48 protein-coding genes and 4 tRNA genes (2 of these 52 running past the window's edge) are annotated in these 57671 nt (G+C 41.0%); 39 read left to right on the top strand and 13 right to left on the bottom strand.

Annotated elements, in window-relative coordinates; translation table 11 throughout:
- The 3 genes from BM291_RS02925 to BM291_RS02915 form a co-directional block, all read right to left on the bottom strand.
- On the bottom strand, positions 1–1212 hold the 5' portion of the coding sequence (locus tag BM291_RS02925) for an ATP-dependent helicase (protein WP_092894673.1). 1056 nt of this gene lie to the left of the window's left edge; the window shows 1212 of its 2268 coding nt (coding positions 1–1212); the start codon lies at positions 1210–1212; the stop codon falls past the left edge of the window.
- Positions 1213–1427: 215 nt separating this feature from the next.
- Positions 1428–2264: a lysophospholipid acyltransferase family protein gene (locus BM291_RS02920; protein WP_092894672.1), complete on the bottom strand. Its 837-nt coding sequence runs from the start codon at positions 2262–2264 to the stop codon at positions 1428–1430.
- Between the two features lie 158 nt (positions 2265–2422).
- A complete protein-coding gene (locus BM291_RS02915; protein WP_092894671.1) occupies positions 2423–3262 on the bottom strand; it encodes a lysophospholipid acyltransferase family protein in 840 nt (279 codons plus the stop codon).
- Between the two features lie 125 nt (positions 3263–3387).
- Here BM291_RS02915 and BM291_RS02910 point away from each other — a divergent pair, with 125 nt between their 5' ends.
- The 10 genes from BM291_RS02910 to BM291_RS02860 all read left to right on the top strand — a co-directional run bounded on the left by BM291_RS02910 (position 3388) and on the right by BM291_RS02860 (position 11988).
- Positions 3388–3993 carry a sigma-70 family RNA polymerase sigma factor gene (locus tag BM291_RS02910; protein ID WP_092894670.1) on the top strand — a complete coding sequence of 202 codons (606 nt, stop codon included), beginning with the start codon at positions 3388–3390 and terminating at the stop codon, positions 3991–3993.
- A 16-nt stretch (positions 3994–4009) separates the two neighbouring features.
- Positions 4010–4282 (top strand): mycothiol system anti-sigma-R factor, encoded by a 273-nt coding sequence (locus tag BM291_RS02905; RefSeq protein WP_092894669.1) that lies wholly within the window; start codon positions 4010–4012, stop codon positions 4280–4282.
- A gap of 2 nt (positions 4283–4284) precedes the next feature.
- The gene (gene gmk / locus BM291_RS02900; protein WP_092894668.1) at positions 4285–4857 is read left to right on the top strand and encodes a guanylate kinase; all 573 of its coding nucleotides are present in this window, start codon (positions 4285–4287) and stop codon (positions 4855–4857) included.
- A gap of 3 nt (positions 4858–4860) precedes the next feature.
- Positions 4861–5427, top strand: coding sequence for a nicotinate (nicotinamide) nucleotide adenylyltransferase (nadD, locus tag BM291_RS02895; protein ID WP_092894667.1), 567 nt, complete (start codon positions 4861–4863; stop codon positions 5425–5427).
- Positions 5428–5614: 187 nt separating this feature from the next.
- Positions 5615–5830, top strand: coding sequence for a hypothetical protein (locus BM291_RS02890; protein WP_092894666.1), 216 nt, complete (start codon positions 5615–5617; stop codon positions 5828–5830).
- A gap of 90 nt (positions 5831–5920) precedes the next feature.
- Positions 5921–7006, top strand: coding sequence for a 6-bladed beta-propeller (locus BM291_RS02885; protein ID WP_175499636.1), 1086 nt, complete (start codon positions 5921–5923; stop codon positions 7004–7006).
- 28 nt (positions 7007–7034) lie between these two features.
- Positions 7035–7532, top strand: a complete 498-nt coding sequence (locus BM291_RS02880) for a hypothetical protein (protein ID WP_092894664.1) — start codon at positions 7035–7037, stop codon at positions 7530–7532.
- Between the two features lie 553 nt (positions 7533–8085).
- Entirely contained in the window at positions 8086–8313 is a 228-nt protein-coding gene (locus BM291_RS02875; RefSeq protein ID WP_092894663.1) for a hypothetical protein, read from the top strand.
- Positions 8314–8867: 554 nt separating this feature from the next.
- Positions 8868–10649: a glycoside hydrolase family 15 protein gene (locus BM291_RS02865; RefSeq protein WP_092894661.1), complete on the top strand. Its 1782-nt coding sequence runs from the start codon at positions 8868–8870 to the stop codon at positions 10647–10649.
- A gap of 445 nt (positions 10650–11094) precedes the next feature.
- Positions 11095–11988 (top strand): N-acetylmuramoyl-L-alanine amidase, encoded by an 894-nt coding sequence (locus BM291_RS02860; RefSeq protein WP_092894660.1) that lies wholly within the window; start codon positions 11095–11097, stop codon positions 11986–11988.
- Positions 11989–12218: 230 nt separating this feature from the next.
- Here BM291_RS02860 and BM291_RS02855 read toward each other — a convergent pair whose 3' ends face one another.
- The 7 genes from BM291_RS02855 to BM291_RS02825 form a co-directional block, all read right to left on the bottom strand.
- A complete protein-coding gene (locus BM291_RS02855; RefSeq protein WP_092894659.1) occupies positions 12219–14393 on the bottom strand; it encodes a bifunctional alpha,alpha-trehalose-phosphate synthase (UDP-forming)/trehalose-phosphatase in 2175 nt (724 codons plus the stop codon).
- Between the two features lie 176 nt (positions 14394–14569).
- Positions 14570–15910: a vanadium-dependent haloperoxidase gene (locus BM291_RS02850; RefSeq protein WP_092894658.1), complete on the bottom strand. Its 1341-nt coding sequence runs from the start codon at positions 15908–15910 to the stop codon at positions 14570–14572.
- Between the two features lie 123 nt (positions 15911–16033).
- Positions 16034–19210, bottom strand: a complete 3177-nt coding sequence (locus BM291_RS02845) for a VCBS repeat-containing protein (RefSeq protein WP_245786757.1) — start codon at positions 19208–19210, stop codon at positions 16034–16036.
- A 97-nt stretch (positions 19211–19307) separates the two neighbouring features.
- On the bottom strand, positions 19308–22607 hold the full coding sequence (locus BM291_RS02840) for a VCBS repeat-containing protein (RefSeq protein WP_092894656.1): 3300 nt from the start codon (positions 22605–22607) through the stop codon (positions 19308–19310).
- Positions 22604–23191, bottom strand: a complete 588-nt coding sequence (locus BM291_RS02835) for a hypothetical protein (RefSeq protein WP_245786756.1) — start codon at positions 23189–23191, stop codon at positions 22604–22606. Before BM291_RS02835 ends, BM291_RS02840 begins: the two co-directional genes overlap by 4 nt.
- Before the next feature lie 292 nt (positions 23192–23483).
- Entirely contained in the window at positions 23484–24971 is a 1488-nt protein-coding gene (locus BM291_RS02830; RefSeq protein WP_092894655.1) for a RagB/SusD family nutrient uptake outer membrane protein, read from the bottom strand.
- Between the two features lie 19 nt (positions 24972–24990).
- Entirely contained in the window at positions 24991–27975 is a 2985-nt protein-coding gene (locus BM291_RS02825) for a SusC/RagA family TonB-linked outer membrane protein (protein ID WP_092894654.1), read from the bottom strand.
- 488 nt (positions 27976–28463) lie between these two features.
- On the opposite strand from BM291_RS02825, the gene BM291_RS02820 reads away from it, so the two are divergent.
- Positions 28464–31121 (top strand): DUF5686 and carboxypeptidase regulatory-like domain-containing protein, encoded by a 2658-nt coding sequence (locus BM291_RS02820; protein ID WP_092894653.1) that lies wholly within the window; start codon positions 28464–28466, stop codon positions 31119–31121.
- A gap of 53 nt (positions 31122–31174) precedes the next feature.
- On the opposite strand, the gene frr is transcribed toward BM291_RS02820, so the two are convergent.
- The 3 genes from frr to BM291_RS02805 form a co-directional block, all read right to left on the bottom strand.
- Positions 31175–31735, bottom strand: coding sequence for a ribosome recycling factor (gene frr, locus BM291_RS02815; protein WP_092894652.1), 561 nt, complete (start codon positions 31733–31735; stop codon positions 31175–31177).
- 6 nt (positions 31736–31741) lie between these two features.
- Positions 31742–32455: a UMP kinase gene (gene pyrH, locus BM291_RS02810; protein ID WP_092894651.1), complete on the bottom strand. Its 714-nt coding sequence runs from the start codon at positions 32453–32455 to the stop codon at positions 31742–31744.
- 186 nt (positions 32456–32641) lie between these two features.
- A complete protein-coding gene (locus BM291_RS02805; RefSeq protein ID WP_092894650.1) occupies positions 32642–33136 on the bottom strand; it encodes an acyl-CoA carboxylase biotin carboxyl carrier protein subunit in 495 nt (164 codons plus the stop codon).
- Between the two features lie 66 nt (positions 33137–33202).
- On the opposite strand from BM291_RS02805, the gene BM291_RS02800 reads away from it, so the two are divergent.
- From BM291_RS02800 to rpmC, 28 genes are all read left to right on the top strand, one after another.
- Positions 33203–35833 carry a M1 family metallopeptidase gene (locus tag BM291_RS02800; RefSeq protein ID WP_092894649.1) on the top strand — a complete coding sequence of 877 codons (2631 nt, stop codon included), beginning with the start codon at positions 33203–33205 and terminating at the stop codon, positions 35831–35833.
- Between the two features lie 150 nt (positions 35834–35983).
- Positions 35984–36066: transfer RNA gene (locus tag BM291_RS02795), tRNA-Tyr, on the top strand.
- 164 nt (positions 36067–36230) lie between these two features.
- Positions 36231–36303, top strand: a tRNA-Gly gene (locus BM291_RS02790).
- Between the two features lie 48 nt (positions 36304–36351).
- Positions 36352–36423: transfer RNA gene (locus tag BM291_RS02785), tRNA-Thr, on the top strand.
- Between the two features lie 63 nt (positions 36424–36486).
- Complete coding sequence (tuf, locus tag BM291_RS02780) at positions 36487–37674, top strand: elongation factor Tu (RefSeq protein WP_092894648.1); 1188 nt, start codon at positions 36487–36489, stop codon at positions 37672–37674.
- A 118-nt stretch (positions 37675–37792) separates the two neighbouring features.
- Positions 37793–37866 (top strand) — tRNA-Trp (locus tag BM291_RS02775).
- A 16-nt stretch (positions 37867–37882) separates the two neighbouring features.
- A complete protein-coding gene (gene secE, locus BM291_RS02770) occupies positions 37883–38071 on the top strand; it encodes a preprotein translocase subunit SecE (protein WP_091692128.1) in 189 nt (62 codons plus the stop codon).
- A gap of 18 nt (positions 38072–38089) precedes the next feature.
- Entirely contained in the window at positions 38090–38647 is a 558-nt protein-coding gene (gene nusG / locus BM291_RS02765) for a transcription termination/antitermination protein NusG (protein ID WP_092894647.1), read from the top strand.
- 3 nt (positions 38648–38650) lie between these two features.
- A complete protein-coding gene (gene rplK, locus BM291_RS02760) occupies positions 38651–39094 on the top strand; it encodes a 50S ribosomal protein L11 (protein WP_092894646.1) in 444 nt (147 codons plus the stop codon).
- A 10-nt stretch (positions 39095–39104) separates the two neighbouring features.
- Positions 39105–39803: a 50S ribosomal protein L1 gene (gene rplA, locus BM291_RS02755; protein ID WP_092894645.1), complete on the top strand. Its 699-nt coding sequence runs from the start codon at positions 39105–39107 to the stop codon at positions 39801–39803.
- Positions 39804–39805: 2 nt separating this feature from the next.
- Positions 39806–40348 carry a 50S ribosomal protein L10 gene (rplJ, locus tag BM291_RS02750; protein WP_092894644.1) on the top strand — a complete coding sequence of 181 codons (543 nt, stop codon included), beginning with the start codon at positions 39806–39808 and terminating at the stop codon, positions 40346–40348.
- 42 nt (positions 40349–40390) lie between these two features.
- A complete protein-coding gene (gene rplL, locus BM291_RS02745) occupies positions 40391–40771 on the top strand; it encodes a 50S ribosomal protein L7/L12 (RefSeq protein ID WP_092894643.1) in 381 nt (126 codons plus the stop codon).
- 156 nt (positions 40772–40927) lie between these two features.
- Complete coding sequence (rpoB, locus tag BM291_RS02740; protein WP_092894642.1) at positions 40928–44803, top strand: DNA-directed RNA polymerase subunit beta; 3876 nt, start codon at positions 40928–40930, stop codon at positions 44801–44803.
- A gap of 48 nt (positions 44804–44851) precedes the next feature.
- Complete coding sequence (gene rpoC / locus BM291_RS02735) at positions 44852–49162, top strand: DNA-directed RNA polymerase subunit beta' (RefSeq protein WP_092894641.1); 4311 nt, start codon at positions 44852–44854, stop codon at positions 49160–49162.
- A 63-nt stretch (positions 49163–49225) separates the two neighbouring features.
- Complete coding sequence (locus tag BM291_RS02730) at positions 49226–49549, top strand: DUF3467 domain-containing protein (protein ID WP_091692123.1); 324 nt, start codon at positions 49226–49228, stop codon at positions 49547–49549.
- 98 nt (positions 49550–49647) lie between these two features.
- Positions 49648–50055 (top strand): 30S ribosomal protein S12, encoded by a 408-nt coding sequence (gene rpsL / locus BM291_RS02725; protein ID WP_092894640.1) that lies wholly within the window; start codon positions 49648–49650, stop codon positions 50053–50055.
- A gap of 18 nt (positions 50056–50073) precedes the next feature.
- Positions 50074–50541 carry a 30S ribosomal protein S7 gene (gene rpsG, locus BM291_RS02720; RefSeq protein ID WP_092894639.1) on the top strand — a complete coding sequence of 156 codons (468 nt, stop codon included), beginning with the start codon at positions 50074–50076 and terminating at the stop codon, positions 50539–50541.
- Positions 50542–50546: 5 nt separating this feature from the next.
- Positions 50547–52670 carry an elongation factor G gene (gene fusA / locus BM291_RS02715; protein ID WP_092894638.1) on the top strand — a complete coding sequence of 708 codons (2124 nt, stop codon included), beginning with the start codon at positions 50547–50549 and terminating at the stop codon, positions 52668–52670.
- Positions 52671–52682: 12 nt separating this feature from the next.
- Positions 52683–52988, top strand: coding sequence for a 30S ribosomal protein S10 (gene rpsJ, locus BM291_RS02710; protein WP_008203035.1), 306 nt, complete (start codon positions 52683–52685; stop codon positions 52986–52988).
- A 239-nt stretch (positions 52989–53227) separates the two neighbouring features.
- Positions 53228–53860: a 50S ribosomal protein L3 gene (gene rplC / locus BM291_RS02705; RefSeq protein ID WP_092894637.1), complete on the top strand. Its 633-nt coding sequence runs from the start codon at positions 53228–53230 to the stop codon at positions 53858–53860.
- Between the two features lie 3 nt (positions 53861–53863).
- Positions 53864–54493: a 50S ribosomal protein L4 gene (gene rplD, locus BM291_RS02700; protein WP_092894636.1), complete on the top strand. Its 630-nt coding sequence runs from the start codon at positions 53864–53866 to the stop codon at positions 54491–54493.
- A gap of 4 nt (positions 54494–54497) precedes the next feature.
- Positions 54498–54785 (top strand): 50S ribosomal protein L23, encoded by a 288-nt coding sequence (rplW, locus tag BM291_RS02695; protein ID WP_092894635.1) that lies wholly within the window; start codon positions 54498–54500, stop codon positions 54783–54785.
- Between the two features lie 13 nt (positions 54786–54798).
- Positions 54799–55623, top strand: a complete 825-nt coding sequence (gene rplB / locus BM291_RS02690) for a 50S ribosomal protein L2 (RefSeq protein WP_092894634.1) — start codon at positions 54799–54801, stop codon at positions 55621–55623.
- Between the two features lie 2 nt (positions 55624–55625).
- On the top strand, positions 55626–55904 hold the full coding sequence (gene rpsS / locus BM291_RS02685) for a 30S ribosomal protein S19 (protein WP_057939455.1): 279 nt from the start codon (positions 55626–55628) through the stop codon (positions 55902–55904).
- 2 nt (positions 55905–55906) lie between these two features.
- The gene (gene rplV, locus BM291_RS02680) at positions 55907–56299 is read left to right on the top strand and encodes a 50S ribosomal protein L22 (RefSeq protein WP_092894633.1); all 393 of its coding nucleotides are present in this window, start codon (positions 55907–55909) and stop codon (positions 56297–56299) included.
- Between the two features lie 9 nt (positions 56300–56308).
- The gene (gene rpsC, locus BM291_RS02675; RefSeq protein WP_057939453.1) at positions 56309–57040 is read left to right on the top strand and encodes a 30S ribosomal protein S3; all 732 of its coding nucleotides are present in this window, start codon (positions 56309–56311) and stop codon (positions 57038–57040) included.
- A 23-nt stretch (positions 57041–57063) separates the two neighbouring features.
- Positions 57064–57486 carry a 50S ribosomal protein L16 gene (gene rplP / locus BM291_RS02670; protein WP_092894632.1) on the top strand — a complete coding sequence of 141 codons (423 nt, stop codon included), beginning with the start codon at positions 57064–57066 and terminating at the stop codon, positions 57484–57486.
- A 5-nt stretch (positions 57487–57491) separates the two neighbouring features.
- On the top strand, positions 57492–57671 hold the 5' portion of the coding sequence (gene rpmC, locus BM291_RS02665; protein ID WP_092894631.1) for a 50S ribosomal protein L29. Its footprint extends 3 nt past the window's final position; 180 of the gene's 183 nt are visible here — the first part of the coding sequence; it begins with the start codon at positions 57492–57494; the stop codon falls past the right edge of the window.

The raw sequence follows: 57671 nt of genomic DNA, 5'->3' as shown, positions 1-57671 counted from the left end.
CACAGTGAAGCGCATATAAGCCATGAGGTCCTTGATTTCCTTTCTTTGGTAGAAAGAAAGACCTCCCACGATCTTATAAGTTAGGTTCAACTTGCGAAGGGCTTCCTCCATCGCTCTGGATTGGGAGTTGGTTCTATAGAGAATAGCGAAATCGCTATTGTTGAGCTTTTTGGTGTTTCTCTCTTCGAAAATAGTGGAGGCTACGATTCTGCCTTCTTCGCTGTCTGTACTCGCCTTGATGAGTTCGATTAGATCTCCCTCTCCATTCGAAGTCCAGACGTTTTTCTTGAGTTGTGCTTTATTTTTATCAATGATGGAATTCGCTGCGTCCACGATAGTCTTGGTGGACCGGTAGTTTTGCTCCAGCTTCACCACAAATAGATCCGGGTAGTCCTTCTCGAAATTCAGAATGTTTTGTATATCCGCTCCGCGGAAAGCATAAATACTTTGTGCATCGTCACCTACGACGCAGATGTTTTGATGAACAGCCGCCAGCTTTTTGGTGATGAGGTATTGGGAAAGGTTCGTATCCTGAAACTCATCCACCATCACATAGCGGAAGCGCTGCTGGTATTTGTTCAGCACATCGAGGTGATCGCGAAAAAGCACGTTGGTGTTGAAAAGCAAATCATCAAAATCCATCGCTCCGGCTTTGAAAAGCCTGTCTTGATAGCGCTGGTAGATTTCTCCCATTTTTGGTTTCATTGCAGCTTCATCATCGGCTTTCACATAGGGATCATCTTGGTAGACTTTCCAGGTGATGAGCCGGTTTTTGGCACCAGAAATTCGAGATAGAACGGCGTTGGCTTTATACACTTTGTCGTCCAGTCGCATTTCTTTCACAATGGTGCGAATCAGAGACTTGGAGTCGTCTGAATCATAGATGGTGAAATTGGAAGGATATCCGATTTTAGGAGCTTCGACTCTCAGGATTTTTGCAAAAACAGAGTGAAACGTTCCCATCCAGGTGTTTCTGGCTTCCAGTCCTGCAAGCGTCTCTATACGGTGGCGCATTTCTGCCGCCGCTTTGTTAGTAAAAGTCAGCGATAAAATATTAAAGGCATCTACGCCTTTTTCATAAATCAGATGAGCGATACGGTAGGTAAGCACACGGGTTTTTCCGGATCCGGCGCCAGCGATAATCATCACCGGTCCATCCGTATGTTCCACAGCTAGCCGCTGCTCTGGGTTTAAACTATCGAGGTATTCCATGTTTATTTGTATGCAAGACACTAGACTTAAGTAGTTAGTATCAAGATTTTAGATTCAAGAGCCAAGAATTTAAAATTAATGACGCGACTGGTAAGCTATGAGAAACGGATTATTCTAATTAAAAAGATGAATTCGGTAAATCTTCCAATCCGCCACGGCGGACAAGTTCTTCCAGTTTTTCAATCTTCCCGTCTTCCAATTTTTCAATTCAAAATTTATATTTTCCATCGTTTGTGACTCCATAGATACAAGTCTGGCTGAAGTCGGATGTTGTCTTCAAGCATTTCGCAGAACTTATCGGTTATGCTATGCTCTAGGTGTTTATCAAATGGCGGTTCTGCCAATTTGATCATCTCGTAGCGATAATGCCCTCTTTTGATTTTGGTCATTTTGCCATAGATGATATGTAGGTTCATCTTTTTAGAGAGAAATTCAGCTCCCTCAAAAAAGACCGCGGGTCTGTTTAAGAAGTCCCTTTTGTATCTTTTTTCCGAACTCGGAGGCCGCTGATCCGAACCAAGCAATACCACTCTGGGTGATTTTGCTAAGGTAAGCATGGTCCGTCGAAAACACCTTTTTTCTGTCACAATTCCGCCAAAATGTGTCCGAATAGTATTGATCAAGTTGTTGAAAAAGGGATTGTTCACCTTTAAATAAACAGTTTCTACTGGTGTTTGTATGGCTTGGTTAATGCCGATTACGCCCATTTCCCAATTGAATAAATGACCTGAAACTAGCAACACGGAGGTTCCCGAAGAAGCCGCTTCCTCGAGAAAGTCTGTATTGACTAGCTGAAATCTTTTCTCAAACTCTTGTTCGGAAATGGTGAGAAGTTTTATGGTCTCAGCAAATGAATCTGTGAAATTTCGGTAGAATTTATTCCTGATGCTTTTACATTCAGCATCTGATTTCTCAGGAAAGGCAAATTTAAGATTTTCATCGATTACCTCCTTTCTGTATTTGATCCCAAATCTGGCTACTAAATACAGGATATCAGATAGCAGGTATAAAATAGAGAGCGGAAGACGTGAAATAAGTCTTATTGCAAACATGGTAATCCGGGAAGTTGCTGATGAGTTATGTTAAATCGATAGCAAAATAAGAGAATTCAACTGAATTCTTCCCGGAATCCTAAATCGGATTTACTTCTAACTTTTCATAACATTAGAAATGCCTATGCACATACTGTGAAAGCTAGTGAAGTGTGATTTTAAAGTTTCCATCTTTTGTGACTCCAGAGATATAGGTCAGGTTGCATTCGTATGTTTTTTTCCAGTCTTTTAGCAAACTCAACGGTTACGCTATGTGCAGCAAGATCTTCGTAGGGTGGTCGGGCGAGTTCGGTGAATTCGAAGCGGTAATGACCTCGCTTTAATTTGGTCATTTGGCCGTAAAAAACAGGGAGATTCATTTTTTTGGACAGAACTTCTCCACCTTCGAAAAACAACGCAGGTCTATTCATGAATTCCCGAGTATAGCGACCGTCAGATACAGGAGGTCTTTGATCCGCGGCTAGGTGCACGATTCTTGGCGTATTTCTCATCGTAATCATGCTACGTCTGAAGGCGCTTTTCTCAGTCATTATGCCTCCGAAATGTGTTCTGATCTCCAACATCAACTGATTGAAAAAGCCATTGTTGAGTTTGAGGTATACAGTTTCGGCGGTCACTTTTGTATTCAACGCGACACCGAGAATTGCCATCTCCCAATTGAAAACATGGCCAGCCATCATCAATGCACTTGTTCCATCTTTCACAGGTTTATCTACTAATTCCTGGTTAACTACCTGGAATCTTTCCCGCAATTCTTTTTCGGAAATAGTCAGCATTTTGATGGTCTCGGCGAAGAAAGCATCTGTGAAGTTTCTGTAAAACTTATTTCGAATTTGCTTTCTCTCTGCAGAAGTTTTCTCTGGAAAAGCATAAAGCAGGTTCTCATCGATTACTTTTTTTCTGTACCTAATCACGTAGCGCGCTAATAAATAGAGTATGTCAGAAAAAACGTAAAGTACTGATAAGGGGAGACTGGAGAGGATTTTTAGTGCAAACATCTCGTTGGTAAAGTAAGACTAGTTGGTTTTTTTAAGAAGGCTTTAGAACGCATTGTAAATCGGATGCGTTCGAATTATTCTCATTTTCTAGTTATAAATTGGCCCAATCATTACTTTTGGAGCTTATGTCGGAAGTTCAGCGCAGAAAATATTCTCAGGAAGAGAAAAATGCCATCTTCGATGGGGAGTTTATGCCACACATAGACTCAATGTACAATTTTGGCTACAGGCTCACCTTCGATGAAGATGACGCCAAAGATCTTGTGCAGGATACTTACCTGAAGGCCTATCGGTTTATCAACTCATTTGAGCAAGGCACGAATGCTAAGGCGTGGCTTTTCAGAATTCTGAAAAACAGCTTTATCAATGAGTACAGGAAAAAATCCAAGCAGCCCACGAAGGTAGATTATCAGGAAGTTGAAACTTATTACAACTCGGATGATGTTCACTACCAAAGTACTAGTGATCTCAGGGCAGAATCCGTCAAGGATATGCTCGGTGATGAGATCTCAAATGCACTTAATAGCTTGGCAGTGGATTTTCGTACAGTAATTATCTTGTGCGACTTGGAAGGGTTCACGTACGAGGAGATGGCCAAGATTCTGGATATCCCTATCGGAACAGTGAGGTCTAGATTGCATCGCGCAAGAAATCTTTTGAAAGAGAAGCTTCAAGGATATGCCCAAAATATGGGATACAATACGGATAGTACGGACGAAGAGGATGAATAATTAAAGAATATTACCCATGGAAATGAATGACAACCCATCCGGAGAGAAAAAGATGCAATGCAGTGACGAAAGTAAATGCTTGGAGCTGCTAGAAAGTATTTTGGACGGAGAACTGCAAGATTCTGGCAAGGAAATCTTGAAGGAAAAACTCGCCAAATGCCAGCCGTGCTTTGAGCATTATCACCTAGAGCAGGCCATCCGGGATGTATTGAAAACTAAGTGTACCAAACAAGCTGTACCTACTGAATTGGCTGATTGTATCCGCCAGAAGATTCAGGATATTAAATAGTCATGACACAAGGTAAAGCCATTATTTTTTCTGCCCCATCGGGATCAGGCAAGACTTCTTTAGTGAAGCATTTGATCCAAAATATCCCAGATTTGGGATTTTCTATTTCCGCCTGTACACGTGACAAGCGGGGAAGACATGAGGTTCATGGCACAGATTACTACTTCCTTTCTCAGGAAGAATTCATTAAAAAAATAGACGAGGACGCATTTATAGAGTGGGAGGAAGTCTATGCAGGCAACTTCTACGGTACACTTAAAGAAGAAATTCAACGCATCTGGGATTCCGGAAAGGCTGTAATTTTCGACGTAGATGTGAAAGGTGGATTAGCCTTGAAAAAATACTTCGGTGAGCAAGCAATAGCCATCTTTGTGAAAGTTCCTAGCTTAGAAGTATTAGCAGCTCGATTGAATGATCGTGGGACAGAATCCGAAGAGTCACTTTCCCGGAGATTGTTCAAAGCTGAATTTGAATCTAAGTTTGAGCCACAGTTTGATGTGACGGTAGTCAATGACGAATTCTCAAAGTCCTCAGCAGAGGCTGAGTATTTGGTCAGCGAATTTTTAGCGCGATAGATTTTGAAAATCGGTCTATACTTTGGTTCCTTTAATCCCATTCATATTGGTCATCTGATCATCGCAGACACGCTTCATGACCGTACCGATTTAGATCAGGTCTGGTTTGTGGTCAGCCCGCAGAATCCACTTAAAAAACGCCAGTCTTTGATTCATGAGTTTGATAGACTGCGAATGGTGGAGTTGGCGATCGAGGATAATTATCAGTTTAAGGCTTCGGATGTTGAATTTTCCATGCCCAAGCCAAGCTATACGATCGATACACTCGCTTACCTGACTGACCAATATCCACAGCATCAGTTTTGCTTATTTTTAGGTTCGGATAACCTGACTCAGCTGAAGCGCTGGAAGAACTACCAGACTATTTTGGACAACTATGAGATCTTCGTCTATCCACGACCAGGCGACGCGAATTCTTTTGATCATCCGAATATCAAGCTGATCGACGCCCCACTATTAGACATCTCAGCCACTTTTATCCGCAAATCCATTCTTGCCGGTAAGTCAGTCAAATACCTACTACCCGATGGAGTGGCTGATTATATCAAGGATAAGAAGTTGTATTTGTGATGCTTAGTTATTTTAAACTAAATAAATCGCATCTTAAATACTTATTTCAACTTTGTAAATACAAACATAGTTTTATTTTAAACTAATGTTTGTGATTAAAAAAAGAAAAATAGTAAACTTATACCGAAGTCTTAAGTGAGTCCTAATTCCGGCCGGGATTTTTTTAACAACCTAATTATTCAATTTTATGAAAAAGTTATTATTTGGAATGGCCTTCTTTATGGGAGCCATGATGTTCAGTAGTGGAGATATTCTTGCTGGGGAAGAAGGTGGTGAAACGCCACTTTGTTATCAGCGAATGTATTGGTGCTCTGGGGAGGTGGAAGTTTACAATTGTGAAAACTATCAAACTGGGCATTTATGTTCAGCTGCTTATGTAGCATGTTATAAGTGTACGCTATAATTCGTGAAAAACAGGAGGCTCTAGTTCCTCCTGTTTTTCATTTCTTAACCCTAAAAAGCCAACTATATGTATTTTCGTGTAAGCCTAATTATGGCTGTATTAACTTTTTTTTCCTGCAATAATAATTCTGAGAGGACTGAGGACGAATCTATAATCTATGTCCAATTGGATGATTCTGATCTTTTTGATACAGAAAAATTTGAAATCCTAGCGTTTGTCCCCTTAGAGATGAATCAGTATAATCTGATGGGCTTGGATATACGCGTTCGGCAGAGTAATAATGGAATATACATGATGGATATAGGCATGCGAGATGCTATCCAGCAGTTTTCTTTAGATGGCAATTATGTAGGCGCTGCAGCCTCAGTAGGTGAAGGGCCAAATCAATTGCTTGGATTGCAGGATTTTCAGTTGGATGCACAAGGGGATCTTTTAGTTCTGTCTTCGCTAGGAGATCAGTCCAAGATTCTCAAAATTGATGCATCTGGTCAACTCAGCGAAGTATTCACTACCGAATATTTAGCAGGTTCTTTTTCACTTCCATCAAGTGGTGGCTTTCTTTTGGCAGGAGGTTATAATCTCCCTATCGTCACTAATCGTGTAGTTTTGACAGATGCTTCTGGTAGAATTCAATCTGCCTTTCTGCCAAATGATTACGAGAATGAAATGCTTCCTATGGGGGAGCGAAATTTCTATGAATCTGGTGACAACTTGCTCTATACTGAGATTTTTAATAACCGTATTTATGCCTACACAGCCGAAGGCTTAAATCCAGTAGTGGAAATAGATATGGGAAAGTATTCATTGCCAGATGATTTTTGGAAAGTTGACCTCATGCAAGGTTTTAGTCAGCTGCAAGAGCAAGGGTTTGCGACATTCAAGGCGGTATTCGAAGATGACAGTCATTACTTAGTCAACATCCATATTCAAGGCAATGATGGTTCAATTAAAAAAATCCTTCTTATCAATAAAAAGACTGGGGATTCACTCTATTGGGATGGTTCTTCAGCGGAAGAAGAATTGTACAGTGATCCTATTTCTATGAAAAATGGAGAAATAGTATTTTTAACTTACCATTCTGTATTACAAGATAAGTTGGCGAATAAATTACCTTCTAATCTTACAGAACAGCAATTCGATTATCCCGTCTTAATCACCGCAAAAGTAAGCTATTAATAAAATGAGAAATCTTCCGCTTTGCATTATGTCAGCTATAATCCTACTGAGTTCTTGTCAAAAACACCCGAGCACGATCAAATTTCCAGAAGGATTGGAAGAATTAGAAATTGGAGAGAATTCTAAAAAGCTATGTATAGATTGTCCTAAAAAGTTTGTTGGTTATTTAGATTTGACACAACGCGATCTTTTTTTCTTAAAGATGAATTCCAAAGGCTGGAAGGATTTGATAGTCGACTATCCCGAGCTGGAAGTGATATGGGTATTTGCCGGGCAGAGCGAACATATTGAAAAGACTGAGTTAGTGCGTTTATTAGAGGAAATGGGATATCCTTATTCAGTGATCTACGATAAAGAGAATAAATTTTTTGAATTGAATCAACTGGACAAGATTCCCTATGAAGTAAAGGCTATACAGTCATACTTCGTAGATGGGGATGATGTAATTATAGATGCAGAACCAGGGATTCCTAATTTGTTTAGAAAACAGGTGATCGAGTTTCTTGAGTTGGAGGAAAGGGAGTGAGATTTTTTGTTCGACTTTAGGTGGACTCCTTCCTGATGGGGCATCAGATTATATTCGGGATAAGAAGTTGTATTTGTAACGTTTCAATTGGGTTTAGCTCAATAAATGTTCCTCTAATTTATATTTACCTAGTTTTTGGATGATTATAAAAGTGAAATTTCTATTTTTCATTTAAGCTAAATTTCTTGAAAAAATGCCGTTAATGCCATGGAATAAGATTAGTTGGAAAACTCTAATAAGCATTTCCATTTTTCTATTGGTAATACTTCTTGCCTTGTTGATATTAAGCAGGTAGATTTTTCAGTTAATGCTAAAACTATGGGAATATTCTAAACCAATATCAGCTGGACTATCCGCTATTTGGCTTTGCCGTGGATGAGGAGAACAGAGCCATCTATGGAGTGACCGTATATAGGGAGCCGAATCTGGTGCGGTTTGATTATTGAGGAGTTGCATTACTCCTGTAATTTAAATCGGAGCTGTACTTGTTGTATAAGCCATTCTTAGTCATAGATTTGAAATTAAAATGGTTTAAATTTTGTAAACTTGAATTATGGAAAAAATCATCATTGAAACTGAAGATAAGTCCAAGCTCGACCTTGTAAAGGCTATGCTTGAGGCTATGCATATTGGTTTTGAAGTTGTTTCCAAAGATGTTGTTGTCAAAAACAAGGTTCTTTCCGATATCACAGATGGTTACCTAGAGGCAAGAGACATGGAGGCAGGAAAAGTTGAATATAAATCCTATTCGTCCTTTTCAGAAATGGAAGATGACCTATAGGTTAGTTCCCACAAAAGCTTTTTCAAGAGAACTGAAAAGACTGAAGAAGAAATACCCTTCAATTCTTTCAGACTTAGACAAGATTGCGAAGGAACTGATAATCACGCCCACCTTAGGTGATCAAGTTTACAAAAATTGCTACAAAATCAGAGTTCCAATTTCCAGTATGAATAAAGGTAAATCCGGTTCTGCCAGATTAATTACCTATGTAGTTTATACCAATTCCATCATATTTTTGATAGGCATATTTACCAAAGCTGAAAGGGCTTCAATTTCAGAGAAAGAAATTAGGAGCCTTATAATGGAGCTGGAGGGATAGGTTTATGTTAAAAGGGTTTCTATTCTTTGGCCTTAATCCTTTGGTTTGCATTAGCCATAGAGAATAAAGCCATCTATGGAGTGACCGAAGATCGAGAACCGAATCTAGTGCGGTTTGATTATTAACTTCTTTTCGAAATTTCATTAGGTGACAGGATTTTTGCATGCTATCCCCTTTTTTGCTTTCTTGATAGTTGACCCAGAAGCCTGACTTTTCAACTTCAAACCTGACCTTAATGAAAAAGCATACCTACGGAAGTGGGGTGATCGGCAATTGCGCCTATATCGCCCATGTGGAACTGGACACGAATATCAGCTGGATGTGTCTGCCAAGATTTGATTCTGATTTTATTTTTGGCGGAATGCTGGACCGGGAGAAGGGTGGAGAATTCACCATTCATCCAGAATCCGGAGACTTCAAGTCCAGCCAAGTTTACCTTGAAAATACGAACGTACTCAAGACCACTGTGGTGTCCGGTGAGGATAGTTATGCAGTCACTGACTTTGCTCCACGATTCAAAAACTTTGATCGCTACTACAAGCCGCTTATGCTGATCCGTAAGATCGAAGCAGTATCTGGTTCTCCAAAGATTAAAATATGTTGCAAACCTAGAGCCGATCGGGGGTCTAGAGGTTTGACGGCCAGCATGGGGTCTAATCATATTAGCTTTGAAGGGATAGGTCAAGAGCTTCGATTGTCCACTAATGCTCCGCTTAGCTATGTCATGGATGAAAAAGCATTTCTTTTGACCAAACCGGTGTATTTGGTTCTGACTTTTGGGCGACCTCTTGAAGCAGCTATTGAGACTACTTCAGAGCATTTTCTTCAGGCAACTACAAGCTACTGGCACGAGTGGGTGAAATCTACCAGTATTTACAATTTCCATCAGAAGTTGGTGCTTCGTTCTGCTTTGATTCTGAAAATCCACCAGTATGAGGATACAGGGGCTATCATCGCTGCATCCACGACTAGTTTGCCGGAATCTCCAGGATCTACGCGAAACTGGGATTACCGCTACTGCTGGATTAGGGATAGTTATTATACTTTGACTTGTTTCAATAGTTTAGGCCACTTTGAAGAATTGGAGAAGTACTTCGAATTTATTCATAATCTAAAACCTGGACCAGACGGTCGTTATCAGCCACTTTATTCGATCACAGGTGATTCACTTTTAACAGAAGAGATTTCTGAGCTGGATGGTTATTTGGGTGAGAAGCCAGTTCGCTTTGGCAATCAGGCTTACACTCACATTCAAAATGATCTTTACGGCCAAGTGTTGGTGTCTTTACTGCCACTTTATTCTGATCAGCGATTCACCGAAGAGGAGAGAAGTAGCTCCAAGCCAATGATTATGAATCTGTTGAATAAGATCGAATCTACGATGCATGAAAAGGATGCTGGGTTATGGGAGTTTAGAAATCTGGCACAGCAGCATTGCTATACTTTCTTGTTTCACTGGGCTGGAGCTTGTGCTGCTGCAAAAATAGGGATTCGTCTGAAGGATGATGCGATGTATCACAAAGCGATAGTTCTTCGAGATAAAGCAGTGGTCAAAATAGAGGAATGTTACCTTCCTGACCGCAAGGCATATGGTCAGGCAATTGGCTCGACCTATATGGATGCCTCTACGCTACAGTTGATCACCATGGGTTACTTTGGTGATGACTTGGAGCGAGCAAATGATCACCTCAAAGCAATGGAAGAAGAGTTGTTGGCAAAGGATTTCTTATTCTATCGCTACAAGCATATGGATGACTTCGGTGTGCCGGAGACGACATTCTTGATCTGTGCTTTCTGGTATATTGAGGCCTTGGCCTGTGTAGGGAGATTGGATGAGGCTGTTGAAGGTTTTGAGACTTTGGTGAAATATTGTAATCACTTGCATCTATTCTCGGAAGACGTGGATCAGAAGACAGGAAGTCAGTGGGGAAATTTCCCGCAGGCATATTCACACGTAGGGTTAATGAATGCCGCTTTCCGTATCGGGAAGAAGCTTGATAGACCGAATTTCTTGTAGATTTCCTGCTGATTTCATATAAATTTCCCGCAAATATTCGCGGATAACTAGCGCAGATCTCCGCAGATATTGAGGTCAATGTATTACTAAAACTAGTGTTGTCCTGCTTCTCCAGAAGCAGGACTTTTTTCATTAACCTTTGTGGGGTCCAGCCTTAGCGAAGTCGAAAGGTCTCCTCGAAGTTTTTTTCTTTTAATCAAAACAGGCATAAAGTCAACGACTCGGACTTAGGTGATGAGGTATTTATGTTTAGGGCTGAAAGTCTTAAATACCATAGCCCAGCTCGAAAGGGCTGGGGTTTAAAATGGATTCAATAGCTGAAGCTCTGAAAGAGCGAAATAGAAATTCTATCCATGTTTGGAATATGCGATTTATCTTTTCAATATATTTTTTAGGAAGTAGTACAATACTTGTAGCTTCAAATACTGATTAATCACTCCTGTCTATGAAGTTCCAAAATTATCTCTCCTCCCTGCTTCTAATTATTTTCTCGCTTGCTTTTGTCTCCTGTTCCAAAGACATCTATCGTGAGAATAATAAAGAGCATAAGAAGGCTGTCAGAGATGCCACAGAATCTATCCGAGAGATCCCCAAAACCAAGTCTGAGCTTAACTACGACACGCTCAGCATCACCGATGAGTGGGTTGGGACGACCAATTTTAGTATCAGGAAACCAAACTATGTGGTCATCCATCACACGGCTCAGGATTCATTGAAGCAGACGATTAATACCTTCACAGTTAGTAGAACTCAGGTAAGTTCGCACTATGTAGTAAGCAGAGACGGGGAGATCGTGCAGATGTTGAATGATTACTTGCGCTCTTGGCATGCTGGAAGAGGAAGATGGGGAAATGATACAGATTTGAATTCGGCTTCTATAGGAATTGAATTGGATAACAACGGAACTGAGCCATTCACTACAGCACAAATGGAAAGTTTATTGATTTTGCTGAAGCGACTCAAGTGGAAGTATGGAATTCCTACAGCCAATTTCATCGGGCATTCGGATATCGCTCCATCTAGAAAAGTAGATCCAAGTATTTATTTTCCTTGGAAAATGTTGGCCGAAGAAGGATATGGATTGTGGTATGATGAAGAGGTGGTTTTCCCTGTTCTTTCCCCACATGAGTATACTTCAATTCCTATCGAAAGCACGGACGATTTACCTCAAGAAACGGTAGATCCTATTCTAGCTCTTAGAATTATAGGGTATGATATGAGTGATCCAAATGCAGCGATACGCGCATTCAAACTGCATTTTGTGCAGCATGACATAGAATCGGGATTGACAGAAACGGATAAGAGGATCTTGGATAATCTGTATAAAAAATATTTGTGATTATTAGCCGCGGAACTCGCAGAGGGTGACGCAACGTACGCAATTAGAATTATACGAGATCACCTGGTTCAAGTCTTCAGACTTGGAACTACTGTATTGCAGTTTGGAAACTGAATTGATTTGTGTCCAAGTCATGAAACCTGCCGATAGCAGGAAGGCTTGAAAAATTTCAATAATAAAAAAGGGGCGAAAAATCTTTCACCCCTACAATTATTGCTTTAATCCTGATATCAAGAAGTCAACTTCTGAAGCAATTGTCTTACTTGTTTCACTGATTTGATATTGAAATTGGCTTGTGTGTATGCATAACCTACCCGGATAGAATAGGCGTTTTTAGGCATAGCCTTGAACGTATCTTCATCTGTCCAGTCATCACCGATTGCTAAGATGAAGTCATATTCCATTCCTTTCATCATCGCTGTAGCTGCTCGGCCTTTGTTGATATCAGGTCGTTTGATCTCCAAGACCATGTTGCCTTCCAATACCTGCAGGTTGTGGCCTCTTGCCATGTATTTTAGGTGACTGAAAAGCTCGCGCATTCTGAGATCTCCCAGTCCACTTTCCACTTTTCTATAATGCCAAACTAAGGAATGGTGCTTTTCCTCGATAAATGCTCCCGGAGTTCGGAGAACGTAATACTCCATCACCTTTCGGATGTCATCTTTCCAGCCGTCTTCGACTTCAGCGTATAACTCCCAATCTCCTTTGTCTTCTTTCTTTTTCACCCAAACGCCATGCTCAGCGATCATGTCGATATGCTGACCTTCAAACCATCGACCCAAGGTGTCCTTGTCTCTACCTGAGATGATGACTACCTGAGCAAGTTCACTGAGATCTTTTACGATACCTCTCAATTCATCATCAGGCACTGCTTTTTGAGGGTCAGAATGAAATCCTGTTAGCGTACCGTCGTAGTCAAGGAACAAAATAGCTTTCTTGGCTTTTTTGAAACTTGCTTGAATTTCATTCATCACTTTGGTGTCCACGTCCTTGGAAGTCAGCTCTTCCTGCTTTTTCTTCACATGATCGAGACGATCCATGAATACTTTCACCCATTGGAAAACGTCGTACTTTTTCAGGCTTTCCTGCATGCTGTTCATTCTGGCTATTTGCTCATCCAGCGGCATAGAAAGTGCATTGAATATAGCATCCACTACACCTTGACGGTCATTTGGATTGACAAGAATCGCATCCTGAAGTTCTTTGGAGGCACCAGCCATTTCGGACAGGATTAGAACGCCTGTCTGGTCAGTTTTACTAGCTACAAATTCCTTACACACCAAGTTCATACCGTCACGCAGTGGAGTTACTAACGCGATGTCCGACATGTTGTAAAATGCACTGAGTTCCTCAAATGGAAAACTACGGTAGAAATAATGAACTGGTACCCAGTTTAGCGTAGAGTACTCACTATTGATACGCCCTACCAACAAGTCAATTTCCTCTTTAAGTTCTTTGTAAGACTGCACTTTGTCCCGGCTCGGCACCACGATCATGATCATGGATACTTTTCCGTGCAGTTCCTTATGCTGTTCCAGCAATTGGTTGAAAGCCTGAATACGCTGAGGAATTCCTTTAGAATAATCCAGCCTATCAATTGTGAGTAGTAGCTTCTGATCCTCTACCTGCTTGCCAAATTCCTCTACAAAACTTAGTGTTCTCTTGCTTTTTGCCTGCTTCGCAAATTTGTCATAATCAATCCCCATCGGGAAGGAATCCACATTGATGATTCTGTTTTCAGCCTGGATATAGCCGCTTTCGCTGGATAGGCCGTTGATTCTGCCCACTGCACTGAGGAAGTGACGCATGTCATCATAGGTATGAAAGCCAATCAAATCCGCACCGCACATCCCGGCGAGCAATTCCTTTCTCCAAGGAATCATCCGGATGATCTCGTAAGAAGGGAAGGGGATATGCTGGAAAAATGCAATGGTAGCATTTGGAAGTACTTCGCGTAGCATTTGCGGAAGCAAGAGCAGCTGGTAATCATGAATCCAGATCGTGTCGTCTGGCCCTGCTTTTTTCAAGATGGCATCGCAAAACTTTTGGTTCACACGTACATAAGCTTCCCAGTGCTCAGGGTTGTAGATCATGTATTGGGTGAAATAGTGGAATGCTGGCCACAATGTCTCGTTACTGAATCCCTCGTAAAACTCCTCGACATCTTCTTTGGAAAGAAATACGGGAGCCATTTTAAGGTCATGAAGTTCGAGAATGATTTCTGCGCGTTGCTCTGGGTCGTCTACGGTATTTCCCGGCCATCCAATCCAAATATTATCTCCTTCTTTATAAATAGACCCAAGGCCTGTAGCTAATCCTCCTGCACTTGGTTTGAACTCAAATCGGCCGTTTCGGTGTCTTAAACTAATAGGAAGGCGATTGGAAACGATAATGGTTTTTGACATGAAATAGTTGGTTTAAAAACAAGAAGTGGAAAAATCCAATTCAAAAAGGTGATAAGAAAAGATACTAATTATCTCTTGGAATAAAAACAACAGGACTTGTGTAGAGTTCAGTCTGGACTTAGATTTCATCAGTTAGAAACAAAAAAAAGCACCCGTTTTGGCGGGTGCTTTTGAGCTTACTTGCTTGCTACATTTTTTGGTTTTGTATCCACTTTTGTCCAAATGAATGCTGCCAAATCCCGGCCTTCTGTGATGCCATATTCAATAGCAGGTCGGTAGTGGATTCCACCATAGAACCGGCTCAAAGCTGCTTCCTCGGCAGCCTGAGAGAAGGAGTTGTATTCTCTTATAGGAAGGCCATATGCCACTTCCGAACTGTCTACTATGTGAAACTCATCACCAAATAAGTGAGCCAATGTATAGGCCGAAGCTGCTGAAGCTACACTGTGCCCGCTGGTGTGTTCAGGGAAAGGTGGTGTTTGCAGAAGTGGCACCCATTGCTCATCGATGTGCTGATTGATATATGTCTCAGGACGGATAAGATTGCTTCGGTATTTTTCGTCCCAGCAGGAAATAAAGGCTTCATTCAGTGAGATGCCGGTCATGGCAAAAACCTCTGCGATCCCTTTCCAATCTTTACCGGCCGCTTTAGAGGCTATAGCAGCTATGCTCATCCAATGTCCGCCCGGAGTGATTTTTTTCTCAGCAAACATCACATGGCCTTTGACATTCATTTTATAAGGATTGCAATCCCAGAATAGCGCAATGTCTTTTTGCTCCTGAGTTGCACTTCTATCCATATCATATACTTCCTTGGCAACCTTGAAGAACTCACTTTTAGGATCGGTAGAGAATGGAGGAGGCTGTAGTGGTCTAAACTGTGAAGCTGAATCCAAAACGAACGTCCTGATTTTGTTCCAATGAGGTTCGATTGCTTCCATGTATGCCGGAGGAGTTGGCTGCCAAGTTCCCTCTTCAGAGGTTACGGTGAATTTCGGGAAGGATCGACTCTGGTGATAGTTGTCTTTGGAAGAATAGGCTTTGATCACGTCACCTACTTCTTTGCCGTAGGCTATAGAAGCTTCAAATACATCGTCTGGAATTCCCTTTTCTTTCAAAGTTGCGAATGTAGCATCTCTATGCTCATTCATAAGGTCTTCAGAGAAAATCAAACCTGTTCCCACATAGTAATATGCTGCCAATGAGGCTAGAGGTGGATATACTTTTTCCGAAGGAGTGAAAGTCACTTTCTCTGACCCATTCAACTGCCCCAAGAGAGAGGCGTAATTCGGGTCAACTGAAGCCGCTACTTCGTAGGCCGCAAGGGATGCGTAAGTGTAAATTCTTGCAGCTACAGGGGGAGAGAAAATATCGTGAATGATTACCTGTGTGATCTTATCCTGAGCTTCAGTTATATACTGACCATCTGTAATGGCTTTAGAATAATCGACGGGTTCTGCGCATGAGGATGCAATCAGGAGTATTCCTGAAAAGATCATGAATTTGAGGGTACGCATATTATTGGATTTTATTATTGTGCTTGTGTATCAGAAATCGAGGTAAAGCTTTGTCAAAGCGGATTTCCATTGGTTGCATTTGGGCCTTAAAGCTATTGGAAATTAAGTAAGTATCAAAAGATTTTAATCAAGTTTGATCCAGTATACAGGCCCCGAATTACTCACTCCTACGACAAGTAGTTTGTTGTTTACAGTGATTTTATTGATGTGTCTTATTTCTGATTTGGCTGGAATAGTATGTTGGAATGCTGTCTTTCTCCAGGTTTCATTTTCCCATTTAAAAGCGGTAAAAGCTGAAGCCATATTGGTGCCTAGGTCTACGCGGAATCCGGAGAAATTTCCTCCTAGTAAAACAGATTTCCGCTCCTTATCCCAAAGTATAGATGAAATAGGTGAGAGTTGTGCTTGGTCTGGAAATGGCTCAAAGACAAAGCTCCCATCGGCTTGCTGAAGATAAACGCCAGAACGAAATTCATATACAGCATACTGGGAAGTCTGAGCTAGTATCTCTTCCGGGAATAGATCTGTAGGGCTGGATTGAGTTGCATAGCTCTGATAAGAATTATGCTTTCTCTTGATCCCTGAAATCTGTTTGATTAGATCATCTCTGCTAGCAAAAGGCACGAGACGATCTCCCATGTAATGAAAGATCAAAGGATCTGCCTGCCCATTTTCATCAAAATCCCCGTAATATAACCAAAGCGGTTTCTCCTGACTTGCTTTTAGCTTGCTGTTCAAACCAAGATTTCCTGTCAGAATATCAGGTTTTCCATCCTCATTTACATCAGCGATAGCAAGGCTTTGAATCCAACCCGATGAATAAGCTAGTCCTTCTATAGCTTTTTCTTGAAGTGATTTGCCATTACGATTTTCGAAAACCCTGATTCCCTGCCAATCTCCTGTGAGGATTAATTCCCTGGTTCCGTTACTAGTCAAGTCAGCCCATATTGCTGAACTGATCATTCCTAGGTCTATTTCGACGCCAAACCACTCCTTGGTTTTATCTTCAAATTTCCCATTACCTTGGTTGATGAGCAAGGCACTTTTAGGACTTGTCCCATAATCACCACTGACTACAGAGCTACCTACGAAAATATCCAAATCACCATCGCCATCTACGTCGTGAATAGCGAGCGTTGATGTGTTTTCCCCGATCTTTGGAAGTGACATGGGGCTGAAGATGAAATCTCCTTTTCCATTGCCGAAGAAGATTCGATCAAAGTTGAAAAGCGCTCCGCTTTTATGTTCGTTTCCGCCGCTTCCCACATATAAGTCCAGATTACCATCTCCATTGAGGTCTGCAAACTCGGCGACTATATCTTCTGCTCGAGCAAGTTGCGTGAATAACTCATTTTTCCTTTCTATAAATTTCCCATCGGCAAGCTGAATAAACAATGCTCCGGCTTGATCCTGAGCTCCCCCTACATACAAGTCTTCCAAGCCATCATTATTCACATCTCCGACAGCCAAGGCCGGCCCCATGCTGGCAAAACTTTTCGGGATCAGATATTCCCGCTTAGTTTCTTCGAGCGTGTTTTTCTCCTGATGGGCCCATGGGATTTGCGGAAAAGAAGCTGTTTTATCAGAAGATATATTCGCTTTGGTATATGGCTTTCCTGTTCCTTGAGTCAATTTTATTGAGTGGTTGATCGAGTCATTCAGATAAATTTCATTTACTCCATTTGGCCACACTACAGAAATAGAGTCTATTTCAGTTGCTTTTCCCAAACCAAAAACCAGCGTGGAGGAAGTGCCAGACATGAAACCTCGGCTTCCAGAATACTGCTGAAATAAGGATTTGCCAGCATAGTATATCCCAACTTTTGCTCCCATCGCAAATGTGTTTTCCCCATTCGCGCTAAGGTTGACTCGAAGGAAAGCGTTACCTGACCTCTCACTGTGATTTTGATAGATGAATGCTGGCTGGTTCAGGTTGTTGATGATCAAATCCAAATCCCCATCATTGTCCAGGTCAGCGTAAGTTGAACCATTGGAATAACTAGGTTGATCCAAACCCCAAGTGGTAGCTTGATCAATAAAGGTCAACTCTCCTTGGTTCTGGTAGCTAAGATTTGGTAGTTTGACTGTAGGGAGCATAGCTATTTGCTTTTGGCGGAGCTCACTCATCTTTAAACTTGGCTCGGCCTGCTGACTGTACTGGATAAAGTCCAGATCATTCGGACGCTTTTCTATGCCATTGGTGATGTGAATGTCCGGAAAACCGTCATTGTCCATGTCGAAAATAAGCGGTGACCAGCTCCAGTCTGAAGCGTAAACTCCAGAGAATAAAGCGATCTCGCTGAAGCCATTTGCGCCCTGATTTAGCTGGAGATGATTCCTGACGTACTGATCAGAGTAGCCAAATTTCTTCTTGATTTGATAGACTTCCTGCTTGTCTTCTCCCACAGATTTCATCCAAATCTCAGGGTCATTTGGCAGCATATCCGTAGTGAAAATCTCTGGTAATCCATCTCCATTCAGATCAGCCAAATCATTTCCCATGCTATACCGACTCGTATTGGATATCAGACTGTCCAGAGATTCTATAAAAGTCCCATCGTGCTGGTTCAGATAGAGGTATTCGTTCTCGGTGAAGTCATTGGAAACATAAATGTCTGGCCAGCCATCATCATTGATATCCTCTACTCCAACTCCAAGCCCAAAACCTAAAATGCTTGAATAGATGCCTGAAATTTCTGTAACATCTTCGAAACCGATCTTGCCTTCTGACGCGAGATTTCTATACAATTTGTCACCTAGCACGTCAGGTTGGTTTCTCTGATTTGCTTTGGCAAAAACCTCAGGGGACTTCACAGAGTGATTTAATAAATACATGTCCAAATCCCCATCTCTATCATAATCCAGGAACGCAGCTTGGGTGCTAAACCCAATAAAGTCTACTCCATATAGGGCTGCCTGATCGTCAAATTTCCCAGAACCTTGATTGATATAAAGTCTATTTTGACCGGTTAGTCCTTTGTAATCTCCTACTTGAGAGACGTAGATGTCCAGTAAACCATCTCCATTGATATCTGCCATGGTCACTCCAGTAGACCATCCACCGCCGCCATTTACGCCTGCAGATTCGGTGATGTCTTCAAACTGGAAATTGCCTTTGTTCAGATAAAGTCGATTGGAAACCTGATTACCTGCGAAATACAAATCCACCAAACCATCATTATTGATATCTCCGGCAGCGACTCCACCACCATTATAGAAGTAGAGGTATTCTAGGATGTTTAGCGAATCTGATGAATTCAGGGTGTTTTCAAATTCAATACCTATTTGTTGATTATTCATCAGCTCATAAAGGGTCTCTATTTTTTTCTCTGTACAAGAAAAAATGAAACCTATCCCTATCAGAAACACAACTGAAAATCTCCTCATCTCAACACGCTCAATACTTCCAAATCTCTGCTTTCGCACTGTTTTTCACGACTAAAAGTTTACCGTCACCAAGTGCTGCAAAAGCTCTTACATCACCGTCTAGTTTTAGACCATTTTTAGCATTAGGCCAATAATCAAAGGTGCCATCACCTTTGCCTAAAAGAACATCGCCATAGCTTGCGTCATATTTGCCCACTTCGGGTTTAGCATTAAATAGATTGCCACCAAGGATCAGATCTTCGTTCCCATCTCCATTTAGATCTGCGACTTGGATAGCAAAGACGTAAGATCGCTGAGCCATTCTCGGGAAAGGTTTCCAAGTGAATTTTCCATTTCCTTCATTCATCAATACACCAGATTCTAGACTATTGATTTCATTGATAATAGACATGTCCAGTATTTCTTGAGGGAAAATATCGGAGAGCATCTCATTATTGTAATTACTGTAGCGCATGTACCGTTTTTTTACAGCGGGAATTTGCCTTTCCAGCTCATGCTTAAGAGTGTATGGAACTTGAACATTTCCTTCCTGACGTGTGAAAATCTGCTCAATTGACCCATTTTGGTCAAAGTCATTTAGGTACATTCTGACTGGAGTATTTTCAGAAACTTTGAATCGGGAATTCAATCCGTTATTTCCCAAGATCAGATCTGGAAGGCCATTTCCGTCTAGGTCCGCTATCTCCAATGTTCGGTACCAGCCTTTCAGGTTATTTAATTCTGGCATTTCAATTTTCTGAAGTTTACCGTTAGTATTTCTAAAGAAAATAGGAGCAGTCCATTCACCTACGAGGACAAGGTCATTCGTACCGTCATTATCCCAATCTACCACTTTTGCATCCGTGATCATGCCAATTTCTTTCATCTCAGGAGCAAGTGTGGAGGTTTGGTCAGTGAAGTTTCCTTTGCCATCATTGATCCAAATACTGCTACTCGCAGGAGCTCCATAGACGAATGGCACAAGTCTGCCTCCAATAAATAAATCAGGAGCACCATCATCATTTAGGTCCATCACTTGTACTACGGAACTACTGCCACGATTTGAATTGAAGCCAGTCTGTTCGGTTTTAGTGAGATTTCCTTTACCATCGTTTAGATACAATCTGTCTGTAAGTTCTAAAGCTCCGAGACCAGACTCATTGCCTCCTGAGGCTACTACTAAGTCCAGTTTCCCATCCGAATTTGCATCGAAAAACACCGCGTCTACATCTTCAGAGAGCGCGTCGCCTTGTAGAGATTCTTGCTCAGAAAGCTTGAATTTTCCAGAGCCAGACCCTAGATATAATTTACCTGAGAATCCTTTGGCTCCGCCAAAAAACAAATCCTCAATTCCGTCGCCATTCACATCGCCTTTTGCAAAAGCAGGGCCTTCGGTAGAATACATATGGAAGGTGAGGCGATCTCTGTCGAAATCTACCATAGGATTTTCTTCGTGAGTGAAATCCAGATCTTGCTCATTCCCCAGTTTGAAAAATGCTTCTGTTGGCAGATCAAAGAAACTTTCACCATCCGGTAGTGGATTTGCTTCGCTCCATTTTAGCGTCAGTAATTGATCGGCTTGGATATTTTCGAGCTTGGTGAAAGTGCCGTCAGGCCATAAAATTTGGAGTTGATCAATCAATGTTATTTTCCCTAGTCCAATGGTAAGTTTTGGGTCTACAGAAGATTCAAAGCCTCGGTTTGGCATTTGCTCGGTGTAGAAAATTTGATCTCCGGCAAGGATCTTCAATTGAGCTCCGATGGCTTGGGTATTTTTACCTTTCCCTACTAGTTGGATTTGGAGAGAATGGTTTTCAGGATTTAGTGTTCTTCCTGTGTTTCTAAATAAAGAGGCTGGGTTATTGACGTTGTTGACAACCAAATCTAGGGTCCCATCATTATCCAAATCTCCATATGCACCGCCATTGGAATGAATGGCTTTTCCTAGTCCCCAAGCGTCAGAGACATTTTCAAAATCCAATTCCCCAAGGTTTCTGTAAGCGTAATTTGGCACTGGATTGATCGGGATAGGATCAATTAGCGCTTTATAGTCAACTCCATTTTGAGAGATGATCTTGCTTTTGGTGGCATCATCATCAATGAAATTGAGGTAGTCTAAGTCAGTTATATCCTGATAGATGCCATTGGCGACAAAAATATCACGCTTCCCGTCGTTGTCCATGTCAAAAATCAATGCTCCCCAGCTCCAATCCGTAGCTTCTACATTTGCAAGCCTTCCCATTTCGCTGAAAGTGCCATCTCCGTTATTAATATGGAGCATGTTGCGGGAATACTGATAATGGTACCCGTGGGTTTTGTTGAACTTGAATTTGTCCCAGTTCTCAAAAGTCGTTACCTGTTTCAGCCGTTGCTGTGGTTCTGGAAGCATGTCTGTGACAAAAATATCCAGTAAGCCATCACCGTTGATATCTGCAATGTCTGCGCCCATAGATGCAGCTGAAATGGAACGCATGGAGCTCTCTAATGACTCGGTGAAAGTTCCATCCTGATTGTTGATGTAGAGGTAATCCTTCTCAAAGAAATCATTGGAGATAAATATATCTGGCCATGAATCCTGATTCACATCTCCGATAGTTATGCCTAGACCAAATCCTATCAATGATCCATAGATGCCAGCTTCTTCACTCACATCAGTGAATTGGCCATCATCATTTCTAAAAAGTTTGTCACCTCCCACGGAATCCCGCTTTGGGCGTTCATTTTGCATTTTGTTGAAGCTGCCGATGGCTTGGTAACTATTGTTCAGCAAATAAGTGTCTAGATCGCCGTCTTTGTCGTAATCGAAAAACACGGCATGTGTAGAGTAACCTTTGTCGGCTAATCCGTATGCTTCGGCTTCTTCTCTGAAAGTGCCGTTCCCCTGGTTGATGAACAGCTCATTTTGTTTGTTGTCTCCAGAGATATCTCCAGAGTTGCAGACGTAAATATCTAGAAAGCCATCACCATTGACATCTGCCATGGCTACACCGGTGCTCCAGGCTCTTGTGCCGGCTGTGCCGGAAAGGTCCGTTACATCTTCAAACTTGAAATCTCCCTTGTTAAGATATAGCTTGTTGGGACCAAGATTGGCGGTGAGGTAAATGTCTAATAGTCCATCGTTATTCACATCTCCAAGTGCGACTCCGCCACCATTATAGAAATTTCTATAGGTGAAAATATTGAATTCCTCGTCGAAGGGAAGGTCATTTCTAAAGGATATTCCAGAAGATGCTGGATCAATGGATTGAAATAAAGTAGGAGTTTCCGCTTTTTTTTCTGAGCAGGAAAATGCCAATACTAAAATGAAGAACGCTAGGAATTTATTATTCATGATGGGTTCTCTTCAAGTTGCTTTTGAATTTTCAGATCAACTATCTCTGCTCTTACTGTAGATAGGTTCTTTTTGTAAATTCTAATTCTTCTATTTCCGTCGATTTTCACAAAGGCTACCTGAGAGCCGTCTTCGCTGCTGACTTCTATAAATCCTTCACCGTACCACTGCTCATAAAGAGCCAAAACGTCAGCTCTTAGTATTTCTACTGATAAGTCCTCGTTCCACGGTGCCCAACCTTTGTAGGCGTAATCCACTGGCATTAAGTAAATTTTGTCATCAGAGAATTTAGGGTAGAAGCGCATGGTCGTTTCCTTCTTTGAAGGCATATCGACTATGTATTCTATGGAAAGCTCGGTTGGTCCATTTAGTAAAACACCTTGTTTATTTAGCTCCCAGCAGGTAGCGTAGAATTCCTTCTTTGGCATTCCTAGTTCTAAATCCAAGAATAAATCATTCACAATTTTCCCTGAAGCCAATTCTCTAGATTCCATTTTCTGATAGTCAGATTGACAGGACATCAGGCAAAAGCCTATTGAAACTAATAAAAGGAGGTGTTTGTAATGAGTTAAGTTGATGTTCATTTATCTAATTAATCGGAAATTTTTGTGGCTCCATCTGTATGCAAACATATTTTCACGAGGGCTAATTCAGTTATATCAAAGTAAGCAAGTACTCCGATTATCCTTGAGTAGGCTCTGCAAATCATTTTAGAAAAATGAGTTACAGTGATCAATAAATTACTTTTTCTGATAGGAAGTAAAATCAGGAAACTGTAATTACAAACCTAGGGTAAGTTAATAAGTGAAAGGTGAACTAAGTAAAAAAGGAAGTGCAGATGCTGCACTTCCTTTTGTATTGTGCCTCAAGTAGGGCTTAATAACCTGGGTTTTGTACCAAGTTAGGGTTAGCGTTGATTTGCTGAAGTGGAATAGGGAATAGATTTCTAAATGCTTCAGAAGATCCTTTTTCCCACCATGGCTGACTGAATTTACCGAATCTAATCATATCAGTTCTTCTGCTTGCTTCTGCAAACATTTCAAAACCTCTTTCTGCAAAGATCGCATCTGCAGTGATAGTGGTTAGTGGATCAAGTCCAGCTCTTTTTCTTACTTGATTCAAAGCATCTAAAGCTTCACCCGTTTTACCTTGTCTAAATGCAGCTTCGGCTTTGGTCAAAATGATTTCTCCCAATCTGAATAGGGGATAGTCATTGCTCAATTCCTGACCTGCACCCGGAGCAAATTCAAACTTACCCACTCTTACACCAGCTTGTCTAAATGCATTAGGAGCAAGCATGTTGATTTTAGGAGTGAAGGTCAATGGGTTTCCATCAGGATCGCCAGCTTCTGCAGATAGATCTTCAAGTCTCTTTCCGTCAGAAGAAAACTGTGGGCCTTCAAGGAAACTTTGTTTTCTGACATCTTCGTCATCAAAATTGTTGTAAAATTCTTCCAAAGACGCATATCCATTCCAAGGCTGAGCACTTAGGTCAAATGTATTTTGATTTAAGTAGTGCAAAGTCATCATTGCAAGGTTAAAACCTGCAGCATTGTTCTCATCGTATGGAAGTGTTAGAATGTTTTCTGTAGAACCACTATTTCTTGTCGCGAAATTTGCGAAGAAGTTTGAGCTAAGGGAATATGGTCCGGAAATTACTTCGTTTGCTGCAGCTTCTGCATCTGCCCAACGTGGAGTTCCTGTATATACTTCTGCATTAAGGTAAAGCTTAGCTAGCATTGCCTGCGCAGAGTAGTAGTTCAGAGTAGTTCTAGTATCTTCTTTTGGTAGTAAAGCGATGTTATCCAAAATAGATTTCTCAATAAAATCAAACACCTCTTGGCGAGAATTATTGGTTGGGTTTCCTCCTGTGGACTCTTCGGTGATGATAGGTACATTTCCAAAAGAATCTAATAACCATAGGTAAGGAAGCGCTCTCAAAACTTTCAGTTCAGCTACTAGCAGTTCAACATCAGGAAAGGAAATGATCAGGTTGTTGATCTCTCCAACAGCCGTGAAGCAGTAGTTCCAAGAGTTGTTGAATGCATCTTCGGAAGTACCCCAAGTATGTCTATGCACTCTCAGCCAGATACCGCCATCTTCCCAGTCAGGACCTTTCTGAGGGATCGCCATTTCATCTGAAGCCACCTCGTTGATGGACCAGATGCTATTGTGACCTCCCCAGCTACCTACAATTCTCGAGTAAGCTGAAGCCTTTAATACGTCAATCAATTGTGGGTTATTGCTATTTTTCACATCGTCTGGAGTGACTCCATCAAGCACTTCTTGATCTAGTTCCCAGCATGATCCCAGTAGGAAAATCGCTGGAACCAATAGACAGATTTTACTTATATATTTTAACATGTCTCTGTGTTTAGATTGATTATTTGAAATTAAGAGATAAACCCAAAGTGAATGACCTGGTCTGGAAGTAGGTATTTCTACGCTCAAGTCCAGGAGACAGTGACGTGGTAAAGCCATCGCCATTTTCCGAGTCAGTGATTCTAACTTCAGGATCTACCCCCGTATAATCGGTGATAGTGAATAGATTTTGCGCAGCAAAATATATACGGAATGAATTCAGATTTTTAGAAGGTGTTTTGAAATTGTAACCCAATTCCATGTTGTCCAATCGAATAAAGGACGCATTCTCAATATATGAACTATTGAAAGTTGGAGTAGAAGTCACCACCTGAGTTTTGTCGGTGATTACGGAGTTCCAAGTATTAGATGATGCATCTTGGTTTTCGTAGAAACCTCTGTAGGAATTGTACAGATCATGTCCCCATGCGCCTCTGAAGAAGAAGCTTAGATTCCATCCTCCATATTCAAAGTTGTTAGCAAAGCCGAATTCTCCTTTTGGCAGGCCATTTCCTAGCTTTTCAAACTCATTTGGATCAGTTGTAGAAAGGATATATTTCCCATCTTCAGTTAATCCCTCTAGCACCGGTCCGTAGAAATCTCCTAAGGTTTGTCCTACTCTGTTGTATACGATCGGGTTGTTGTTTTGACCTGGAGATCCTGGAGTAGCAAATCTCAACTCATCAAATCCCAAATCTCCAGCTGAAAGGCTTTCGATAGTAGTTTTATCATAAAGCGTGAAGTTTACACTTGGATGCCATTTGATATTGCCCAGATGAATATCATGAGCGGTGACAGCAAACTCAAAACCTGCTGCTCTTAAATCGGCAAGATTCACCCATGTAGAAGAAGCTGTATTAAATCTTCCTGGATCAAATGGGTTAGGAGCTCCAGTGGCTACTGGTACATTGAAAAGAAGATCAGAAATGTTTCTGATGTAATAATCCATCGCTCCAGTTACTTTGTTGTTCCATATTCCAAAGTCCAAGCCAAAGTTCATTTCTTGTTTGGTTTCCCATTTCAGATCTCTATTTGGATTAGAATTTTGCACGATGCCAACAAAAACATCACTTTGAGTCAATGGATCTCCATCAAGATCTACTCTATTTCCGTTGCCATATACACCTAGCGCCAAAGTTGGAGATGGAGGTAAGTTACCTGTGATTCCAAATGATGCTCTAGGCTTGAATTGACTAAAGATTCCCATGTCGAAGATCTGTGTAAAATCAGAACCTAAACTGACAGCAGGGAATACACCTGTTTGATTGTTTGCACCAAATCCTGAATAGGTCTCCGCTCTCACAGAAGCTGAAAGGAAGAAACGGTTATTCAAATTGAAGTTTGCTCTTCCGAAGATAGAGTTCAGCTGATCTTCATTAGCGTAAGATGCTAAATCTGTACTGTTTCCAAGGCGAATAGAACCTGCGCCTAGGTTATCCCATCCCAAATCGAATAGGTATTGTTTTACTCTAGCGTTGAATCCTTGATTTTTGGTGGATTGCGTAGCGACACCACCTAATAAAGTCATATTCAGGCCATCACTAAGGTCTAGCTCGTAGCGTAAAGTAGATTCAAAGATTTTTTGAACTCTATCATTTGTTCTTCTTTGCGCAGATCCACCAGTACCAAGACCGACATTATAATCTAGTCTAGACCAGAAATCACCTGAAAGTGTATTGCTTCTGTCCTGTGAGTATTGAGCAGAGATGGTCAGATTTCTCAAAATGTCGAATTCAGCTCTGTAAGAAGTTAACGCAGACTTAGTCTCGCTTACAAACTTCTGCTGATTAGCCAATGCTACAGGATTGTAGAAATCAAAAAGATCTCTTTGGAAATAACCTCCAAATCGCTCTACGGCATCTTGGGTGTTTTCGAAGATTGGTGCAGTAGGGTTGTAAAGAGTAGCATATCTGAATGCTGCGTCGTTGATTGACTCTCTGTCAATATTTGTGAAGGATAAGTTCACATTTAATCTTAGTCTATTGTCAAGAGCACCTTGAGAAAGGTTAAGGCGAGTGTTAAGTCGCTTATTAGAAACTCCGTTAACAATACCTTGATTATCGCGGTAGTTAACTGCCGCTAGGTAATTAGTATTGTTGAATCCTCCAGACACGCTTGCATTAGTAGTGTAAGAAAATGCATCATCGATCAATTCATTTCTCCAGTCGGTGGAACTTCCAAAATCAGTACCGCCTCTAGCAACGAATTCCTCTGCAGACAATATTGGGATTAGGTTAGTCGCCTGATCCATCGTGCCAAATGAGTTAAGGGACACACTGACTCTTCCATCTTTTGGATTCTTCTTGGTAGTAGTGATTAGAATTACACCGGAAGATCCTCGAGCTCCATAAATAGCAGCCGCAGAACCATCCTTCAGTACGTCAATAGATTGAATGTCATTAGGATCAACGTTATCCATCGAAGCTCCAATCACACCATCCAAAACAATTAGCGGGGAAGAGTTTGCTCCGAAAGTGGATAGACCTCTTAGACGCACATTGAATCCGGAATTGGGATTTCCTCCTGGGCGAGTGATTGAAAGGCCAGCTACCTTTCCCTGAAGTAATTGCGCAGGATTCGAAACGTTTCCTTTGTTGAAGTCTTCTGGCTTTATAGCGACTACCGCGGAAGTAATTTCTTTTTTGTCTTGAGTTCCGTAACCAATTACTACAGCCTCTTCTAGACTTTGAATATCTTCTTCCAGATTAATGATGAAAGTGGTTTTGTTTCCGATTTCTACTTCTTGCGGGATATACCCGACGAAGGACACGATGAGTATCTGGTCACCTTGCTGTAAGTCAAGGGTAAATTTCCCATCCAAATCTGTAGCAGTACCACGAGTAGTTCCTTTTACAAGTACAGTCGCGCCAGGAACAGATTCTCCAATGGTTGGATCCATGACAGTACCTGTCACGGTTCTAGTTTGAGCATTTGCCACTAGAGTAGCGCAGAAGATAAGCGCTATTGCAAGTAGAAACGTCTTTTGTTTTAGTAAATAGTTTCTCATAGGGTTTGATTGTTTGGTATCCTAGAAAATATATAGCCTTCATATATTTCGAATCTAAAGTGTGGTAATAATTTTAATTTTGCAATTGTTAACATTTTTCCTATTTGAGAATTGAAAAACACGATTTAACAGAATAATGTTTTATTTGATGATTGATTAATAAATACCATGTTTTGATGCTATTTTGCTAATGGAAATCGTTTTCCATTTTCGAATAATCACGAATTTGAGTTTTTTTTAAAAAGTTGAAAAAAATACAAGTTTCGTTTAAGGATAATTTTGAGACTAAAAACACATAATTAAAATTTTTGCGAAAGTATTGTTTTGAGGTAAAAAGTTAGGGTTAGTTTTTTGGGGTTTTGTCCCTGAATTCTATTCTAAAATTGGAGATTTGGGGCATATTGAGTAATCCTAAATCATCTTAAAACATACGCAGCGTAAAGTGCGTTTTTGAAAAGCTGTTTAACTTGATGAGCCAATCGACTTTTATGAAAAAACAAATACAAGTATTACTTATTCTGTTGATTTCTGTTTCTGCATTACTTTTTTCTCATCAAGTAGAGGCTCAAGGAATCAAAGGAAATGTGAAATCTTCAGATGGTGAACCTCTGGCTTTTGCATCGGTTTATATTCGAAATCTCGGTGACGGGGTGCCTACCAATGAAGAAGGGAATTACGAATACAAACTTCCGAAGGGAGTTTATGATGTATTAGTCCAATACCTTGGTTACAAATCTCAGCTCGAAACGATCACTGTGTCAGATGGATGGACTATCAAAGACTTTGTACTTGATCCCCAGGAATACACTTTGGCAGAGGTAGAAGTCAGAGCAGGTGCGGAAGATCCTGCGCTGACTATCATGAGAAAAGCGATAGCAAAGGCAAAGTATCATAGACTTCAGATACAGAAATACAGCATGACCGTTTATTTGAAAGGAACAGGAAAACTGACCGATGCACCTTTCTTCTTACGTAAGACCATTGAAAAAGAAGGTCTCAAGCTCAATGAAGCCTATACTTCTGAATCAGTTTCGAGAATCACTTTTACTCAGCCCAATAAAGTGGAGGAAAAAGTAATTTCTATTCGGACCAACGGTGATAACCAATCTACTTCTCCTGCTCCTTATATTCAAACTACTTTTTATCAAGAGAAAATCAATGGCATCATCTCTCCACTTTCTCGATCCGCTTTTCAGTATTATAAATTCCATTACGAAGGAAGCTTCTTTGACCAGAATGTAATGGTGAGCAAGATCAAGGTCACCCCAAGATCAAGAGGAGAGCAGGTCTTTGAAGGCTTTATCTACATTATCGAGGATTTATGGGCGATTCATAGCCTGAACTTGCAGACCTCTATGTTGGGGTTTCAGATTCAAGCCAAACAACAATATGCGCCAGTAGCTGACAATGTCTGGATGCCGTTGACGCATACGTATGACTTTGGCGGTAAGATTTTCGGCTTTGAAGGGAATTTCAAATACTTGGCTTCTACCCGTGAATATGAAATAGAACTGAATCCAGATCTGGCAGTCGTACCTGAAATTATCGATGAAAAAGTACAGGAAGTCCCTGAAGATGCGGTGGCTTTTAATAAGTCTGTATCTGCCTTGGAACAGCTGGCTAAGGAGGAACCTAAAACTAGAAAAGAATATCGCAAACTTCTGAATGAATATGAGAAGGAGTCACTGAAAGAACTCGAAGAGCCAGATGTAGTTCAGGAAAGTTACTATGAAGTGGATTCTATGGCCAAAAAGTATGACCAAGCTTATTGGGACAGCATTCGTCCCGTTCCACTGACCGAGAGTGAGATTGAGGGATATCAGCGGGATGATAGTTTGGCGACAGTGGAGGTAGCCAAGATGAGTGATGTGGATTCAGTAGCTCAAAAAGCTAAGAGAAAGATGAAACCGCTGGACTTCATGAATGGCGCTTCATATAGCATGGGAAAGGGAGTTTCTATAGGATTCAAGCAAAACTGGACAAAGACTTCTTTCAATACTGTTGAAGGTTTCAAGGTTGGAGTGGGATTGTTTTACAGAAAGCAGTCATCCACCAAATTGGCTGATAGTGTAAGCACACATCGCAAAAGCTTCAATATTGAACCTGAGTTGCGATATGGCTTTTCAAGCAATCGTTTTTATGGAAAAGTTGATTTCCGATGGTCCAGCACCTTGCCTATATCAGGCACAACATTCGGAGTAAGAGGCGGTAGATATATCTATCAATTCAATGGGGGAGAGCCGATCAACGAACAGGTAAATGCGCTATACTCTTTGCTTCTGAGGCAAAATTACATGAAGCTATACGAGCAGGATTTTGCGCAAGCATATTGGGCGCATCGAGTAAATGGAGGTATTACCTATCGAGTTAATATGACTTATGCTCATCGTGCAGAACTTTTTAACACGAATAATTACAGTTTCTACAATAAGGAAGGAAGGGAATATACTTCCAACCAGCCAGAGAATGTAGAGACAAGTCCGGGATCATTTGGAGATCATGATATTCTAAAATTGAATACCGAACTAGAGTGGAGGCCGGGAATAAAATACGGGATCAGAAACGGGCGAAAGTATGCTATAAATGATCGGTCTCCCTTGGTTAAGCTCGCTTATAATAAAGCGTTTGGAGGCGTTAGTGGTGATGGAACAGCGGCAGATTTTGATCACTTGGAGCTAGGGATCCAGCATAACTACACTTTTGGAGTAAGTGGAAAGCTGGATTTCAATCTTTCGGCAGGAGCATTTTTGTCCAATGACCAAGTGTATTTCCCGGATTTTCAGCACTTTGGAGGCAATCGTACGATCTTCTCCAACTTTGGTCCTGCCTCCAATTATCGCTTTATGGATTACTACAAGTACAGCACAAACTCTAAGTACTTCTCAGGTATTGTACATTACCAGTTTAGGAAATTTCTTTTTACTCAATTACCGATGTTGAGATTTTCAGGACTAAGAGAGAATATCTTCTTCAATTATCTAAAAACAGACAATTCACCCCATTATTGGGAAGTTGGCTATTCCTTGGATAATCTATTCCGAATTTTCCGATTGGAAATGGGAGCAGGATTTGAAAACAATAACTTCCTACGTGGGGGAGTGAGGTTTGGGGTTGCTACCTTTATCAATGTGAATATTGATAATTAATTTAAAAAATCAGAGCATTAAAAAACCCGGTATAAAACCGGGTTTTTTAATGATTAGACTTTCATGATGTCTATTTCTTTTTTCGCTAACAGTTCATCTATTTTAACAGAATATTGATCGGTTAGCTTTTGTACAACGTCCTCAGCTCTTTTGATTTCGTCTTCTGCGGCACCATCTTTTTGAAGCTTTTTCAGTTCGTCATTGATGTCCTTGCGTACTGTTCGTAGGGATATTTTTCCTCCGTCACATTCGTGCTTAGCTTGTTTTACCAAGTTAATTCGTCTTTCTTCCGTAAGTGCCGGAATAGTAAGAATGATCACTTCTCCATTGTTTTGCGGAGCCAGACCAAGGTCTGAATTAATGATCGCCTTTTCGATCTCAGAGATCATCGTGCGCTCAAAAGGCTTTATGGAAAGTGTTCGGGCATCAGGTGTGTTTACTGATGATACTTGGCTCAAAGGAGTATTAGCTCCGTAATACTGAACCATAATTCCGTCCAGAAGATTTGGCATTGCCTTTCCAGCACGGATTTTCAAAAGCTCAGCAGAAGTATGATCCACTGCTTTTTGCATCAATTCTTTTGCTTCGTCTAAGTATAATTCGATTTCTTCCATGTTTTTTTAGCTTAAAGAAGTGATCAAAGTTCCTATTTCTTCGCCTTGTACCAATTTGCTTAGGTTTCCAGACAAGTTCATGTCAAATACAATGATTGGCAGGTTGTTTTCCTGACAAAGTGTAAATGCAGTCATATCCATGACGTTTAGGTTCTTTTCATACACTTCGTGAAACGAAATGGTTTTATATTTTGTGGCTGTAGGATCTTTTTCCGGGTCAGCGGTATAGACTCCATCCACTCTTGTTCCTTTCAATACAATATCTGCTTCTACTTCAATAGCTCTCAAACTTGCTGTAGAATCGGTCGTGAAATATGGGTTGCCTATCCCAGCTCCAAAAATCACAATTCGACCTTTTTCCAAGTGTCGAATAGCTCTTCTGCGGATAAAAGGTTCGCAAACACTTTCGATTTTGATACCAGACATTAGACGGGTGTACATTCCGCCTTGCTCCAGTGCACTTTGAAGCGCCATAGCATTAATCAAGGTAGCGAGCATGCCCATGTAGTCACCCTGAACTCTGTCGATTCCGGATGATTCAGCTTGCACTCCTCTGAAAATATTGCCACCGCCGATTACGATTGCAATTTCCACACCCATGTCATGTACCTTCTTGATCTCCTCTGTGTATTGCTGCAATCTAGCTGGGTCAATGCCGTAATTCTTGTCACCCATTAGCGCTTCTCCACTGAGTTTGAGCAGTATTCTCTTGTATTTCATGTGTTTGGTATTGTATTTCAGAGGTTTTTTTTATCGCTATTGTTGCGATTATTTGAGGCGAGTTATTCTCAGGTTGGAGCTAAAAATCTTTAGCAAATTGACTGAAAAAGGATCGAGCGTAGCCCGATTTGCACAAAATAATCCGACAAATATAATTTGTTCATTTCATTATGCTAGGCTTAAAAGCTAAAATTGAATCAAGACTTGATTTTTTTCTACGCTTTGATTGAGAGAAACTTTTACGGCTTTTACTATACCATCGCCTGGTGCTTTGATAATATTCTCCATTTTCATCGCCTCTAAGATCAATACAACATCACCTTTGGCTACTTCATCTCCTGGCTGTACTTTCAGGTCTAATATCAATCCTGGCATCGGCGCTTTAATTTCCTTCAAAGCGTTAGATGCAGTGTTATTCATTCCCATTTGCTCTAACAGGATGTCAAATCTATCCTTGAGTTGCAGGGTTGAAACTTTATCACCAAATCTAATTTGGACGCTTTTCGATTCTTTGTCTATGGAAATCAATTCAGCCTCAAGTGACTTATTTTCATAAATCAGGTGAATTTTCCGATCAGAAACCCACTGAAGATCCCAGTTGATCGTTTTTCCATTTACTTGGATTGTGTCTTCGGCTTTTTCTACCGAATAGCTCTTATTTTGGATGGTAACTGTAAACATTCATGTTAATTTGAAGCCGAATATACAATTTCCCCTAAAACAGAAACCCATTCTTACGCTTTAAATATGAATCAATTGACCCTAAAGAACCTTAGCTATCGATGGATTGTGACGAAACTACCAGCTCTTTTTTTTGTAGTAATTTTGATGGCGTGCAAGACTAATCAAGGGGCTGTGGAGGTTGATGATGGTCTGATCTTGGCTACTGAAACTCATTTAGCCGAAATTGATAGTTCGATGATTAAAGCGCTAATTGCTACAGAGGAACTAGCTATCAAGAGCTATCAGCCATCAGAAAAAAAGGATTTTGACATATTGCACACTGAGTTGGATTTGGCTTTTGATTACCTGAATCAGTCAGTGATAGGCACAGCCATACTTACCATTAAGCCCTTTTTCTACGCCCAAAATGAATTGACCCTAGATGCTCAGGACTTTGAGTTAGGTGAAATATTTTTCTCGCAAAAGGGTGATCTTGAATCCTTGCGTTATCAATACGATGACCAAAAAATTAGAATTCAATTACCTAGACAGTTGACAAGAAAAGACACTTTCCAGATTACATTCGATTATACGGCCTTTCCAGAACGAAATGCGGGAGAGGGAAGTGCTGCTATCACTGATACCAAAGGGCTTTATTTCATAGATCCACTGGATACAGTGGCAGATAAACCGACGATGATCTGGACGCAGGGCGAGACCGCCCATAATTCTAAATGGTTTCCTACGATAGATAGTCCAAATGAGAAATTCACCCAACTGATCAAGCTAACTGTTCTGGATTCCTTGATCAGTATTGGTAATGGGGAATTGATTCGCCAGGAGAATTTGGGTAATGGATTGAGAAAGGATTACTGGGAACTGAAGCTTCCACATTCACCTTATTTGGCAGCTTTTGCTATTGGTGATTTTGGAAAAGTGACTGCACAATGGGAAGATGTTCCGTTGGGCTATTTTGTAGAAAAAGGTTATGAAAAGGGCGCTGAAAAAGTTTTTAAGAATACACCTGAAATGATTGGATTCTTCTCCGAGTTACTAGGCGTGAAGTATCCTTGGCCAAAATATGATCAAATCGTTGTCCGTGACTTTGTGTCGGGTGCGATGGAAAATACTACTGCTTCTATTTTCATGGAGGAATTGAGGCTGACAGAACGAGAAGCTATTGATTCTGAATGGGATTACATTATTGCTCATGAGCTTTTTCACCAGTGGTTTGGCGACTATGTGACCACAGAATCTTGGGCAAATATTACTTTAAATGAGGGGTTTGCTAATTACAGTGAGTTTTTGTGGAATGAATATAAGTATGGGGCAGATGAGGCAAAATTGAAGTTGATAGCTGAGACGGAGAATTACTTTGCGGAGGCAGAAACAAAGCAGGTTGAGTTAGTTCGTTTTGAATATGAAAATGCTGAAGATTTATTCGATTCACACAGTTATTCGAAAGGAGGAGCCATTCTGCATATGCTTCGGGAGTATTTGGGAGCGGAAGCGTTTTACGCAGGACTTAACGATTATCTTGAGGAGCATGCATTTGATAACGTGGAGGTAAATGATCTCCGTATAGCATTTGAAAAAGTGAGTGGAGAAGATTTAAATTGGTTTTTCAATCAATGGTTTCTAGACAAAGGTCATCCAGATATTAATTTCAAGGTGGATTATTCAGATCCTTCGAATGTCCTTATTACGGTTTCGCAGCTTCAGGATTTGAGTACGACACCACTGTATCAATTCCCTCTTGAGGTGAGTTGGTATGAAGGCAGTAAGAGAAATAGTAAGCGCTTTATGATCACTAGGGCTTCTCAGGAGATCGCTCTTGAAAATGGCAGTCCTGTCAACTTGGTATTGATTGATGAAGAAAAGAATTTGTTGGCCAAAAAGTCCATTAAAATGAGTCCAGATCAAATGCGAGAGCAGTTTAGGTCATCAATATTTGGAATAGCTCGGTATGAGGCATTGGATAGTTTAATGGCATGGGAAGCAACTACTGAATTGGAATCTATCCTACCGGCAGCTTTAGAAGATCAGTTTTGGTCCATCCGGGAGTCTGCTTTGTCAATTCTTCAAGGTCGTCCAGAATGGCTTGCAGATACACCAGAGCTAGAAAGAAGAGTTGTGGGTATGGCAGTGAATGATACTAAGAATTCTGTAAGAGCGGGTGCCCTTGATGTGTTGTCTGCATATGGGCCGGATAAGCATTATACTACATTTTTGAATTTAGTAAATGATTCTTCCTATTTAGTGGCTGGATCTGCACTGATGGGCTTGGTGACAGTCACTGATCATAAGATAGACTCTGGTATAATAGAAGGTTTCGCGGCAGAAAATAATTTCAGGATGGTGATTCCTGTAGCTGATTATTACATTACGAACTCTATTTTGGGGAAAGGGAATTGGTTCATTGAAAAGGCTAATTCAATTTCTGGTGAAGGTCTTTATTTTTTCTTGGGGTACTTCAGTGAGTATTTTAGTCGTTTTCCTGAGGAGGGTGAAATGGATGCAGTTACTTTTTTACTGGAAAAAATGGAGAATGACTCCAGAAACTATGTTCGATTGGGAGCTTTTCAGGGATTGTTGAGCTTCACCGAAAAGCCTGAGGTAATGAAGAGAATTAGTGAGGCTGCCGCTCGAGAAGCGGACGCAGAGCTGATAATGTACTATCAATATTTTCTTGAGGCATTAAAAGATGAAAATTAATGCATTGATTTATAATTATTTGGAAATAAATAGATCAAAATATCATGAAATTTGAAAGCCATGTTTTGAATCTTTAATAAAAGCTTCTAGTTTTGCCATCCGTTACGATAGGAAGCCCAGAGAAAAAGGGTTTAAAACGTGACACTAGTTGGGGGAATACCAAAGCGGCCAACTGGGACGGACTGTAAATCCGTTGACTTAAGTCTTCATAGGTTCGAATCCTATTTCCCCCACACCATTGCCAGAATGCGAAATTTTTTATCTAATTTTGCAGGGCGAAAAAATCTAGGTAAAACTGGATTTTAAGTGGAAGTAGCTCTCCGAGATATTAAACCGAAAGGTAGAATGTTTAAAAGTAGAGCAGGCATGAGATGGATTTCATCTCGAAAGATTACAAGCGGGAGTAGCTCAGTTGGTAGAGCGGCAGCCTTCCAAGCTGCAGGTCGCGGGTTCGAGCCTCGTCTCCCGCTCTTTGTTCTTCTAAGATTTATATCTTGGGAGAACATAAGAGTCTTTAAGCCGACGTAGCTCAGGGGTAGAGTACTTCCTTGGTAAGGAAGGGGTCAGGGGTTCAAATCCCCTCGTTGGCTCATTTCGATTTATTAGAAAAAAAATTAAATATATCTTTAAACTTAAACTGAGGATTTTCACGCATGGCAAAAGCACAATTCGACCGTTCCAAGCCGCACGTTAATATCGGTACGATTGGTCACGTAGATCATGGAAAGACCACTTTGACTGCTGCCATCACTACCGTTCTGGCTAGTAAGGGTCTATCTGAATTAAGAGACTTTTCTTCTATCGATAACGCGCCGGAAGAAAAAGAAAGAGGTATCACCATTAACACCTCTCACGTAGAATATCAGACTGAAAAAAGACACTACGCTCACGTAGATTGTCCAGGTCACGCTGATTACGTTAAGAACATGGTAACGGGTGCTGCCCAGATGGACGGCGCTATCCTAGTGGTAGCAGCTACTGACGGACCAATGCCTCAAACTAGAGAGCACATCCTTTTGGCTCGCCAGGTAGGTGTACCTCAACTAGTAGTATTCATGAATAAAGTAGATATGGTTGATGATCCTGAGCTTCTTGAGCTTGTGGAGATGGAGATCAGAGAGCTACTTTCTTTCTATGATTTCGACGGTGATAATATCCCTGTAATCGCAGGTTCTGCACTTGGTGCATTGAATGGCGAAGAAAAGTGGGTTGAGACTGTGATGGAATTAATGAACGCTGTTGATTCTTATATCCCTCTTCCAGCAAGAGCTATGGATAAGGATTTCTTGATGCCTGTAGAGGACGTATTCTCGATCACTGGTCGTGGTACTGTAGCTACTGGTAGAATAGAAAGAGGAGTTGTTAACTCTGGTGAAGGTGTTGATATTATCGGTATGGGTGCTGAAGGCCTTAAGTCTACAGTAACTGGTGTTGAAATGTTCCGCAAAATCCTAGACAGAGGAGAAGCAGGTGATAACGTAGGTCTATTGCTAAGAGGTATTGAAAAATCACAAATCAAACGTGGTATGATTATCTGTAAGCCAGGATCTGTGAAGCCTCACTCTCACTTCAACGCTGAAGTTTACGTTCTTTCTAAAGAAGAAGGTGGACGTCATACTCCTTTCTTCAACAAATATCGTCCACAGTTCTACCTTAGAACTACAGATGTAACTGGAGAGATCATGCTTCCAGAAAACGTTGAGATGGTAATGCCAGGTGATAACGTGACTATTGAAGTAACTTTGCTTAGTGCAGTTGCTCTTGAGAAAGGTCTTCGTTTTGCAATCCGTGAGGGTGGTAGAACAGTAGGAGCTGGTCAGGTTACTGAAATTCTAGACTAATCATCAATCACTGATTGACTATTTATACAATGCGATCTCAAATTATTTTGGGATCGCATTTGTTTCTTAAGCAATCAATACCTAATTTTGCGTTCCCATTAGCGGGGCGTTCATTTACACGGGCATAGTTCAACGGCAGAATAGCGGTCTCCAAAACCGTTGATGGGAGTTCGAATCTCTCTGCCCGTGCCAGTAAGTTAAGTACACTATGAATCTGAAAAACTTTGTTCTAGAATCTTATGATGAAATGGTAAATAAGGTCACATGGCCGAAATTTTCATTTCTTCAAAATAGTGCAGTATTGGTGTTAGTCGCCTCTCTGATCTTTGCCCTATTTATAGGTGTGGTAGATCTAGGATTCGAAAACATCATGACATGGTTTTATGATTTATTCTAATTGAATTGACATTACAGAATGGCTGAACATAAATGGTACGTACTCAGAGTAGTAGCGGGACAGGAGAAGAAAACTAAGACCTATTTGGATAATGAAATTACCAGACAGGATATTGGGGATTTTATTCCAGAAGTCCTTATACCATCAGAGAAGGTATATGAGATGAGAAATGGCAAAAAGCGAGTTCGTGAAAGAAACTTCTTTCCGGGCTATGTTTTAGTTAATGCTGATCTCTCAAATGGTGAGGCTAATCACGTAATTACAAGTATTCCGGGGGTAATCGGTTTCTTGGGATCAAGTTCAGGAGGAGCTTCCAAAACCCCTGAGCCACTTCGTCAATCAGAAATCAATCGTATTTTAGGTAAGGTTGAAGAGATAGACGAGTTCGCAGAGAAACTGGATACACCATTTATAGTCGGAGAGACTGTCAAAGTAATGGACGGTCCTTTCAGTGGGTTTACCGGAACAATAGAGGAGATATTTGAGGAGAAGAAAAAACTTAATGTTATGGTTAAGATCTTCGGCCGAAATACTCCTGTCGAATTAAACTTTATACAAGTAGAAAAACAAGACTAAGCAATGGCTAAGGAAATCACTGGTTATTTAAAACTACAAGTGAAAGGTGGCCAGGCAAACCCGTCGCCTCCAGTAGGTCCAGCTCTTGGTTCCAAGGGTCTGAACATAATGGAGTTTTGTAAGCAATACAATGCACGTACTCAGGAGAAAATGGGTCAAGTGCTACCTGTATTGATTACGATCTACTCAGATAAAACTTTTGACTTCGTAGTTAAAACTCCTCCTGCAGCGAACATGTTGCTTGAGGCTGCGAAACTTAAAAGTGGATCTGCTGAACCAAACCGTAAGAAGGTAGGATCAGTAACCTGGGATCAGGTTAGAGAAATAGCGGCGGTGAAAATGCCTGACCTTAATGCTTTCAAAGTTGAGTCTGCTATGAAAATGGTGGCTGGTACAGCAAGAAGCATGGGAATCACAGTATCTGGTAAAGCCCCTTGGGAAGTATAAATAAAAAACAATGGCTAAGTTAACAAAAAAGCAAAAAGAAGCTCTTTCTAAATACGACCCAAGCCAAGTGTACTCCCTGGAGGCAGCTTCTACTATCGTGAAGGATATTACTATGGCGAAGTTTGACGCATCTGTTGATCTTGACATCCGTCTGGGTGTTGATCCTCGGAAGGCTGATCAAATGGTAAGAGGCGTTGTTGCGCTTCCTCATGGTACAGGCAAAGACATCAAAGTATTGGTGCTTTGTACTCCTGACAAAGTAGCAGAAGCAACCGAAGCAGGTGCAGATTACGCAGGCTTGGACGAATACATAGCTAAAATCGAAGGCGGATGGACTGACATTGATGTCATCATCACGATGCCTAACGTAATGGCGAAAGTAGGTAGATTGGGTAGAGTATTAGGACCAAGAGGTCTTATGCCAAATCCTAAATCAGGAACTGTTACTCTGGATGTAGCTAAGGCAGTAAGAGAAGTAAAAGCGGGTAAAATCGATTTCAAAGTAGATAAATTTGGAATCATTCACGCTGGTATTGGTAAAGCATCCTTCACTGCAGTGCAGATCGAAGAGAATGTTAAAGAACTTATCCTTACCATTTCTAGACTGAAACCTTCATCTTCTAAGGGAACGTATTTCAAGAGTATTCATTTATCCAGTACAATGTCTCCTGGGATTGCAGTGGACAAGGGTAGCATTCAAGGAATTTAATCATGACTAGAGACGAAAAGAAAGTAATAATCGACGGTCTTACTGAGAAATTTAAAGAAAACCCTTTCTTCTATATCACGGACGCTTCAGGTTTCTCTGTTGCACAAGTGAATGCATTCAGAAGAACTTGTTTTGAAAAAGGCGTAGAGTACAAAGTGTACAAAAACACCTTGATCAGCAAGGCACTGGAAAATTTAGATGCCGACTTTAGCGAGTTAGCAGATAATGCATTGAAAGGATTCTCTGGAATAATCTTCTCAAAAGAGACGAGTAACCTTCCGGCAAACGTATTGCTGGACTTCAGAAAAAAAATAGGTAAAAAAGCAACAAAGCCAGCTTTTAAAGGAGCTTCTATCGATTCAGATATCTTTATCGGTGAAGAAAACCTTGAAATGTTGTCCAAGTTGAAGTCAAAGGAGGAATTGCTAGGCGATCTAATCGGCTTGCTACAATCTCCAGCGATGAATCTTATCTCAGCATTGCAAAGTGGCCAGAACAATATTTCTGGTGTGCTTAAGACGCTTGCTGATAGAGAAGAAAAATAGTTCAAAAAAAATAATTCAAACAAATATTAAATTTCAAATACAATGGCAGATCTTACGCAACTTGCAGATCAGTTGGTAAACTTGACTGTAAAAGAGGTTAAAGAATTGACAGATATCCTTAAGGATCAGTATGGCATCGAGCCAGCTGCTGCAGGCGCAGTAGTTGTAGCAGGTGGTGCTGGTGCTGGTGAAGCTGCAGCTGAAGAAGAGAAAACGACTTTTGACGTTATCTTGAAAGCAGCTGGTGGATCAAAACTGGCAGTTGTTAAACTTGTAAAAGAATTGACAGGTCTTGGTCTTAAAGAGGCTAAAGAACTAGTTGACTCTGCTCCTAAAGCATTGAAAGAAGGTGTAGCTAAGGACGAAGCTGAAGGCTTGAAGAAGTCTTTGGAAGAAGCTGGTGCTGAAGTAGAGATCAAATAATTTGCTGAACCGCAACTATTAGGTTGGGGTTCACACCTAAGACCTGACTATTATAGTCAGGTCTTTTCCTGTTTATGCACAGGTTTAAAATTGCATTATTCTAATCGGAAATAGGGTTATTCCGATATCAACATTTCACCATAAACATACACTACCTTGGCTATCAAGAATCAAACCGAAAGGAAAAGTTTCTCCTCCATTAAGGTGGTCAAAAGCTATCCGGATTTTCTCGATATTCAGTTGCAGTCTTTTAAAGACTTTTTCCAACTGGATACACCAGCAGAAAAGCGCCGGGCAGACGGTTTATTTAAAGTATTCGCAGAAAACTTCCCAATCAGTGATTCTAGAGAGAATTTCACTCTTGAATTTATTGATTATGCAGTAGATCCACCGAAATATTCTGTGAGCGAATGCATTGACCGTGGCTTGACCTACTCTGTACCGTTGAAAGCAAAGTTGAGATTACTTTGTCATGACGAGGATAATGAAGATTTCGAAACGATTGAGCAAGAAGTATTCTTAGGTAATCTTCCGTATATGACCGAGAAAGGGTCATTTGTAATTAATGGTGCAGAACGAGTTATTGTTTCCCAACTTCACCGTTCTCCAGGTGTGTTCTTTGCTCAAAGCAAGCACACAAATGGTACGAAACTTTACTCTGCCAGAATTATCCCTTTCAAAGGATCATGGATTGAATTTGCTACAGATATTAATAATGTCATGTATGCATATATCGATCGTAAAAAGAAGTTCCCTGTAACGACTTTGCTAAGATCTATTGGCTATGGCTCTGATAAAGATATTCTCGATCTATTCGGTCTATCTGAAGAAGTCAATGCTACTAAGACAGCAATGAAGAAGGTAGCTGGACGTAAGTTGGCTGCTAGGGTTCTAAGAACTTGGGTAGAAGATTTCGTAGATGAAGATACTGGTGAAGTAGTTTCTATCGATCGAAATGAGGTATTGCTTGAACGTGATACTATTCTTACAGATGAAGACATTGATATGATCTTGGATTCAGGCTCGAAAAGCATCATTCTCCATAGAGAAGATGTGAACGTGGCTGATTACTCTATCATTTATAATACATTACAAAAAGATAACTCTAACTCTGAAAAAGAGGCCGTAGAAGTTATCTACCGTCAGTTGAGAAACACTGAAGCACCTGATGAGTCAACAGCTCGTGAGGTTATTCACAGTTTATTCTTTTCTGACAAGCGTTATGATCTAGGAGAAGTTGGTCGTTATAGAATCAACAAAAAACTAGGTCTAGACATCGATTCTGCTAAAATCGTCCTTACTAAGGAAGATATTATCAATATCGTTAAGTACTTGATTGGACTTATTAACTCTAAGGCTGTTGTCGATGATATTGATCACTTGAGCAATAGACGAGTAAGAACTGTTGGCGAGCAGCTTTACAGCCAATTCGGTGTAGGTTTGGCTAGAATGTCTAGAACTATCCGTGAGAGAATGAACGTTCGTGACAATGAAGACTTTAAACCAGTCGATTTGATCAATGCGCGTACGCTTTCTTCTGTGATCAATTCCTTCTTCGGAACAAACCAGCTTTCTCAATTTATGGATCAAACCAATCCATTGGCGGAGTTAACTCACAAGAGAAGACTTTCAGCTTTGGGTCCAGGGGGTTTATCTAGAGAAAGAGCAGGATTTGAGGTTCGAGATGTTCACTACACGCACTACGGTCGTTTGTGTACTATTGAAACTCCAGAAGGTCCAAACATTGGTTTGATTTCTTCTCTTTGTGTTCACGCCAAAGTGAATTCAATGGGCTTCCTTGAAACCCCATACCGTAAGGTGAAGGACGGAAAAGCAAGTATGAAAGCAGAGGATGTTTTATTCCTTACAGCTGAAGAAGAAGATGACCATAACATTGCACAGGCAAATGCGCCTTTGGATGAAAATGGTAAATTTATCAACGAAAAAGTAAAAGCGAGATTTGAAGGAGATTTCCCTGTATTGGAACCTTCTGAAATCACTTATATGGACGTTGCTCCTAATCAAATTGTATCAGTTGCAGCATCTTTGATTCCTTTCTTGGAGCATGATGATGCCAACCGTGCATTGATGGGATCCAACATGCAGCGCCAAGCAGTTCCTTTGTTGAAAGCCGAAGCACCTATTGTAGGTACTGGCCTTGAAGCAAAAGCTGCTGTAGATTCTAGATCTCTGATCATTGCGGAAGCAAATGGTGTAGTAGATTATGTGGATGCTAAGAAAATCACCATTAAGTACGATCTGACTGATGATGAGTTACTAGTTAATTTCACAGATGAATACAAGTCTTATGATTTGATCAAATTCAGAAGAACTAACCAGGATACAACGATCAACCTTACTCCTTTGGTGCTGAAAGGCCAAAAGGTTAAAAAAGGTCAGGTTTTGGTAGAAGGTTATTCTACTAATAACGGTGAGCTAGCTCTAGGTAAAAACTTGAAAGTGGCATACATGCCTTGGCAAGGGTACAACTTTGAGGATGCTATCGTAATCTCTGAACGAGTGGTAAGAGAAGACGTCTTTACATCTATTCACGTAGAAGAATTCCAGTTGGAAGTTCGTGATACGAAGAGAGGTGAAGAAGAATTGACTTCTGAAATCCCTAACGTCTCTGAAGAAGCAGTCAAAAATCTTGATGAGCATGGTATCATCGCGATTGGAGCTGAAGTAAAAGAAGGTGATATCATCATCGGTAAGATCACTCCGAAAGGAGAAACTGATCCTACTCCTGAAGAGAAATTGCTTAGAGCAATCTTCGGTGATAAAGCTGGTGACGTGAAAGATGCTTCCTTGAAAGCTTCACCTTCCTTGAATGGTGTGGTAATCGAGACTAAGCTATTCGCAAGACCTAAAAAGGATAAAGATATTAGAGCGAAATCTAAAGCGGATGTTGAAAAACTGAAGGGTAGATACTCTAAAGACCTTTTGGGACTAAGAGCACGAATGATCAACAAAATGGTTACTATCCTAGAAGGCAAAACTTCTCAGGGTGTTAAACATAAATTTGGTGATGAGATCATCACTAAAGGTCAGAAGTTCAACTTGAAGAACATTGAAAATAACCTTTTCCCTGCTAAGAATCCTTACAGAGATGAGAGTAACTACAATGTCCCTGAAGAAGCTAACCTTATTTCTGATATCGTTCTTGACGACTGGACAAATGATGCACATATTAATGGGCTAATTGTTCACTTGGTGAAAAACTTTATTAACTCAAGAAATGAGATCGCTGGTACTTTCAAGAGAGAGAGATTTACTCTTGAAGTAGGAGATGAACTTCCTGCTGGTATCGTTCAACTTGCTAAAGTATATATCGCTAAGAAGCGTAAGCTTAAAGTAGGTGATAAGATGGCGGGTCGTCACGGTAACAAAGGTATCGTAGCAAGAATCGTAAGAGACGAGGACATGCCGTTCCTTGAGGATGGAACTCCAATGGATATTGTATTGAATCCACTAGGTGTACCTTCTCGTATGAACATCGGACAGATCTTTGAAACTGTATTGGCTTGGGCTGGACAGGTACTGGATAAGAAATACGCTACACCAATTTTTGATGGTGCTTCTATGGAAGAAGTAGCTCACGAATTGGAATTAGCAGGCTTACCAGCTTACGGTCGTACTTACCTATACGATGGTCTTTCAGGTGTTAAATTCGATCAGCCAATTACAGTAGGTATTGCATACATGCTGAAACTTGGTCACTTGGTTGATGATAAGATGCACGCCCGTTCAATCGGACCATACTCATTGATTACGCAGCAGCCTTTGGGTGGTAAAGCTCAGTTTGGTGGTCAGCGTTTCGGAGAGATGGAAGTTTGGGCACTGGAAGCATTCGGTGCATCACACGTACTTCAGGAGATCCTGACAGTGAAGTCTGATGACGTAATCGGTAGAGCAAAAGCTTATGAAGCAATTGTGAAGGGTGAAAACCTTCCTAAACCTAATATTCCTGAATCATTCAACGTATTGGTTCATGAGTTGAGAGGTTTGGCTCTTGAAATTACCCTAGATTAATAAAGCGAATGGGCTCGCAAGAGCCCTTTACATATCTTTCAAAAAACTATGGCGTTCAGAAAAAATAAAAAACTTAACAATGATTTTTCCAGAGTCACCATTAGTTTGGCTTCCCCAGAATCTATTCTGGATAGCTCAAACGGTGAGGTGACCCAGCCAGAGACGATCAATTATAGAACTTACAAGCCTGAAATGGGTGGTTTGTTCTGTGAGAGAATCTTTGGTCCGGTCAAAGACTGGGAATGTCATTGTGGCAAGTACAAGCGCATCAGGTATAAAGGTATTATCTGTGATCGCTGCGGTGTAGAGGTTACAGAGAAGAAAGTAAGAAGAGAGAGAATGGGGCACATCGAACTGGTTGTACCAGTTGCTCACATTTGGTATTTCAAATCTCTTCCTAATAAAATCGGTTACCTTCTTGGTCTTCCAACTAAGAAGCTTGATCAGATTGTCTATTACGAGCGATATGCGGTAGTTCAAGCAGGTATCAAAGCAGAAGAGGGTGTTCAGTATTTGGACTTCTTGACTGAAGATGAATACCTGGATATCATGGACAAGCTTCCTAAGGAAAACCACATGCTTGACGATGCAGATCCAAATAAATTCATCGCCAAAATGGGTGCTGAAGCTTTGGAAATGTTATTGGCAAGAATTGATTTGGATGATCTTTCTTACGCACTTCGTCACCAAGCTGCTACTGATACTTCTCAGCAGAGAAAAGCAGAAGCACTGAAAAGACTGAAAGTAGTAGAAGCATTCCGTGATGCTAGAACTAGAATCGAAAACCGCCCTGAGTGGATGGTAGTTCGTATGGTTCCAGTGATTCCACCGGAATTGCGTCCATTAGTTCCTTTGGATGGTGGTCGTTTCGCTACTTCCGATTTGAATGACCTTTATAGAAGAGTAATTATCAGAAACAACCGTCTGAAGAGATTGATAGATATCAAAGCTCCAGAGGTAATTTTGAGAAATGAAAAGAGAATGCTTCAGGAAGCTGTCGATTCTCTATTCGATAACTCTAGAAAAGTAAATGCGGTAAGATCCGATGGAAACCGTGCTTTGAAGTCCCTTTCCGATATGTTGAAAGGTAAGCAAGGTCGATTCCGTCAAAACTTACTCGGTAAGCGTGTGGATTACTCCGGTCGTTCTGTGATTGTAGTAGGTCCTGAGTTGAAGCTTCACGAGTGTGGTCTTCCTAAAAATATGGCGGCTGAGCTTTTCAAACCTTTTATCATTAGAAAACTGATAGAAAGAGGTATTGTTAAGACTGTTAAGTCTGCTAAGAAAATTGTGGATCGTAAAGATCCAGTGGTTTGGGATATTTTGGAAAATGTACTTAAAGGACACCCGGTGCTCCTTAACCGTGCTCCTACTCTTCACAGATTAGGTATCCAGGCTTTCCAGCCAAAATTGATAGAAGGAAAAGCTATCCAGCTTCACCCATTGGTATGTACTGCCTTTAACGCCGATTTTGACGGTGATCAGATGGCAGTTCACGTTCCTCTTGGTCATGAGGCAATTTTGGAAGCTTCTACTTTGATGCTTTCTTCTCACAACATTCTTAACCCGGCTAATGGTGCTCCAATTACTGTTCCTTCTCAGGATATGGTGTTGGGTCTATACTATGTGACCAAAGGCAAGAGATCTACTCCAGAAGAGATCGTTGCTGGTGAAGGAATGACTTTCTACAGCGTAGAAGAGGTGATCATCGCAATGAATGAAGAGCAAATCTCCAAGCACGCGAATATCAAGTGTAAAGTACAGCTAAGAACTGAAGATGGAGGTTACAAGGATGAGATCATTGAGACTGTAGCCGGTCGTTTGATATTCAACCAGTTTGTACCAAAAGAAGTAGGTTATGTAAATGAGCTTTTGACCAAGAAAAAACTTCAGCAGATTATTGCTAAGGTGGTTAAAGTTTGTGGAATGGCTCGTACAGCTCAATTCTTGGATGATATCAAAAACCTAGGATTCCAAATGGCCTACAAAGGCGGTTTGTCCATGGGACTTAATGATGTAATTATTCCAGAGGAAAAAGAACCAATGATTGCCAAAGCCAAAGGTGAGGTAGACGAGGTTTGGAATAACTATAGAATGGGTCTGATCACAGACAACGAGCGTTACAACCAAGTAATTGATATCTGGACTCGTACCAACTCTCATTTGACTAATAATCTTATGAAGCAGATGGAAGAGGATAAGCAAGGATTCAATGCAATCTACATGATGATGCACTCAGGAGCCCGTGGTTCTAGAGAACAAATTCGTCAGTTGGGTGGTATGAGAGGTTTGATGGCTAAGCCACAGAAAAACCTTCAAGGTTCTGTGGGTGAAATCATTGAAAACCCAATCCTTTCTAACTTTAAAGAGGGCCTAGATGTATTAGAGTACTTTATCTCTACACACGGTGCACGTAAAGGTCTTGCCGATACTGCATTGAAAACTGCTGATGCTGGTTACCTAACCAGACGTTTAGTAGATGTGGCTCAGGATATGATTATCACTGAAGACGATTGTGGTAGCTTGAGAGGATTGATGGTTCAGCCGTTGAAAGACAATGACGAGATCGTAGAACCTCTTTCTGAAAGAGTGCTTGGACGTGTATCTGTTCATGATATATTCCATCCACTTACAGATGAGTTGATCGTTGAATCAGGCCTTGAGATAAATGATGAGGTTGCTAAGTTGATCGATGAATCTGGAATTGACGAAGTTGAGATCAGATCTGTATTGACTTGTGAAACTCGTAGAGGTGTTTGTGGTAAATGTTACGGTAGAAACCTTACAACTGGCCACATGGTACAGGAAGGTGAATCTGTAGGAGTTATTGCTGCACAGTCTATTGGTGAGCCAGGTACTCAGCTTACACTAAGAACGTTCCACGTAGGTGGTACAGCATCCAACATGGCTGTAGAGGCCAGTGTGATCGCTAAGTTCGATGGTGTAGTTGAATTTGATGACGAATTAAGATTGATCGAGACTACTAACAAAGATGGTGAGCATATCACTGTTGTTATGGGTAGATCTGGTGAAATCAAGATTAATGATCCTAAGACAGGTAAGACCTTTGTGTCTAACCATGCTCCTTATGGTTCGATTATAAATGTGAAGGATGGAGAAAAAGTTACAAAGGGTCAGACTCTATGTAAGTGGGATCCATATAACGCAGTAATTCTTTCTGAATTCGACGGTAAAATTGAATTTGAAGCAATTGTAGAAGGTGTTACTTATAAGGAAGTGTCCGATGATCAGACTGGTTTCCGTGAGAAAGTAATCATTGATACAAAAGATAGAACTAGGAACCCTGCTATTATTGTAAACTATGGTGATGAGTCCAAAGGATATAACATTCCAGTAGGAGCTCACTTGGCAATTGAAGCTGGTGATAAAGTAAGATCTGGTCAGATTTTGGTGAAGATCCCAAGATCTGTAGGTAAGACAAGAGATATTACCGGTGGTCTTCCAAGAGTTACCGAACTATTTGAGGCAAGAAATCCTTCCAATCCGGCTGTAGTTTCTGAAATCGATGGCGTAGTAACTTACGGTGGTATCAAGAGAGGTAACAGAGAAATCATCATCGAATCCAAAGATGGTGTGATCAAGAAGTATATGGTATCCTTGTCTAAGCACATTCTTGTTCAGGAAAATGACTTTATCAGAGCTGGGGAACCACTTTCTGATGGGGCCATCACTCCTAATGATATCTTGTCAATTAAAGGCCCAACCGCTGTTCAAGAGTATTTGGTAAATGAAATCCAAGAAGTATATAGGCTTCAAGGTGTAAAAATCAACGATAAGCACATCGAGGTAATCGTATCTCAGATGATGCAGAAAGTAGAGATCCTTGATGCTGGTGATACTGGATTCCTTCAGAACCAAGTAGTTGATAAGTGGGCTTTCAGAGAAGAGAATGATAATATTCTTGACCGTAAAGTGGTCATGGATGCAGGCGATTCTTCTACTTTAAAGCCAGGAATGATACTTTCAGCAAGAAGGTTGAGAGATGAGAATTCCAGTTTGAAACGTAAAGATCTTAAGTTGGTGCAAGTTCGTGATGCTGAGACTGCGGTCTCTAAGCCTACCCTACAAGGTATCACTGCAGCATCTTTGGGTACTGAATCATTTATCTCTGCTGCGTCCTTCCAGGAGACTACTAAGGTGCTTTCTGAAGCGGCCATTAGAGGTAAGCGAGATGAATTGAAAGGTCTGAAAGAAAACGTTATTGTTGGTCACTTGATTCCTGCCGGTACCGGTCAGAGAAGATTGCAACCAATGATCGTTGGATCTCAGGATGAGTATGACAAACTTTCTGAAAACATGGAGCGTAACGCGAAGAGATCTAGCGAAGCTATCCTGTAATATTCTAGTATATTAATTTAAAAGGCCTGTTTCGCGACAGGCCTTTTTTAATCTGTATCAACTATGCAAGACGACAACGGACAAAAAAAAGGAGATCAACAGATTAATGTTGAGCTTTCGGAGGAAGTGGCTGAAGGTGTTTACTCCAACTTGGCAATGATCGCACATTCTAACTCAGAGTTTGTGATCGATTTCATTCGTTTGATGCCAGGGGTGCCAAAAGCAAAAGTAAAGTCACGGATTATCGTGACTCCGGACCATGCGAAGCGTTTGCTTTCAGCCTTGAAAGACAATATTGAGAAGTATGAAGCAGCATTCGGCAAAATCAACCAATCAGGAGGAGCCCCTCAGTTTCCGATTAGTTTCGGGACACCAGGAGAAGCCTAGCAAAAATATAACTGCTTAGCTTTGTTACTCTTATTACTTTGGTTACCTTTGCAGTCCAAAATTTAACAGTTTACGGGAAAACTAAATTTTATCAGTTAATGCCTACTATTCAACAGTTAGTACGAAAAGGTAGAACTACACTGGAGACCAAATCTAAATCAAGAGCTCTGGACGCATGTCCACAGCGAAGAGGAGTTTGTACCAGAGTATACACTACAACCCCTAAGAAGCCAAACTCTGCAATGAGAAAAGTGGCGAGGGTGAGATTGACAAACGGAAAAGAAGTGAATGCTTACATTCCTGGAGAAGGTCACAATCTACAAGAGCACTCGATCGTCTTGATCAGAGGTGGTCGTGTGAAAGATCTACCAGGTGTGAGATATCACATCATCCGTGGTGCACTAGATACCGCAGGAGTTAAAGACCGTAAGCAAGGTCGCTCTAAGTATGGTGCTAAAAGACCGAAAGCAGGCAAAGGTGCCGCAGCTCCGGCAAAGAAAAAATAATAAAAACATTTAGAAAAAATGAGAAAAGCGAAACCAAAGAAGAGATATATTCTTCCTGATCCAAAGTTCAATGACACCCTAGTAACTAGGTTTGTGAACAATCTAATGGTCGATGGGAAGAAGAGTATTGCTTACAGAATTTTCTACGACGCAGTAGAAAAGGTAGAATCCAAAGTAGGTGAGAATGGTCTTGAGATTTGGAAAAAAGCGCTAGCCAATATTTCTCCATCCGTTGAGGTGAAGAGTCGTAGAGTTGGTGGTGCTACATTCCAGGTTCCAATGGAAGTCAGACCTGACAGAAAGATTGCCTTAGGAATTAAATGGATGATCAGCTACGCCAGAAGAAGAGGTGAGAAGACAATGATGGACAGACTTGCTGGCGAAATTATCGCTGCTTCCAAAGGCGAAGGTGCCGGAGTGAAGAAGAAAGATGATACGCACAGAATGGCAGAGGCCAACAAAGCATTCTCACACTTTAGATTTTAATCAATATGGCTAAAAGAGATTTAACACTTACTAGAAATATTGGTATCGCCGCGCATATTGATGCGGGTAAGACTACGACTACAGAAAGAATACTTTTTTACTCAGGCGTATCTCACAAAATTGGTGAGGTTCACGACGGTGCAGCTACCATGGACTGGATGGCTCAGGAGCAGGAGAGAGGGATTACAATTACTTCTGCTGCAACTACCGTTTTTTGGAATTACAGAGAGAAGAAATACCAGATCAACATCATCGATACTCCCGGTCACGTTGATTTTACTGTAGAGGTAAACAGATCACTTCGTGTTCTCGATGGATTGGTGTTTTTGTTCAGTGCTGTAGATGGGGTAGAGCCTCAGTCTGAGACGAACTGGAGACTTGCGGATAACTACAAAGTTGCTCGTATTGGCTTCGTAAATAAAATGGACCGTGCTGGTGCAAACTTCCTAGAAGTATGTAAGCAGGTAAAAGAAATGCTAGGCAGCTATGCTGTTCCTTTGCAACTCCCAATCGGTGCAGAAGATAAATTCCGCGGTGTAGTTGATTTGATCAACAACAGAGCCATCGTATGGAATGAGGATGATTTCGGGATGACTTTCTCTGAAATTCCTATTCCAGAAGATATGCTTGAAGAAGTGGCGGAATATAGAGAATACTTGCTAGAAGCAGTAGCTGATTATGATGAGACATTAATGGAGAAATTCTTCGAAGATGCTGATTCAATTACTGCTGAAGAGATTCTTGCAGCTTTGAGAAAAGCTACGATTGATATGAAGATTGTACCTATGGTATGTGGATCTTCATTCAAGAACAAAGGAGTTCAGACTATGCTTGATCTAGTAATGGAATTGCTTCCTTCTCCAATGGATAAGGACGATATCATTGCTCATGATATAGACGATGAGGAAGTAGATGTGAGAATCTCTCCTGATGAAACGGAGCCTTTTGCTGGCCTTGCCTTCAAAATTGCTACTGATCCATTTGTAGGTCGTCTTTGCTTTGTAAGAGCATATTCTGGAATTTTGAATTCTGGTTCTTATATATTCAATAGCCGTTCTGGAAATAAGGAGCGTATCTCTAGAGTTTTCCAAATGCATGCTAACAAGCAAAACCAAATCGATGCGCTAAGAGCAGGTGATATTGGTGCAGTGGTAGGCTTTAAAGATATCAAAACTGGAGATACACTTTGCGACGAAAGCCGTAAGGTAGTATTGGAATCAATGGTATTCCCTGAGCCAGTTATTGGGTACGCTATCGAGCCTAAAACTCAAGCTGATGTTGATAAACTAGGTATGGCTATCGCCAAACTAGTAGAAGAAGATCCTACGCTTGTTGTAAATACAGATCACGAAACTGGTCAGACTATCTTGAGAGGTATGGGTGAACTTCACCTAGACATCATCATTGATAGAATGAAGAGAGAGTTCAAGGTTGAAATCAACCAAGGTGCTCCTCAAGTTGCTTACAAAGAGGCTTTATTTGGTTCTATCGAACACAAAGAGGTTTACAAGAAGCAAACAGGTGGTAAAGGTAAATTTGCGGATATCTCATTCGAACTTGGACCTAAGGATCCTGATCCTGAAACTGGTGAGATCAAACCAGGACTTGACTTCGTAAATGGTATCGTAGGTGGTGTGATTCCTAAGGAATTTATCCCTTCTATTCAGAAAGGTTTTAATGAGTCCATGAAGAATGGTCCATTGGCTGGATATCCTATCGAGTCGATGAAAGTAAGATTGTACCATGGTTCATTCCACGACGTCGATTCAGATGCTCTTTCTTTTGAATTGGCAGCTAGAATCGGATTCAGAGAAGCCGCTAAGAGATGTAAGCCAATGTTGCTAGAACCAATCATGTCTGTTGACGTGGTTGCTCCGGATGAATACACTGGTCCTATCACAGGTGACTTGAACAGAAGAAGAGGTTTGATGAGAGGAATGGATACAAAAGGAACGTCTAGCGTAGTTAGAGCTGCAGTACCATTGTCTGAGTTGTTTGGTTACATTACTGACCTTAGAACGATTACCTCTGGTAGAGCGACAGCTTCATTGACATTCTCTCACTACGAGCCAGTGCCTAATAACATTGCCGAAGGTGTAATTGCTACAGTAAAAGGTCAGAAGGACTAAAAAATATTTGCGATGAATCAGAAAATCAGAATAAAACTAAAATCATACGATCACAGCCTGGTGGATAAGTCATCAGAGAAGATTGTAAAGGCAGTGAAAGCCACTGGTGCAGTAGTAGTAGGGCCAATTCCATTGCCTACTAAAAAGGAGAAATTCACAGTATTGAAGTCTCCTCACGTAAGTAAAAAAGCTAGAGATCAGTACCAACTTTGTACATACAAAAGATTGGTTGATATCTACTCTAATTCTTCTAAAACTGTAGATGCTTTGATGAAAATCGAGCTTCCAAGTGGAGTTGATGTAGAGATCAAAGTTTGATCGAACTGGATTAAGATAAAAAAAACCTGCTTTTCGGAGCAGGTTTTTTTTGCTCTAGATTCTAGATAGAGAGGGGATCTGGCTATAAATGCCTGAGTCACAATTGAAATATTTCACATTACATAGAAAATTTAGGATTTCGAATTTGTTGCAGAATTTTATTTCAGTAACTTTGCAGTCCTTTAAAGGAGACCCCGGCAGATAAATGCTTGTGGGGTATTATATTATCTTAATAAAAGATGTCTGGTATAATAGGTAGAAAAGTAGGAATGACTAGCATTTTCAGTGCCGATGGACGTAATGTCGCATGCACGCTAATAGAAGCTGGTCCTTGTGTAGTTACGCAAGTAAAAAACGTTGAAACAGACGGGTACAATGCCGTGCAGTTGGGTTATGGTGAGCGTAAAGAGAAAAATACGCCTAAGCCATTAATCGGTCACTTTAAAAAGGCCGGTACAACTCCAAAGCGCAAAGTTGTTGAGTTCAGAGATTTCCGGGTTGAGTTTGAAGGCCAGGTAAATCTAGGGGCTACTGTGAAGGCTGGTGAAGTGTTTATTGAAGGTGACTTCATAGATGCTATCGGAACTTCAAAAGGTAAAGGATTCCAGGGTGTAGTAAAACGTCATGGTTTTGCTGGTGTGGGTGGACAAACTCACGGTCAGCACAACAGAGGTAGACACCCAGGTTCAATTGGTGCGTGTTCGTGGCCATCCAGAGTATTCAAAGGAATGAGAATGGCTGGTAGAATGGGTGGAGACAGAGTAAAGGTAGTCAACCTTAAAGTGTTGAAGATCTATGCTGACAAAAACCTATTATTGGTTTCTGGTTCTGTACCTGGTCCTAAAAATTCTTTCGTTATTCTAGAGAAGTAAGCCATGGAATTAGCAGTAATTAATCAAAAAGGAGAAGACACAGGTAGAAAAATCAGCTTGTCTGATGAGATCTTCGCAATCGTTCCAAACGATCACGCGATTTACCTTGATGTAAAGCAGTACTTGGCTAACCAAAGACAAGGTACGCACAAGTCTAAAGAGAGAAATGAGATAGCTGGTTCTACTCGTAAGATCAAGAAGCAAAAGGGCACTGGTAGTGCACGTGCTGGATCTATCAAGTCGCCACTATTCCGAGGAGGAGGTAGAGTATTTGGCCCACAGCCAAGAGACTATTCTTTCAAATTGAATAAAAAGGTAAAACAACTAGCCAGAAAATCTGCACTTGCTTATAAAGTGAAAGAGAACAGCTTGTCAGTATTGGAAAGCATCACTTTAGATGCACCAAAGACTAAGAGCTACATGGCATTGCTTAACGGTTTATCTCTTGGAGATAAGAAGACGTTGCTAGTACTTCCTGAGGAAAATACTAACGTATTCTTAGCCAGCAGAAACTTGCCAAAAGCAAAAGTTGTGACTGTAAATGATGTAAATACTTACCAAGTCCTTAACGCTGATCACTTGGTGATCTGTGAAGGTTCTATCAGTAAGTTGGAAACCATTTTATCGAAATAAGACAATGGATATTCTAAAGCAGCCTTTAATTACAGAAAAGATTTCTGCCATGAACGAAAGAGGCGTTTATGGATTCATCGTGGAAAAAACTGCGAAGAAACCAGAAATCAAACACGCTGTAGAGAAAACGTTTGGTGTGAAAGTGGTTTCTATCAGAACCATCAGATATGCTGGAAAGCATAAATCTAGATACACCAAAGCTAAAGTGGTTTCAGGCTTTACCAACGCTTTTAAGAAAGCAATCGTGCAAGTAGCAGATGGTGAAGTGATTGATTTTTACGGAGAAATTTAATTGAATCTATATCATGGCAATTAAAAAGTTGAAGCCTGTAACTCCAGGGACAAGATTCAGAGTAGCTCCAGCATTTGACGAGATTACAGCGTCAAGGCCGGAAAAATCTCTTCTTGCTCCTTTAAAGAAGTCAGGTGGACGAAATAATGAAGGCAAAATGACTGTCCGCAATATTGGCGGTGGTCATAAGAGAAGACTACGTATCGTAGACTTCAAAAGAACTAAGTTTGGTATACCAGCGACAGTGAAAGCTATCGAGTATGATCCAAACAGAACGGCTCGTCTTGCTCTACTATATTACGCAGATGGTGCTAAGGCCTACATTATCGCCCCGGAAGGTTTGTCGGTAGGACAAACAGTGATTTCCGGTGAGCAAGTTGCTCCAGAAGTGGGCAACGCGATGCCAGTGGTTAATATTCCAATGGGTACTATTGTACACTGTGTGGAATTGAAGCCGGGTAAAGGTGCCGCAATGGTAAGAAGTGCTGGAGGTTATGCACAGATCGTAGCCCGTGATGGGAAATACGTAACTGTAAAACTTCCATCTGGTGAGATGAGACTTGTACTAAATACATGTATGGCAACTGTTGGAACTGTTTCCAATGGAGACCACATGAACGTAGTATTGGGTAAAGCCGGTCGTAAAAGATGGCTCGGATCAAGACCTCGTGTAAGAGGTGTTGCGATGAACCCAGTAGATCACCCAATGGGTGGTGGTGAAGGTCGTTCTTCTGGAGGGCATCCTAGATCTAGAAAAGGTCTACTGTCTAAAGGTAAGAAAACAAGATCTCCTAAGAAGTATTCAAACAAGTTCATCGTAAGCAAAAGATCTAAATAATTATGGCACGTTCATTAAAAAAAGGTCCTTATATCGAGCACCATCTTGTGAAGAAAGTGGATGCTCAGAACGAATCAGGAAAGAAATCGGTAATCAAGACTTGGTCAAGAAAATCAATGATTTCTCCAGATTTCGTAGGACATACCTTCGCTGTGCATAATGGGAATAAATTCATTCCAGTATTTGTAACAGACAACATGGTAGGTCATAAGCTAGGTGAATTTGCTCCTACCAGAAATTTCAGAGGCCACATTGCCAAAAAAGATAAAGGAAAGAGATAATCATGGAAGCATTAGCAAAATTAAATAATGTACCTACCTCTCCGCGTAAGATGCGCCTTGTGGCTGACCTTGTCAGAGGCAAGAGAGTAGGAATGGCACTTACCATTTTGAAGTTTACTCCTAATCATGGAGCTATTCGACTTGAGAAGTTGTTGCTTTCCGCTGTAGCCAACTGGCAGGCGAAAAACCCTGATGCCAAATTAGAAGAGGCTGACCTTTTCATCAAGACTTTAATGGTAGATGAAGGTAGAATGCTTAAGAGATTAAGACCAGCTCCTCAAGGTAGAGGCCATAGAATCCGCAAGAGATCAAATCATGTAACCCTAGTAGTTGATTCATTCAACGACCAGTCTGTTACCGCTGATGTAGTAGAAACAAACGAAAAGGCAAATTAAGAACAGACTATGGGACAAAAGATCAACCCAATAGGATTTAGACTTGGTGTAGTCAAAGGCTGGGATTCCAACTGGTATGGTGGGAAAGACTTTGCTGAAAAACTACACGAAGATCAAAAGATCCGTAAGTACGTCCTTGCCAGAATTCCTAAGGGAGGTATTTCTAAAGTGATTATCGAGCGTACGCTTAAGAGAATCACTCTTACGATTCATACTGCCCGTCCAGGTGTTGTTATTGGTAAAGGTGGAGCCGAAGTAGATAAACTGAAAGAAGAGCTTAAGAATATCACTAATAAGGATATTCAAATTAATATCTTCGAGATCAAGCGTCCTGAATTGGATGCGAAATTGGTAGGTGAATCAATCGCTCAGCAGCTTCAAGCAAGAATTTCTTTTAGAAGAGCTATGAAGCAAGCTATTGCAGCATCCATGCGAGTGGGAGCGGAAGGAATCAAAGTTAAACTTTCTGGACGTCTAGGCGGAGCCGAAATGGCCCGTTCTGAAATGTACAAAGAAGGAAGAATTCCTCTTCACACATTGAGAGCAGATATTGATTACGCACTTTCAGAAGCCCTTACGGTTTATGGACTTATCGGAATCAAAGTTTGGATTTTCAAAGGTGAAGTGTACGGTAAGAGAGATCTTTCTCCTAATCAAGGTGCAGCGAATGAGCCAAAAGGTGCTCGTAATGCAGGCCCTAAGAGAAATGATGGTCCAAGACGAAGAAAAAGAAATAACTAATTTTCACCCATAAGTGAGAACTCATGTTACAGCCAAAAAGAACTAAGTATAGGAAAATGCAAAAGGGCCGTGTCAAAGGCATTGCACAAAGAGGGCACACGCTTTCTTTTGGCAACTTTGGCATCAAGTCCCTTGAGCCAGGATGGATAACATCCCGTCAGATCGAGGCAGCTCGTATCGCAATGACGAGAGCAATGAAAAGAGAAGGACAGGTTTGGATCAGAATTTTCCCTGACAAACCTATCACGAAAAAGCCAGCAGAGGTTCGTATGGGTAAAGGTAAAGGTGCTCCAGAATATTGGGTAGCCGTTATCAAACCAGGAACGATCCTTTTCGAAGCTACAGGTATAAACCTGGAAACAGCACAAGCGGCGTTAAGACTTGCACAGCAAAAGCTACCTGTAAGTACTAGATTTGTTGTTCGTAGAGATTACGCTGAATTATAAGCACTATGAAAAATACAGAAATCAATTCACTTTCCGTAAGTGAAATCGCCGAGCGACTTGTCGCTGAGCAGGAGAGTCTAACCAAACTTAGGTTTGCGCACTCGATATCTCCTATAGAGAATCCTAACAGAATCCGCGAGACCAAGCGCTTTATCGCAAGATTAAAGACTGCATTGGCTGCCAAA

The sequence above is a fragment of the Algoriphagus aquimarinus genome, from assembly GCF_900112005.1.
Lineage (GTDB): Bacteria > Bacteroidota > Bacteroidia > Cytophagales > Cyclobacteriaceae > Algoriphagus > Algoriphagus aquimarinus.
The sequence above is the reverse complement of the archived record's forward strand: the minus strand, read 5'-3'. Positions and strand labels throughout refer to the sequence as shown.

Bases quoted from the DNA above. Each gene is read 5' to 3' on its own strand.
- BM291_RS02920 (WP_092894672.1), bottom strand. From the start codon at position 2,264: ATGTTTGCAATAAGACTTATTTCACGTCTTCCGCTCTCTATTTTATAC.
- BM291_RS02915 (WP_092894671.1), bottom strand. From the start codon at position 3,262: ATGTTTGCACTAAAAATCCTCTCCAGTCTCCCCTTATCAGTACTTTAC.
- BM291_RS02910 (WP_092894670.1), top strand. From the start codon at position 3,388: ATGTCGGAAGTTCAGCGCAGAAAATATTCTCAGGAAGAGAAAAATGCC.
- BM291_RS02905 (WP_092894669.1), top strand. From the start codon at position 4,010: ATGGAAATGAATGACAACCCATCCGGAGAGAAAAAGATGCAATGCAGT.
- gmk (WP_092894668.1), top strand. From the start codon at position 4,285: ATGACACAAGGTAAAGCCATTATTTTTTCTGCCCCATCGGGATCAGGC.
- BM291_RS02890 (WP_092894666.1), top strand. From the start codon at position 5,615: ATGAAAAAGTTATTATTTGGAATGGCCTTCTTTATGGGAGCCATGATG.
- BM291_RS02885 (WP_175499636.1), top strand. From the start codon at position 5,921: ATGGCTGTATTAACTTTTTTTTCCTGCAATAATAATTCTGAGAGGACT.
- BM291_RS02880 (WP_092894664.1), top strand. From the start codon at position 7,035: ATGTCAGCTATAATCCTACTGAGTTCTTGTCAAAAACACCCGAGCACG.
- BM291_RS02875 (WP_092894663.1), top strand. From the start codon at position 8,086: ATGGAAAAAATCATCATTGAAACTGAAGATAAGTCCAAGCTCGACCTT.
- BM291_RS02865 (WP_092894661.1), top strand. From the start codon at position 8,868: ATGAAAAAGCATACCTACGGAAGTGGGGTGATCGGCAATTGCGCCTAT.
- BM291_RS02860 (WP_092894660.1), top strand. From the start codon at position 11,095: ATGAAGTTCCAAAATTATCTCTCCTCCCTGCTTCTAATTATTTTCTCG.
- BM291_RS02855 (WP_092894659.1), bottom strand. From the start codon at position 14,393: ATGTCAAAAACCATTATCGTTTCCAATCGCCTTCCTATTAGTTTAAGA.
- BM291_RS02850 (WP_092894658.1), bottom strand. From the start codon at position 15,910: ATGCGTACCCTCAAATTCATGATCTTTTCAGGAATACTCCTGATTGCA.
- BM291_RS02845 (WP_245786757.1), bottom strand. From the start codon at position 19,210: ATGAATAATCAACAAATAGGTATTGAATTTGAAAACACCCTGAATTCA.
- BM291_RS02840 (WP_092894656.1), bottom strand. From the start codon at position 22,607: ATGAATAATAAATTCCTAGCGTTCTTCATTTTAGTATTGGCATTTTCC.
- BM291_RS02835 (WP_245786756.1), bottom strand. From the start codon at position 23,191: ATGAACATCAACTTAACTCATTACAAACACCTCCTTTTATTAGTTTCA.
- BM291_RS02830 (WP_092894655.1), bottom strand. From the start codon at position 24,971: ATGTTAAAATATATAAGTAAAATCTGTCTATTGGTTCCAGCGATTTTC.
- BM291_RS02825 (WP_092894654.1), bottom strand. From the start codon at position 27,975: ATGAGAAACTATTTACTAAAACAAAAGACGTTTCTACTTGCAATAGCG.
- BM291_RS02820 (WP_092894653.1), top strand. From the start codon at position 28,464: ATGAAAAAACAAATACAAGTATTACTTATTCTGTTGATTTCTGTTTCT.
- frr (WP_092894652.1), bottom strand. From the start codon at position 31,735: ATGGAAGAAATCGAATTATACTTAGACGAAGCAAAAGAATTGATGCAA.
- pyrH (WP_092894651.1), bottom strand. From the start codon at position 32,455: ATGAAATACAAGAGAATACTGCTCAAACTCAGTGGAGAAGCGCTAATG.
- BM291_RS02805 (WP_092894650.1), bottom strand. From the start codon at position 33,136: ATGTTTACAGTTACCATCCAAAATAAGAGCTATTCGGTAGAAAAAGCC.
- BM291_RS02800 (WP_092894649.1), top strand. From the start codon at position 33,203: ATGAATCAATTGACCCTAAAGAACCTTAGCTATCGATGGATTGTGACG.
- tuf (WP_092894648.1), top strand. From the start codon at position 36,487: ATGGCAAAAGCACAATTCGACCGTTCCAAGCCGCACGTTAATATCGGT.
- secE (WP_091692128.1), top strand. From the start codon at position 37,883: ATGAATCTGAAAAACTTTGTTCTAGAATCTTATGATGAAATGGTAAAT.
- nusG (WP_092894647.1), top strand. From the start codon at position 38,090: ATGGCTGAACATAAATGGTACGTACTCAGAGTAGTAGCGGGACAGGAG.
- rplK (WP_092894646.1), top strand. From the start codon at position 38,651: ATGGCTAAGGAAATCACTGGTTATTTAAAACTACAAGTGAAAGGTGGC.
- rplA (WP_092894645.1), top strand. From the start codon at position 39,105: ATGGCTAAGTTAACAAAAAAGCAAAAAGAAGCTCTTTCTAAATACGAC.
- rplJ (WP_092894644.1), top strand. From the start codon at position 39,806: ATGACTAGAGACGAAAAGAAAGTAATAATCGACGGTCTTACTGAGAAA.
- rplL (WP_092894643.1), top strand. From the start codon at position 40,391: ATGGCAGATCTTACGCAACTTGCAGATCAGTTGGTAAACTTGACTGTA.
- rpoC (WP_092894641.1), top strand. From the start codon at position 44,852: ATGGCGTTCAGAAAAAATAAAAAACTTAACAATGATTTTTCCAGAGTC.
- BM291_RS02730 (WP_091692123.1), top strand. From the start codon at position 49,226: ATGCAAGACGACAACGGACAAAAAAAAGGAGATCAACAGATTAATGTT.
- rpsL (WP_092894640.1), top strand. From the start codon at position 49,648: ATGCCTACTATTCAACAGTTAGTACGAAAAGGTAGAACTACACTGGAG.
- rpsG (WP_092894639.1), top strand. From the start codon at position 50,074: ATGAGAAAAGCGAAACCAAAGAAGAGATATATTCTTCCTGATCCAAAG.
- fusA (WP_092894638.1), top strand. From the start codon at position 50,547: ATGGCTAAAAGAGATTTAACACTTACTAGAAATATTGGTATCGCCGCG.
- rpsJ (WP_008203035.1), top strand. From the start codon at position 52,683: ATGAATCAGAAAATCAGAATAAAACTAAAATCATACGATCACAGCCTG.
- rplC (WP_092894637.1), top strand. From the start codon at position 53,228: ATGTCTGGTATAATAGGTAGAAAAGTAGGAATGACTAGCATTTTCAGT.
- rplD (WP_092894636.1), top strand. From the start codon at position 53,864: ATGGAATTAGCAGTAATTAATCAAAAAGGAGAAGACACAGGTAGAAAA.
- rplW (WP_092894635.1), top strand. From the start codon at position 54,498: ATGGATATTCTAAAGCAGCCTTTAATTACAGAAAAGATTTCTGCCATG.
- rplB (WP_092894634.1), top strand. From the start codon at position 54,799: ATGGCAATTAAAAAGTTGAAGCCTGTAACTCCAGGGACAAGATTCAGA.
- rpsS (WP_057939455.1), top strand. From the start codon at position 55,626: ATGGCACGTTCATTAAAAAAAGGTCCTTATATCGAGCACCATCTTGTG.
- rplV (WP_092894633.1), top strand. From the start codon at position 55,907: ATGGAAGCATTAGCAAAATTAAATAATGTACCTACCTCTCCGCGTAAG.
- rpsC (WP_057939453.1), top strand. From the start codon at position 56,309: ATGGGACAAAAGATCAACCCAATAGGATTTAGACTTGGTGTAGTCAAA.
- rplP (WP_092894632.1), top strand. From the start codon at position 57,064: ATGTTACAGCCAAAAAGAACTAAGTATAGGAAAATGCAAAAGGGCCGT.